Origin of the sequence: Bacillus paranthracis (assembly GCF_001883995.1) — a bacterium.
Lineage (GTDB): Bacteria > Bacillota > Bacilli > Bacillales > Bacillaceae_G > Bacillus_A > Bacillus_A paranthracis.
Genome location: NZ_MACE01000033.1, coordinates 1 through 57,671, shown reverse-complemented (window position 1 = coordinate 57,671; position 57,671 = coordinate 1). Strand labels below are relative to the sequence as shown.

Annotated in this window: 51 protein-coding genes and 1 pseudogene (1 of these 52 running past the window's edge); 32 read left to right on the top strand and 20 right to left on the bottom strand. The window is 35.1% G+C overall.

Going from position 1 to position 57,671, the window contains the following annotated elements; all coding sequences use genetic code 11:
* The 4 genes from BAQ46_RS14270 to BAQ46_RS14255 all read left to right on the top strand — a co-directional run.
* Positions 1-466: the 3' end of a sensor histidine kinase gene (locus tag BAQ46_RS14270; protein ID WP_061131291.1), read on the top strand. 1,139 nt of this gene lie to the left of the window's left edge; 466 of the gene's 1,605 nt are visible here — the last part of the coding sequence; its start codon lies off the left edge, out of view; the stop codon is at positions 464-466.
* Positions 463-1,170 (top strand): response regulator, encoded by a 708-nt coding sequence (locus BAQ46_RS14265; RefSeq protein ID WP_000598675.1) that lies wholly within the window; start codon positions 463-465, stop codon positions 1,168-1,170. The genes BAQ46_RS14270 and BAQ46_RS14265 overlap by 4 nt, the downstream gene beginning before the upstream one ends.
* Positions 1,171-1,292: 122 nt before the next feature.
* Positions 1,293-2,639 carry a 2-hydroxycarboxylate transporter family protein gene (locus BAQ46_RS14260; protein WP_000512726.1) on the top strand — a complete coding sequence of 449 codons (1,347 nt, stop codon included), beginning with the start codon at positions 1,293-1,295 and terminating at the stop codon, positions 2,637-2,639.
* A gap of 59 nt (positions 2,640-2,698) precedes the next feature.
* Positions 2,699-3,898, top strand: a complete 1,200-nt coding sequence (locus BAQ46_RS14255; RefSeq protein ID WP_000892425.1) for an NAD(P)-dependent malic enzyme — start codon at positions 2,699-2,701, stop codon at positions 3,896-3,898.
* 297 nt (positions 3,899-4,195) lie between these two features.
* Here the strand turns inward: BAQ46_RS14255 and BAQ46_RS14250 are convergent, their stop codons facing one another.
* Both BAQ46_RS14250 and BAQ46_RS14245 read right to left on the bottom strand, forming a co-directional pair.
* The gene (locus BAQ46_RS14250; RefSeq protein WP_071742061.1) at positions 4,196-4,720 is read right to left on the bottom strand and encodes a DUF4871 domain-containing protein; all 525 of its coding nucleotides are present in this window, start codon (positions 4,718-4,720) and stop codon (positions 4,196-4,198) included.
* Positions 4,721-4,835: 115 nt separating this feature from the next.
* Entirely contained in the window at positions 4,836-5,762 is a 927-nt protein-coding gene (locus BAQ46_RS14245; protein WP_071742060.1) for a DMT family transporter, read from the bottom strand.
* A 120-nt stretch (positions 5,763-5,882) separates the two neighbouring features.
* On the opposite strand from BAQ46_RS14245, the gene pdxR reads away from it, so the two are divergent.
* A complete protein-coding gene (gene pdxR / locus BAQ46_RS14240) occupies positions 5,883-7,283 on the top strand; it encodes a MocR-like pyridoxine biosynthesis transcription factor PdxR (RefSeq protein ID WP_000891903.1) in 1,401 nt (466 codons plus the stop codon).
* A gap of 34 nt (positions 7,284-7,317) precedes the next feature.
* On the opposite strand, the gene BAQ46_RS14235 is transcribed toward pdxR, so the two are convergent.
* From BAQ46_RS14235 to BAQ46_RS14225, 3 genes are all read right to left on the bottom strand, one after another.
* Positions 7,318-7,830 (bottom strand): GNAT family N-acetyltransferase, encoded by a 513-nt coding sequence (locus BAQ46_RS14235; protein WP_000351212.1) that lies wholly within the window; start codon positions 7,828-7,830, stop codon positions 7,318-7,320.
* A 146-nt stretch (positions 7,831-7,976) separates the two neighbouring features.
* On the bottom strand, positions 7,977-9,431 hold the full coding sequence (locus tag BAQ46_RS14230) for a sensor histidine kinase (protein WP_071742059.1): 1,455 nt from the start codon (positions 9,429-9,431) through the stop codon (positions 7,977-7,979).
* Between the two features lie 65 nt (positions 9,432-9,496).
* On the bottom strand, positions 9,497-10,168 hold the full coding sequence (locus BAQ46_RS14225; protein ID WP_000238954.1) for a response regulator transcription factor: 672 nt from the start codon (positions 10,166-10,168) through the stop codon (positions 9,497-9,499).
* Positions 10,169-10,497: 329 nt separating this feature from the next.
* Here BAQ46_RS14225 and BAQ46_RS31380 point away from each other — a divergent pair, with 329 nt between their 5' ends.
* Positions 10,498-10,620 (top strand): hypothetical protein, encoded by a 123-nt coding sequence (locus BAQ46_RS31380; RefSeq protein ID WP_001068392.1) that lies wholly within the window; start codon positions 10,498-10,500, stop codon positions 10,618-10,620.
* A gap of 357 nt (positions 10,621-10,977) precedes the next feature.
* On the opposite strand, the gene BAQ46_RS14215 is transcribed toward BAQ46_RS31380, so the two are convergent.
* Entirely contained in the window at positions 10,978-11,484 is a 507-nt protein-coding gene (locus BAQ46_RS14215) for a GNAT family N-acetyltransferase (RefSeq protein ID WP_000405875.1), read from the bottom strand.
* A gap of 224 nt (positions 11,485-11,708) precedes the next feature.
* The gene (gene fdhD, locus BAQ46_RS14210; protein WP_000529212.1) at positions 11,709-12,515 is read right to left on the bottom strand and encodes a formate dehydrogenase accessory sulfurtransferase FdhD; all 807 of its coding nucleotides are present in this window, start codon (positions 12,513-12,515) and stop codon (positions 11,709-11,711) included.
* A gap of 300 nt (positions 12,516-12,815) precedes the next feature.
* Between fdhD and fdhF the strand changes: the two genes are divergently transcribed.
* The 7 genes from fdhF (at position 12,816) to BAQ46_RS14175 (ending at position 24,331) form a co-directional block, all read left to right on the top strand.
* Positions 12,816-15,752 (top strand): formate dehydrogenase subunit alpha, encoded by a 2,937-nt coding sequence (gene fdhF, locus BAQ46_RS14205; RefSeq protein WP_000840655.1) that lies wholly within the window; start codon positions 12,816-12,818, stop codon positions 15,750-15,752.
* Positions 15,753-15,764: 12 nt separating this feature from the next.
* Entirely contained in the window at positions 15,765-16,247 is a 483-nt protein-coding gene (locus BAQ46_RS14200; RefSeq protein ID WP_001040529.1) for a helical membrane plugin domain-containing protein, read from the top strand.
* A 156-nt stretch (positions 16,248-16,403) separates the two neighbouring features.
* Positions 16,404-18,275: a glycerophosphoryl diester phosphodiesterase membrane domain-containing protein gene (locus tag BAQ46_RS14195; RefSeq protein ID WP_001164743.1), complete on the top strand. Its 1,872-nt coding sequence runs from the start codon at positions 16,404-16,406 to the stop codon at positions 18,273-18,275.
* Between the two features lie 369 nt (positions 18,276-18,644).
* Positions 18,645-19,778, top strand: coding sequence for an alanine dehydrogenase (ald, locus tag BAQ46_RS14190; protein ID WP_001219745.1), 1,134 nt, complete (start codon positions 18,645-18,647; stop codon positions 19,776-19,778).
* Positions 19,779-19,881: 103 nt separating this feature from the next.
* Positions 19,882-21,297, top strand: a complete 1,416-nt coding sequence (locus tag BAQ46_RS14185; RefSeq protein WP_001284877.1) for an amino acid permease — start codon at positions 19,882-19,884, stop codon at positions 21,295-21,297.
* A 266-nt stretch (positions 21,298-21,563) separates the two neighbouring features.
* Entirely contained in the window at positions 21,564-21,941 is a 378-nt protein-coding gene (locus BAQ46_RS14180; protein WP_000918378.1) for an ArsR/SmtB family transcription factor, read from the top strand.
* 23 nt (positions 21,942-21,964) lie between these two features.
* Positions 21,965-24,331: a heavy metal translocating P-type ATPase gene (locus BAQ46_RS14175; protein ID WP_071742058.1), complete on the top strand. Its 2,367-nt coding sequence runs from the start codon at positions 21,965-21,967 to the stop codon at positions 24,329-24,331.
* A gap of 346 nt (positions 24,332-24,677) precedes the next feature.
* On the opposite strand, the gene BAQ46_RS14170 is transcribed toward BAQ46_RS14175, so the two are convergent.
* Positions 24,678-26,141, bottom strand: a complete 1,464-nt coding sequence (locus BAQ46_RS14170) for a nicotinate phosphoribosyltransferase (protein WP_000222900.1) — start codon at positions 26,139-26,141, stop codon at positions 24,678-24,680.
* Positions 26,142-26,341: 200 nt separating this feature from the next.
* On the opposite strand from BAQ46_RS14170, the gene BAQ46_RS14165 reads away from it, so the two are divergent.
* The 3 genes from BAQ46_RS14165 to BAQ46_RS14160 all read left to right on the top strand — a co-directional run bounded on the left by BAQ46_RS14165 (position 26,342) and on the right by BAQ46_RS14160 (position 29,611).
* Positions 26,342-27,613 carry a tetratricopeptide repeat protein gene (locus BAQ46_RS14165; RefSeq protein ID WP_071742057.1) on the top strand — a complete coding sequence of 424 codons (1,272 nt, stop codon included), beginning with the start codon at positions 26,342-26,344 and terminating at the stop codon, positions 27,611-27,613.
* Position 27,614: 1 nt separating this feature from the next.
* Positions 27,615-27,743: an NprX family peptide pheromone gene (locus BAQ46_RS30320; RefSeq protein WP_000726843.1), complete on the top strand. Its 129-nt coding sequence runs from the start codon at positions 27,615-27,617 to the stop codon at positions 27,741-27,743.
* 167 nt (positions 27,744-27,910) lie between these two features.
* Positions 27,911-29,611: a M4 family metallopeptidase gene (locus BAQ46_RS14160; protein ID WP_000730402.1), complete on the top strand. Its 1,701-nt coding sequence runs from the start codon at positions 27,911-27,913 to the stop codon at positions 29,609-29,611.
* Positions 29,612-29,674: 63 nt separating this feature from the next.
* Here the strand turns inward: BAQ46_RS14160 and BAQ46_RS14155 are convergent, their stop codons facing one another.
* Positions 29,675-30,223 carry a TVP38/TMEM64 family protein gene (locus BAQ46_RS14155; RefSeq protein ID WP_000852211.1) on the bottom strand — a complete coding sequence of 183 codons (549 nt, stop codon included), beginning with the start codon at positions 30,221-30,223 and terminating at the stop codon, positions 29,675-29,677.
* A 396-nt stretch (positions 30,224-30,619) separates the two neighbouring features.
* On the opposite strand from BAQ46_RS14155, the gene BAQ46_RS14150 reads away from it, so the two are divergent.
* Together BAQ46_RS14150 and BAQ46_RS14145 are read left to right on the top strand one after the other, a co-directional pair.
* A complete protein-coding gene (locus BAQ46_RS14150; RefSeq protein ID WP_000822717.1) occupies positions 30,620-31,138 on the top strand; it encodes an RNase A-like domain-containing lipoprotein in 519 nt (172 codons plus the stop codon).
* A gap of 15 nt (positions 31,139-31,153) precedes the next feature.
* Positions 31,154-31,426, top strand: coding sequence for a hypothetical protein (locus BAQ46_RS14145; RefSeq protein WP_071742056.1), 273 nt, complete (start codon positions 31,154-31,156; stop codon positions 31,424-31,426).
* A gap of 47 nt (positions 31,427-31,473) precedes the next feature.
* Here BAQ46_RS14145 and BAQ46_RS14140 read toward each other — a convergent pair whose 3' ends face one another.
* The 3 genes from BAQ46_RS14140 to BAQ46_RS14130 form a co-directional block, all read right to left on the bottom strand.
* Positions 31,474-32,736 (bottom strand): VanW family protein, encoded by a 1,263-nt coding sequence (locus BAQ46_RS14140; protein WP_071742055.1) that lies wholly within the window; start codon positions 32,734-32,736, stop codon positions 31,474-31,476.
* A 234-nt stretch (positions 32,737-32,970) separates the two neighbouring features.
* The gene (locus BAQ46_RS14135; protein WP_074544157.1) at positions 32,971-33,984 is read right to left on the bottom strand and encodes an LCP family protein; all 1,014 of its coding nucleotides are present in this window, start codon (positions 33,982-33,984) and stop codon (positions 32,971-32,973) included.
* A gap of 190 nt (positions 33,985-34,174) precedes the next feature.
* On the bottom strand, positions 34,175-35,353 hold the full coding sequence (locus BAQ46_RS14130) for a NupC/NupG family nucleoside CNT transporter (RefSeq protein ID WP_000668837.1): 1,179 nt from the start codon (positions 35,351-35,353) through the stop codon (positions 34,175-34,177).
* A gap of 91 nt (positions 35,354-35,444) precedes the next feature.
* Between BAQ46_RS14130 and gloA2 the strand changes: the two genes are divergently transcribed.
* The 3 genes from gloA2 to aspA all read left to right on the top strand — a co-directional run bounded on the left by gloA2 (position 35,445) and on the right by aspA (position 38,833).
* Positions 35,445-35,831, top strand: coding sequence for an SMU1112c/YaeR family gloxylase I-like metalloprotein (gene gloA2, locus BAQ46_RS14125; RefSeq protein ID WP_001017666.1), 387 nt, complete (start codon positions 35,445-35,447; stop codon positions 35,829-35,831).
* A gap of 107 nt (positions 35,832-35,938) precedes the next feature.
* The gene (locus tag BAQ46_RS14120) at positions 35,939-37,237 is read left to right on the top strand and encodes a hemolysin family protein (protein ID WP_000353305.1); all 1,299 of its coding nucleotides are present in this window, start codon (positions 35,939-35,941) and stop codon (positions 37,235-37,237) included.
* A gap of 162 nt (positions 37,238-37,399) precedes the next feature.
* The gene (gene aspA / locus BAQ46_RS14115) at positions 37,400-38,833 is read left to right on the top strand and encodes an aspartate ammonia-lyase (protein WP_000562151.1); all 1,434 of its coding nucleotides are present in this window, start codon (positions 37,400-37,402) and stop codon (positions 38,831-38,833) included.
* Between the two features lie 176 nt (positions 38,834-39,009).
* Here aspA and BAQ46_RS14110 read toward each other — a convergent pair whose 3' ends face one another.
* Positions 39,010-39,375, bottom strand: a complete 366-nt coding sequence (locus BAQ46_RS14110; protein WP_001035535.1) for a DUF3139 domain-containing protein — start codon at positions 39,373-39,375, stop codon at positions 39,010-39,012.
* 115 nt (positions 39,376-39,490) lie between these two features.
* Positions 39,491-41,110, bottom strand: a complete 1,620-nt coding sequence (locus BAQ46_RS14105) for an L-lactate permease (protein WP_016716437.1) — start codon at positions 41,108-41,110, stop codon at positions 39,491-39,493.
* Between the two features lie 811 nt (positions 41,111-41,921).
* Here BAQ46_RS14105 and BAQ46_RS14100 point away from each other — a divergent pair.
* Both BAQ46_RS14100 and BAQ46_RS14095 read left to right on the top strand, forming a co-directional pair.
* Complete coding sequence (locus tag BAQ46_RS14100; RefSeq protein WP_000081429.1) at positions 41,922-42,209, top strand: ArsR/SmtB family transcription factor; 288 nt, start codon at positions 41,922-41,924, stop codon at positions 42,207-42,209.
* Positions 42,210-42,398: 189 nt separating this feature from the next.
* Complete coding sequence (locus BAQ46_RS14095) at positions 42,399-42,578, top strand: acid-soluble spore protein H (protein WP_000382683.1); 180 nt, start codon at positions 42,399-42,401, stop codon at positions 42,576-42,578.
* A 43-nt stretch (positions 42,579-42,621) separates the two neighbouring features.
* On the opposite strand, the gene BAQ46_RS14090 is transcribed toward BAQ46_RS14095, so the two are convergent.
* Complete coding sequence (locus BAQ46_RS14090; protein ID WP_000338308.1) at positions 42,622-43,971, bottom strand: peptide MFS transporter; 1,350 nt, start codon at positions 43,969-43,971, stop codon at positions 42,622-42,624.
* A gap of 381 nt (positions 43,972-44,352) precedes the next feature.
* Positions 44,353-45,318 carry an ABC transporter substrate-binding protein gene (locus tag BAQ46_RS14085; RefSeq protein WP_071742053.1) on the bottom strand — a complete coding sequence of 322 codons (966 nt, stop codon included), beginning with the start codon at positions 45,316-45,318 and terminating at the stop codon, positions 44,353-44,355.
* A gap of 172 nt (positions 45,319-45,490) precedes the next feature.
* On the opposite strand from BAQ46_RS14085, the gene BAQ46_RS14080 reads away from it, so the two are divergent.
* From BAQ46_RS14080 to BAQ46_RS14070, 3 genes are read left to right on the top strand one after another with little or no spacing between them, the layout of a single operon-like run.
* Entirely contained in the window at positions 45,491-46,495 is a 1,005-nt protein-coding gene (locus tag BAQ46_RS14080; protein ID WP_000925216.1) for a FecCD family ABC transporter permease, read from the top strand.
* On the top strand, positions 46,492-47,550 hold the full coding sequence (locus tag BAQ46_RS14075) for a FecCD family ABC transporter permease (protein ID WP_000760066.1): 1,059 nt from the start codon (positions 46,492-46,494) through the stop codon (positions 47,548-47,550). The genes BAQ46_RS14080 and BAQ46_RS14075 overlap by 4 nt, the downstream gene beginning before the upstream one ends.
* Positions 47,551-47,562: 12 nt before the next feature.
* Positions 47,563-48,384 carry an ABC transporter ATP-binding protein gene (locus tag BAQ46_RS14070; protein WP_001167951.1) on the top strand — a complete coding sequence of 274 codons (822 nt, stop codon included), beginning with the start codon at positions 47,563-47,565 and terminating at the stop codon, positions 48,382-48,384.
* A 32-nt stretch (positions 48,385-48,416) separates the two neighbouring features.
* Here BAQ46_RS14070 and BAQ46_RS14065 read toward each other — a convergent pair whose 3' ends face one another.
* Complete coding sequence (locus BAQ46_RS14065; protein WP_000885946.1) at positions 48,417-49,148, bottom strand: class I SAM-dependent DNA methyltransferase; 732 nt, start codon at positions 49,146-49,148, stop codon at positions 48,417-48,419.
* Positions 49,149-49,361: 213 nt separating this feature from the next.
* Between BAQ46_RS14065 and BAQ46_RS14060 the strand changes: the two genes are divergently transcribed.
* The 4 genes from BAQ46_RS14060 (at position 49,362) to BAQ46_RS14045 (ending at position 52,626) form a co-directional block, all read left to right on the top strand.
* A complete protein-coding gene (locus BAQ46_RS14060; RefSeq protein ID WP_000095906.1) occupies positions 49,362-50,552 on the top strand; it encodes a glycine C-acetyltransferase in 1,191 nt (396 codons plus the stop codon).
* A gap of 44 nt (positions 50,553-50,596) precedes the next feature.
* Positions 50,597-51,562 (top strand): L-threonine 3-dehydrogenase, encoded by a 966-nt coding sequence (locus BAQ46_RS14055; protein WP_000723139.1) that lies wholly within the window; start codon positions 50,597-50,599, stop codon positions 51,560-51,562.
* A gap of 112 nt (positions 51,563-51,674) precedes the next feature.
* Complete coding sequence (gene pyrE, locus BAQ46_RS14050) at positions 51,675-52,217, top strand: orotate phosphoribosyltransferase (protein WP_000417029.1); 543 nt, start codon at positions 51,675-51,677, stop codon at positions 52,215-52,217.
* Positions 52,204-52,626 carry an NUDIX hydrolase gene (locus BAQ46_RS14045; protein WP_001189954.1) on the top strand — a complete coding sequence of 141 codons (423 nt, stop codon included), beginning with the start codon at positions 52,204-52,206 and terminating at the stop codon, positions 52,624-52,626. The genes pyrE and BAQ46_RS14045 overlap by 14 nt, the downstream gene beginning before the upstream one ends.
* A gap of 39 nt (positions 52,627-52,665) precedes the next feature.
* Here the strand turns inward: BAQ46_RS14045 and BAQ46_RS14040 are convergent, their stop codons facing one another.
* The 3 genes from BAQ46_RS14040 to BAQ46_RS14030 form a co-directional block, all read right to left on the bottom strand.
* Positions 52,666-54,549 carry a vWA domain-containing protein gene (locus BAQ46_RS14040; RefSeq protein WP_001248871.1) on the bottom strand — a complete coding sequence of 628 codons (1,884 nt, stop codon included), beginning with the start codon at positions 54,547-54,549 and terminating at the stop codon, positions 52,666-52,668.
* Positions 54,550-54,552: 3 nt separating this feature from the next.
* Positions 54,553-55,446 (bottom strand): ATP-binding protein, encoded by an 894-nt coding sequence (locus tag BAQ46_RS14035; RefSeq protein WP_048558065.1) that lies wholly within the window; start codon positions 55,444-55,446, stop codon positions 54,553-54,555.
* A gap of 127 nt (positions 55,447-55,573) precedes the next feature.
* A complete protein-coding gene (locus BAQ46_RS14030; protein ID WP_000743044.1) occupies positions 55,574-57,103 on the bottom strand; it encodes a cardiolipin synthase in 1,530 nt (509 codons plus the stop codon).
* 233 nt (positions 57,104-57,336) lie between these two features.
* Between BAQ46_RS14030 and BAQ46_RS14025 the strand changes: the two genes are divergently transcribed.
* On the top strand, positions 57,337-57,555 hold the full coding sequence (locus BAQ46_RS14025) for a hypothetical protein (RefSeq protein ID WP_000274348.1): 219 nt from the start codon (positions 57,337-57,339) through the stop codon (positions 57,553-57,555).
* A 30-nt stretch (positions 57,556-57,585) separates the two neighbouring features.
* A pseudogene (locus BAQ46_RS14020) lies at positions 57,586-57,671 on the top strand (cobalt transporter); the annotation flags it as partial.

Below are 57,671 nucleotides of genomic sequence, written 5' to 3'. Positions count from 1 at the left end.
TATGAAAAGAATAAAAAGTCCAGTATTTGCTGGTTTTTTACTCGGGAAACTTAGCTATGCTAGAGAGAAGAATATAAAATTAATTATAAGTGAAGATTCTTACATGCCGGAAATAGAGGATGAAAGTATTACTCATGAACTGATTACGATTGTAGGAAATTTAATTGATAATGCATTAGAGGCAGTGGCAAATTGTGAAAAGAAGCAAGTTGAAGTTAAGATACAATATGGGGATACACTAATTATTACAGTACAAGATACGGGAAAAGGTATACAAGAAGAAGAAATAGGGGCATTATTTACGAAAGGTTATTCCACAAAGGGAGATAACCGTGGTTATGGTTTGTATCTTGTAACAGAAAGTATACAGCGAATAAATGGGGAAATTCATGTGTATTCATTAGTAGGAAAGGGAACAACGATAACAATTGAAATACCTAAAGGTAGGGATGAGAGGCAAATATGATTAAAGTTTTAATTGTAGAAGATGACCCGATGGTAGCAATGTTAAATACGCATTATTTAGAGCAAGTAGGAGGGTTTGAACTTGTTCAAGCAGTTAATTCGGTAAAATCGGCGATAGAAGTATTAGAGGAATCAAGAGTAGATTTAGTATTACTTGATATTTTTATGCCTGAAGAGACTGGATTTGAGCTTTTAATGCATATTCGGAACCAAGAAAAAGAAATCGATATTATGATGATTTCAGCTGTACATGATATGGGGAGTATTAAAAAAGCATTACAATATGGCGTAGTAGATTATTTAATTAAGCCATTTACATTTGAACGATTTAAAGAGGCGTTAACTATATATCGAGAAAAACTTACTTTCATGAAAGAACAACAAAAAATTAGTCAATCGGAATTAGATTCGTTAATTTTGCAAAAAGAAAAAAGAGAACCTACTGTCACGAAAGAGCTTCCGAAAGGATTAACGAAGCAAACGATGCAATTAATTTGGCGGAAGATCGAGTCGCTAAATGGACAAGCATTTACAACAGAGGAAATGGCGCAATTAGTTGGTGTTTCAAGGGTTTCTATTCGAAAGTATGTAATGTTTTTGACTGAAATTGGAGTGTTAGAAAACGAAATGGTGTATCAACATGTAGGGAGACCAGTGAGTAAATTAAGATGTATTGACCAAAATAAAATAGAGTTTTACGTATAAGCGACTTATTATAAGTCGCTTATACTTTTTTTAATTACAAAATCAATTACAAAACTTACAAAAACTATTTTTACTATTGAAAGCGTTTTAATATTGTTATTAAGAAAACAAGGGGGTGCCATATGGGAATTCAAAAGAATGTGGAAGCGGTATCATTTTCTGAAGGAAATGAAGTACAAAGAGAATCTTTCGCTTCTAAAATTATGAATGTGAAAATCGGTGTTATACCTTTACCGTTATATGTAGTATTGGCTGCTATTATTTATGGGGCATCTGTATATAATAAATTGCCAGCAGATATGATTGGTGGATTTGCAGTTATTATGATCATGGGTATTTTCTTAGGAGACATTGGGATGAGAATTCCAATTTTAAAAAATATCGGTGGTCCAGCAATACTTTCGTTGTTTATTCCATCATTACTTGTATTTTTTAACTGGATGAATCCAGCTTCAATGGAAGCTGCGACTATGTTAATGAAAAAATCGAACTTTTTATATTTATATATTTCTTGTTTAGTAGTCGGAAGTATTTTAGGAATGAATCGTAAAGTATTAGTGCAAGGTTTCGTTCGTATGTTTATACCTTTAGTGGTAGGGACGTTAGCTTCTGTAGTAGTAGGATTATTGGTTGGTTCACTATTTGGATTTGAAATGAAGCAAACATTCTTCTTTATCATCGTACCAATTGTGAGTGGTGGTATCGGGGAAGGGATTTTACCATTGTCGCTAGCTTATAGTGATATTTTAAATGAATCATCAGCAACATTTGTATCACAGCTTATTCCAGCGGCTATTATTGGAAATATGTTCGCTATTGTGAGTGCAGGGTATATGAAGCGTTTAGGTGAGAAGAAACCGGAGCTTAGTGGTAACGGTGTATTAGTAAAAACAGATAATCAAGCCGAGTTATTAAAAGAACAAAATACAGAGAAGCCAATTGACTTCTCATTAATGGGAGCAGGTTTATTAATTGCGTGTACATTCTTCATCTTCGGAGGATTTGCTTCTAAGTTCATCGGTATTCCTGGGGCAATCATTATGATCTTCTCAGCAGCACTTGTGAAATACTTTAAATTAATGCCAGCAAAGATGGAGCAAGGAGCATTCCATCTATATAAATTCATTTCGAAGAATTTAACTTGGCCTTTAATGGTTGGACTAGGATTACTATATATTCCGCTAAAAGACGTAGCAGCAGTTCTTTCAGTAGGATATGTTGTCGTGTGCGCATCAGTTGTTCTTACAATGGTAGCATCAGGTTTCCTTGTAGGGAAAGTGATGAAAATGTATCCGGTTGAATCAGCAATTGTAACTGGATGTCATAGTGGTTTAGGTGGAACTGGAGATGTTGCTATTTTATCAGCTTCAAATCGAATGGAATTAATGCCGTTTGCGCAAATTTCGACTCGTTTAGGCGGGGCAGCAATGGTTGTAACAGCGACAATTTTATTAAAAATGTTTTCATGATCAAACAAGCTAGCTATATTCATATAGCTAGCTTGTCAAATTAAGGAGAGATTATAAGTATGTTAGAAAATCAAATTAATGAAAGATCATTGTTATTGCATAAAGAATTAGTAGGAAAAATTGAAATTACAAGTAAAGTAGAAGTAAATTCAGCGGATGATCTAAGTCTGACATATACACCAGGTGTAGCGGAGTCTTGCAAAGCAATTGCAGCAGATGAAGAAACAGTGTATGACTATACAGCACGCGGTAATATGGTAGCAGTTGTCTCAGATGGAACAGCGGTACTCGGTTTAGGGAACATTGGACCGAAAGCAGCTATGCCTGTTATGGAAGGGAAGAGTATTTTATTTAAGAAATTTGCGAATGTAGATGCTTTCCCATTATGTTTAGGTACGACTGATGTGGATGAAATCGTTACCCTTGTGAAAAATTTAGAGCCTACGTTTGCAGGAATTAACTTAGAAGACATTGCGGCACCACGCTGTTTTGAAATTGAAAAACGATTAAAAGAAGAAACAAGTATTCCTGTATTCCATGATGATCAACATGGAACGGCTATTGTCGTTTTAGCAGCTGTTATTAATGCATTAAAAGTTGTTAGCAAACAAATGGATCATGTGAAAATTGTTATTAACGGTGCTGGTTCGGCAGGAATTGCAATTGGAAAATTATTATTAAAGGCTGGTGCAAAGCACATTACGTTAGTTAGCTTAGAAGGTATTGTTTGTGAAGGTGAAGCATGGATGAACGAAGCGCAAATTGAGGTTTCAAAAAAGACAAATCGAGAACATGTACGTGGAACGTTAAAAGAAGCGATTTATCAAGCTGATATTTTTATCGGTGTATCTGCTCCTAATGTACTAACGAAAGAGCTTGTAAAGACGATGAATGAGAAAGCAATTGTGTTCGCTATGGCGAATCCAATTCCAGAAATCTTCCCAGAGGATGCATTAAAGGCTGGGGCAGCTGTAGTAGGAACCGGGCGCTCAGATTATGCGAATCAAGTAAATAATGTATTGGCGTTCCCAGGAATATTCCGCGGTGCGTTAGATGTGCGCGCGACTGATATTACAGAAGAAATGAAATTAGCGGCAGCGTATGGGATCGCTAACATCATTACGGACGAAGAACGTAATGCGAATTATGTAATCCCGAATCCATTAGATAAAAGAGTTGTTCCAAGTGTTGCTGAAGCTGTGGCGAAGGCAGCTATTGATTCAGGCGTGGCGCAAATTACGAAAATACCAAGTTATTAATAGCTAAAAGCAGTGCCTAAAAGGCACTGCTTTTTTTGAGATAAGAAATCAAAATAATGAAGAAGTGTAAAATTATTTATTTATGTTTCTTCACTATTTATTTAATTCCATTGCAACTTGTTTACCATTTACTAAAACCTCAGTTACTGCTACGATCACTTCTATCATTTTTTTCATCTCTCATCTCTCCTCGTTTTATTTCTTACTTTAAGTATAAGAGAAGAGAGAGACTTCAACTATCGAAGTATATGACGTGGAAATTACATTGTTGTAAGAAACTATTTTAGTTCTGTCACTTTACTCAGTAGTAATTACAAATTGATCATAATATTTTTCATTCACGTATATATTTAATACCCATAATCCAGATGAAGGTAGTGACATAGTGAGTGGGAGTTCGGTTGTAGTGGAATCAATTATATTTGAAGTAGTCCAAGTTGGTTCGGAAGTTTCTTGTTGAAAGAGTACGGGTGTTGGGGTTACTGATCCTTGTTTTAGTGCAATAATAGATAGTTTTCCAGTTGGCATTTCAGGATCTAAAAAGTACCACATCATTTCATTTTTTTCATTTGCGATAATAGGGCTATCAGCCATTGCAATTTTTTCTTCGATACCTTTTAAAGGTGTTTTTTCTTGTATGAAGGAGGGTGTTTCTTCCCAATTTACATCTTTTAAAACGCTAAGATGAAAGAAGGAAGGTGCATTAACTTGGGTGGATGACGTGGCGATAGCTTCTTTTTTAGGTGCTTCTGAATCAGGCTGCAATTGCGAGCATCCAGTGATGAGAAAGGAGAAAAGTAGCATAGTTCCAATTTTTTTCATGGTGTCACACTCCTAATTTTTACTGTTAGTGTAATTGTATTTGCCAGAAAGAGGGACAATTCCTTTAAAGTATAAAAAGAGGTCGTAAGTTTTGTACGACCTCTTTTGACATTTTTTATATTTGTTCAGTTGAAAAGGTTGGTTCTCGTTCTTTTTGAGGCATCGTTAAGAAAATAACAGAAAGAACGATACATACGCCGCCTAGTAATTGATACGCTCCAAATGATTCATTTAGCCAAGCGATTGAAACAATAGCCGCTACAAGTGGTTCAATACTAGATAAAATGCTTGTTTCTGTTGCTGCTAAATATTTCAGACTACCGATATAAAGAAGGAAAGAAAGAGTGCCACTTATAATGATAAGGATAAGCATAGAAAAAGTTTTTGGTGTAAAGGTTTGTGAAAGTTGACTCCATCCAAACGAGCGATTAAAAATAAGCAGGGCGATGCCGCCGATTAGCATCCCCCAGCCAATTACTATGGTTGTTCCGCATTCTTTAATAAGAGAAGCTGGATGGAGGGTATAAAATGCAAATCCAATTGCTGTTAATAGGCCAAAAATAATGGCTTCTTTCGATAAAACAATATTTTCAATTGAACCGTTTGTAATAATAAAGTACGTTCCCGTGAGTGCAGTTATAATGGCGAGTAGTTGCATAGAAGCAGGGAATTTTCGTTGTTCAAATGCGACATAAATGGTAATAAGAGCAGGACCTAGAAATTGAAATAATGTCGCTGTGACCGCGTTACTAATATGAACTGTTTCGATAAAGGCATATTGCGCACCGAGCATGCCGAAAATAGAGAAAATAATAAGTTGTATAGAATGTCTAGGGTGTTTCCAAATTTGAAATATGTTTTGTTTCTTTATCAGTAAAAAAGATAAAATAAATAATCCTGCAAGCAACAAGCGAATTGTTAAAAAATCAATTGATGATACGTTAGTATGTTGAAATAGCCACTGAATCATCGGGCCAGATAATCCCCATAAGGTAGCTCCTGTAATAATCATAATGAGTCCAATCCGTCTACTGTTGTTCATAATCATGCATCTCCTCTCGAGTATTTGATTTTTTATGTGTGACATGATAAAAGGAATTATATATAACTTCTGGTACTGTAAAAAGTATCAGATTTTAGTTTTATTAAGGGGTCAGATATTATGTTAGAATTAACGCCTAATTTAAATATGAATAGTAAAAAGGCATTGTACGTGCAATTGTATGAGTATATAAAAAAAGAGATTAAGGATGGAACGATTTCCGCTTTTACAAAATTACCCGCAAAGAGAAAGCTGGCGAGCTATTTACAAGTGAGTAAGAATACAATAGAAGCGGCTTACGAGCAATTACTTGCAGAAGGTTACATTGAGTCGATATCAAGAAAAGGTTATTTTGTATGTAAATTTGAACAAATGATGGATGTAGAAGGAAGCGAAGCGAAAGTAGAAGAAGTATCGTTTCGGGAGGAGAACTATACATTTGATTTCACACAAACAGGGGTTGATACAAAAACTTTTCCGTTCACTATGTACCGCAAGCTTATAAATGATGTATGGCAGCCGCGTAATAATGATTTACTTTTTCTTGGACACCCTCAAGGAGAATTAAGCTTACGAGAGGAAATTGCGAACTATTTGTATGAATCTAGAGGTGTACGTTGTTCAGCTAGTCAAATTGTATTAGGTGCGGGAACACAAATATTAGTGAAGTTACTTTTTCAATTGTTGAAGGGAAGTAATTACGCTGTTGAAAATCCAGGGTACCATAGGAAAATGGTCGTTTTTGAACAGGGAGAAAAGAAGGTTCAAATGTTGTCTTTAGATAGGGACGGCATTTGTATGGCAGATTTAGAAAATAGCACTGCAAATGTTGTATTTGTAACTCCTTCTCATCAGTTTCCATATGGAATGATTATGCCTATTACGAGAAGGACGCAGCTTTTACAATGGGCAAAGAAAGAAGAAGATAGGTATATTATTGAAGATGATTACGATAGTGAATTTCGTTATTCAGGAAAGCCAATTCCGGCACTACAAGGGTTAGATACAGATGGGAAAGTTATTTATATGGGGACGTTATCAAAAGCTTTGTTGCCCTCATTACGGATGAGCTATATAGTATTACCGAAGAATTTAATTAAAAAGTATCAAAAAGAATATTTATTTTATACACAAAGTGTTTCAAGAATGGATCAAGAAGTGATTAGAAAGTTTTTACATGAAGGTTATTGGGAAAAACATATTCATAAAATGCGTGTCGTCTACCGGAAAAAGAGGGATCGACTTGTTTTTGAAATAGAGAAGTATTTCTCTAATCATGTTGAAGTGATAGGAGAAGATTCGGGATTACACATTTTATTAAAAGTACATAATGGAATGCGAGAAGAAGAACTCATTCAAGAAGCTGCAAAATATAGTATTAAAATATATCCTGTTTCTACGTACTATAAAGACGGTACTGCACCTGAAAATGTCGTTTTACTTGGGTTTGCGATCTTATCAGAAGAAGAAATTGCGCAAGCGATTCAACTATTAAATACAGCGTGGTTTAGAAAAAAGTAAAAAAACATCCTCATACATGAGAGGATGTTTTTTATTATTTATTTTCGTCTAAGAATAAGACCATATGCTCTTCGTCCCAATATTGTCCGTTATATTTTAATGAACGTTCTTGTACACCGAATGTTTTAAATCCTAATGATTCATAAAGTTTTTTTGCTCCATCGTTGCCAACAACAACATCAAGCATAACTTGTTCCACCTCTAAAGATTTAGCAAGCTCAAGACATTCTTTAATAAGTGCTTTCCCTGCTCCAAGTCCGCGTGCTTTTGGAGATACATATACAGAACCGATTTTAGCTTTATGTTCTTGTTTTACATATGGTTTCGTTTCCAGCGTTGCAACCCCGATTAATTTTCCATCTTTAAATGCACCTAGCGTATAGTTTTCATCTTGTGCTAATTTTTGTGCTTTATATTCAATCGCACACTCTTTATTAATAATATCTTCATAAGAAGAGCTGAAAGCCTCAGGGTTTTGCTTTAATCCTTCTACACGAAGTTCTAAGTAAATTTCCGCTTCGTCTTTTGTTAATACATGGATATCCAATTATATCACCCTCCAAATCTTTGACAAATGTATCTTTATTTTATATTGAAATAAGAATAATTTCAAAAGCTTAGCTTATATAAGCTGATTTTATGAACAAAATAACACCAGTAGTTTTTACTACTACTGGTGTTTTCACACACATATTATTCAAAAGGTAGCTCGATTATAAAGTTTGTTCCTACGTCTAATTTGCTTGTTACTAGAATGGCACCGTTATGCAATTCCACAATTTCTTTAGCAACAGCTAGCCCGATACCTTTTCCCCCAGTAGCTCTCGTTCTAGATTTATCAACACGATAAAAACGATCGAAAATATGCGGAATATCTTCTTCAGGAATACCTTCACCTTCATCTTGTACACTTATTGTAAAAGAATTTGTTTCAGCGAGTACGCGTATCGTAATAGTAGTGTTTTCTAGTGAGTGTTGATAAGCATTGTGTAATAAATTTAACATAACTTGTTCCATACGTCTTTCGTCTATGCAAACTCCTAAATCGTCTTTGCAATATACATGGAGTTGCATTTGTTTGTTAGTTAATGTTGTTTTTGTTTTTTCAACCATTCGCTCTAAAAAAGGCCTAAGAAGCACTTTTTGTTTTTTTATAACAAATTGGTGTTGTTCTAATTGTACAAGCATAAATAAATCTTGAACGAGATCAGTTACACTATCTGTTTCATCCTCAATGATTTGTAAGTATTCTTCTCGCTCTTCTTTCGTTAAAGTGTCTCTCTTTGCCACTTTCGCATAACCTTTCATATAGGTTAATGGAGTTAATAATTCATGAGCAACACTAGCGAGAAACTCACCTCTTTCTTTTTTCATATAAGTCAGTTCACTGGATAAATCTTCAATCGTTTTTGCTAAGCTTCCAAGTTCATCATTCCGTTTAATACCTAATTGAATTGGCTTATTTAATTTTGACATTTTTTCTGTTGCCCTCTTCATTTTGATGAGCGGTTCTGTAATAACACGAGAAAAAATAAAGACAGAAATAGTCGTTAAAATAATCGTCAAAACACTAATAATAAGAAATTGCTTCATGAGTTTAAGTAACATGTTTTCTAAGAAAGATGTTTTTAATAACATATATAACTTTCCTTGAAACTTTGTTGTGTTAAGTGGGCTTACTGTGGTGATGAATTTTGATTTTTTCCAGTTTCTTTCAACGATTAATCCGCTTTCTGGGACAGATTCTGTTTTACAAGTAAGTTGTTTTTTCATTTCTTTTGTTACGGGTTCTGAGGTGGAAATAATTTTGCCGTTATGGTCAGTAATAATAATAGCTATATCGGAGTTAGAAATTGATTCCGATTCAACTAAGTGTGCAGCCGCATTCGCAATATCGAACTCGGGGTACACGGGGCGTTTAGGATTTTTATTATGTTCAGTGTGTTGCATTTCTTTATAATATTCATCCCGTCTCTCGCGGTTTTTAATTTTTTTACTATAGCGATTACCTTTTTCTAAAAGAGCGAGTGTTTCCTCTTCAATGCGCATTTTAGAAATACTTTTGTAAAAAGATACGAAAGCAATCGTTTCAATGCATAAAGCTAATATTAAAAAGTATGTCCCGATTTTAAGTGAAAGTTTACTCATTTTCTCACCATACCTTATTCATAATAAAGGGTCAGTGGTATACTAGTTTCCACTGACCGAAGTGATTATTCACTTTTCCATTTATATCCGACCTTATAAACAGTTTCTAAGTAATTTTCAACTGGAAATCCTTTTTTCCGTAATTTATCGCGGATATTGCGAATATGTGAATCGATTGTTCTATATTCAATGTCTGTTTCATAACCCCAAATTTTTTCGATTAAATCATCTCGGCTATAAGCACGGTTTGTATTTTGTAAAAATAGTCCAAGTAACGAAAATTCGATAGGAGTCAGTGAGATTTTTTCGTCATACACTGTGACAGTATGTTTCGTTTTATCCCACTCAATACCATTGAAGCTAACAAATCCATCTTTCTTTGTACGGCGTAATATAGCCTCAATTCGTGCAACTAATACATGCTCATCAAATGGTTTTGTAATATAGTCATCTGCGCCGATCGTAAGGCCTTTTACCATATCGTAATTTTGATTACGAGCTGTTAGCATAATGATTGGAACGTTGGAAATTTGACGAATTTGATAGCAAGTATCCCATCCATCCATATTCGGCATCATTACATCTAACAAAACAATATCGAAGTCTTTTTGTTCTATTAACTTTAGTGCTTCAAGGCCAGAGGTAGCTTTCATACAAAAATAGCCACGAGGACTTAAGAACAGATCTAATAATCGTAACATACGTTCTTCATCGTCTACTAATAAAATTTTTACCATAATCTTGTGCACCCCAAACTGTTCATTCTACTTGTATAGTTTACATGAAAATGATAAAAAACTCTTTTTATGTGATTGAGTGGAAGAGTGATTTCTCGCTCAGAGTAATTGACATAAAAAATGCACTAGTTTTGCACAACTATTTTTTATAATAGAAAACGTAGCGACACAAAATACCCTATGTTGCGACATAACGTCATGTCATTTTATTTATAAAATGACAATTCCATTCTATTGTGTATGTGAGATAGAGAGGGTTTTCGTATTCACCTCGCATCGGATAAGAAAAATTTCCTATCTCACACTTTTTTTAAAAGGAGATCATACACATGAATCCAAAAGAAGAAATTTCAAAAAAAGAAAAGCAAGATCGTAATACGGTTGTCATGTGCGTTGCCGTATCTATGGTTATTATTATAAGTTGTGTAAATAAAATTTTGGGGATTTTATAATATAAAAAAAGCTTATTGCTTCTTAAGAAGCAATAAGCTTTTTTCGTTGTTAGGGGGAGTATTTTTATATAATAAACCAAGGTAAAATTGCTAATCCAGAAGTTACAATTGCTGTAGTAAATATTAAAAGCATAGCTCGTTTGTTTTGTTTCATGTCACATTCTCCTCTACATATCAAGTACATGCGATCAGCGTGGGATGTAGTTCCCCACTGAGTAAAGTTTCACTTTATATTTTTAGTATAATGAATGGAAAGGTTTGGTACGATCGATAAAGGTGACATGAAGATTACATTGTTGTAATGAAAAAAGCATCTTTCTTAATAAAAAGATGCTTTTGGAAAACTAGATTGAAGTATTAATCATTTAAGAATAGAACCATATGTTCTTCGTCCCAATATTGACCGTTATGTTTTAATGAACGCTCTTGTACGCCGTAAGTTTGGAAACCTAATGACTCATATAATTTTTTTGCTGCATCGTTACCAACTACAACATCGAGCATAAGTTGTTCTACATGTAATTTATCGGCATTTTCAATAATTGCTTTAATAAGAGCTCGTCCTGCTCCAAGGCCACGTGCTTTAGGGGAAACAAAAACGGAACCGATTTTTGCTTTATGTTCTTGTTTAATGAAAGGCTTTGTTTCTAAAGTAGCAATGCCGATTAAATCGTTATCTTTGAAGACACCTAGAGTATACTTATCCGGATTGCTTAATCGTTTTGCCATAGCAGCTACAGGATCCTCATGTTTAAGAACATCTTCATAAGAAGAGCTAAAAGCTTCCGGGTTCTTCGTTAAACCTTCCATACAAACTTTTAAATATATTTCTGCGTCCTCTGTCGTTAATAAGCGAATTTCCATCGTTGTAACCTCCTTGGTCGATTTCAAATAAAGTGAACCTTTTATAAGATTGTGTATGTGTTTTGTGAGCAGTCTCTTTTAATTTGTAAAAGAATGAAAAGATATATGCTACAATGTTTTGTTTTTTAATATGTAATGAAATTATATATTAACTTTATTAACTATTCAAGTGTTTAATATATTACATTTTTATAACTAAATAACTCCTCGATTGAGGAGTTATTTTAGTTATTCGATTGATAACCATCAATTCGATGTGGATGCGTGTAAATATTACAAGAGTCATTTCTAATAAATCCTACGACTGTAATGCCTAAATCGTGAGCGAGTTGCAATGCTAGTTTTGTTGGAGCGGATTTAGATAGAACAATTTCACATCCGATTTTTGAAACTTTGAGTAAAATTTCGGATGAAATACGCCCGCTAAATGCGATGATTTTTCCTTTAACAGATATATCGTTGCGTAAACAATGTCCATATATTTTATCTAATGCATTATGTCTTCCAATATCCATTCTTGATAGGAGGATATTGTTTCGATCACATAGCGCGGTATTGTGAACACCGCCGGTTTGGCGAAAGGTAGTAGAAGATTGTTGTAAAGTATTCATTAAGTAAAAGCATTCTTCAGGAGTAATTTTTATATGTATATCATGTAAATCTTTTGCTTTTGCTGCATCGTTAGCGAAAATAAAACCTTGTCTACCTTTTCCGCAGCAGGAAGTGATGTATCGTTTATTATATAAATTTTGATAGAGCGGATTTATTTTTGATGATGTTACATGGACAATTCCGTTATCTTTTTGAACCCATAGTTCTTCAATATCTTTATAGGAAGAAATAATCCCCTCAGAAATTAAAAAACCAATTACCATATCTTCAATATAATTTGGTGTACATACGACTGTTACATATTCTTCACCATTCAATTTAATAGTAATAGGAGATTCTGTAACAATCTCATCAGTTTGTTTTGAAAATGTACCAGAGTGATAGCGTACAATTGTATAACTCTCTTGCGTAGGTCCCATATGAAATTCCCCTTTTATATGTATTTTCTCCCACATTCATCATAAAACATTGAAAAAATAAAAACATCTATTAGAAGGAAGGTATCAGATTATTTTGGTTATTATTGTATATATACGATATAATAGAAATGTAGAATAGTGAAATTTTCAAGCTTTCGTAGTGATACCTTATAAACATCTAGAATCGACTTCATAAGAAAAGTATTTAGGCAGGGCGTTTCAAAAATATGTACAGTAATTCATTTGTGAAAACGGATTCACAAGTGTGTTGTACAGTTGGTTGTAAGGAGAGGGGAAACTATGGCAGAACAGACAGTCCGTGTAACCGTAGATGGTAAAGAATTTTCAGCATCAGGTGAAAAGACGATACTACAATTATTTAACGAGAGTAATTTGGAACATCCTCAAATTTGTCATGTACCAGAAGTAGATCCAATTCAAACTTGTGATACGTGTATTGTAGAAGTAGATGGGAAGTTAATGCGTGCTTGTTCAACGCAAATAGAGAATGGTATGCATATTGAAAGACAGTCACAGCGTGCGAAAGAGGCTCAGACTGAGGCGATGGATCGAATATTAGAGAATCATTTATTGTATTGTACCGTATGTGATAACAATAACGGTAATTGTAAGGTTCATAATACAGTACATATGATGGGAATTGAAGAACAGAAATATCCGTATGAGCCGAAAGTAAGTGCTTGTGAAGTGGATATGTCACATCCGTTTTATCGGTATGATCCAAATCAATGTATTGCTTGTGGACAGTGTGTAGAAGTATGTCAAAACCTACAGGTTAATGAAACGATATCGATAGACTGGAGCTTAGATCGTCCGCGTGTTATATGGGATCATGGTGTAAGTATAAATGACTCATCTTGTGTAAGTTGTGGGCAGTGTGTAACAGTATGTCCATGTAATGCGTTAATGGAAAAATCAATGTTAGGTGAAGCTGGATTCATGACAGGATTAAAACCAGATGTGTTAGATCCGATGATTGATTTTGTAAAGGATGTAGAGCCTGGATATAGTAGTATTTTAGCGGTTTCAGAAGTAGAGGCTGCGATGCGTAAGACGAAAGTGAATAAAACAAAAACAGTTTGTACATTTTGTGGTGTCGGTTGTTCATTCGAAGTATGGACGAAAGATCGCCATATATTAAAAGTGCAACCTGTTTCAGATGCACCGGTTAATGGTATTTCCACATGTGTAAAAGGTAAATTTGGATGGGACTTTGTAAATAGTGAAGATCGAATTACGAAGCCATTAATTCGCCAAGGAGATATGTTTGTTGAAGCTTCATGGGAAGAAGCGTTAGAAGTTGTTGCTTCTAACATGCAACATATTAAATCAGAATACGGCAGCGATGCATTTGGATTTATTTCTTCTTCGAAAGTAACGAATGAAGAAAATTATCTTATGCAAAAACTAGCTCGTCAAATATATGGAACAAATAATGTAGATAACTGCTCGCGTTATTGCCAATCTCCAGCAACAGATGGTTTATTTAAAACTGTCGGTATGGGCGGCGATGCTGGAACAGTGAAAGATATAGCTGAAGCAGGCCTTGTCATTATCGTTGGTGCGAACCCAACAGAAGGACATCCTGTACTCGCGACGCGTGTAAAACGTGCTCATAAATTACACGAGCAAAAACTGATTGTAGCAGATCTTCGTAAACATGAAATGGCAGAGCGTGCGGATTTATTTATTCATCCGCGCCAAGGTACAGATTACGTATGGCTTGCTGGTATTACGAAATATATTATTGATCAAGATTGGCATGATAAAAAGTTCATAGCTGAAAATGTGAAGAACTTTGATGAATATAGCACAATGTTAGAAAAGTATACGCTTGATTATACAGAAGAAATTACGGGAATTTCGAAAGAAAACCTGAAAGAAATGGCTCGTATGGTATATGAAGCAGATGGAACTTGTATACTTTGGGGAATGGGTGTAACGCAAAATACAGGAGGAAGTACAACATCTGCTGCCATTTCCAATTTACTGCTTGTTACGGGGAACTATCGTCGTCCTGGTGCAGGCGCATATCCATTACGAGGTCATAATAATGTACAAGGTGCTTGTGATATGGCGACATTACCAAACTGGCTTCCAGGTTATCAAGCAGTATCGGATGATACGCTTCGTGCTAAGTTTGAAAAAGCATACGGCACAACGATTCCGAAAGCACCAGGATTAAATAATATCGCAATGTTACTTGCGGCAGAAGAAGGAAAACTACGTGGTATGTATGTCATGGGGGAAGAAATGGCTTTAGTCGATTCCAATGCGAACCATGTGCAACATATTTTAGCGAATTTAGACTTCCTCGTTGTTCAAGATATGTTCTTATCAAAAACAGCTCGTTTTGCTGATGTTATTTTACCAGCGGCACCAAGCTTAGAAAAAGAAGGAACGTTTACGAATACAGAGCGACGTATTCAAAGATTATATGAAGTATTAAAACCACTAGGTGATTCAAAACCAGATTGGTGGATTTTACAAAAAGTTGCTCGTGCACTCGGCGGGGATTGGAATTACGAAAGTCCAAGTGAAATTATGGACGAAATCGCATCGCTTGCACCGTTATACTCTCAAGCAACGTACGATCGTCTAGAAGGATGGAATAGTTTATGTTGGGGTAGTCATGATGGTAGTGATACACCGCTATTATATGTAGACGGATTTAACTTCCCAGATAAACTAGCTCGTTTATCATTAGATGAATGGATACCACCAGTTGTAGCGCCAGATGAGTATGATTTACTTTTAAATAATGGACGTATGCTAGAACATTTCCATGAAGGGAATATGACGAATAAGTCGGCTGGTATTTTATCTAAAGTATCTGAAGTGTTCGTTGAAATTTCACCTGAGCTTGCTATAGAGCGCAATGTGAAAGATGGTGGTCTTGTAGAATTAGCATCACCATTTGGCAAAATTAAAGTACAAGCGCTTATTACTGAGCGTGTAACGGGGAAAGAGCTATACTTACCGATGCATGCAACGATAAATGAAGAAGCGATCAATATTTTAACTGGGACGGCAACAGACCTTTATACGTGTACACCGGCGTACAAACAAACGATGGTGAAAATGCGTGTATTACGTGAAAAAGGAAATCGTCCGTTACCATCTTCAAACCCGCGAGATAAAAAGCGTAATCCGCAAAATGGTGTTGAAATCGAGCAAAAATGGCAAAGAAAACAATACGTATCACTCGTGGACTAGGGGGCGGAGATAGTGGCGAAAGAGATTACTTTAATTAAAAAGAAAGTTGTAACAGAGGAAGAACAGAAACAGCAAGTAGCAGATGAACTTCTAAATGAGCTATCTAATAATCGTGAAGCAGTAGAAGAAACGATGCAGCTGTTAGCGCAGTTACAGAAGGCTGGAATATTAGATGCGGCGATTAGTTTACTTGCTGCTAAGGAAGATGTTTCAAAAATCGCTGTGGAGCAATTAAATCGTGAACCAGTTAAAAATGCACTTAACAACATGATGGGGGCGGGAGAAGCATTATCTTCAGTTGATCCGGAAGTAACGAAACAAATTACATCCAGCTTAGTTACGGGATTACAATTTGCAACAGATGAATTAAATAGTGGTAAAAAAACAAAAGTGATGGATTTCTTTAAAGTGTTAAAAGATCCAGATATCAATAGAGCCATTACATTTGGTTTTAGCTTCTTGAAAGCATTTGGACAAGGGTTAGAGAAAAAATAGAGTAGATGAAAAAAGTGATGGGGAGTAACCATCACTTTTTTCATTGTATGTATAAGAGTGTTCATGTTAAGCGGAATATATTATTATTAAAGGGATGGGTTAGAAATGGAAATGTGGAATCCATCTCAAATATCGTTTTAGAATGTGGAGGAATATATGCAACACCGTAAAAGACTATCTATACCAGGAGTAATGAGACATTCCTTTCAAACTGTTAGATTTGCCTTTTGGAATGTGTTAACATTCCAACTTGCTTATAAATTGTTAGCAGCGATTGTGTTTATCCCGCTTTTCGGTATTATTTTCAATAAGTTGTTGTACTTTGGTGGGTATGCAAACGCAACAAATGATGAGTTATTAGCATTTTTGAAAACACCATACGGGATTTTGGCGATCGTAATTTTATCTATATTGGCATTGTTCCTGATCTTTACAGAGTTTGCAGTACTTATTATCATTTCGTACTTCGCTCATAAAAGGCAGAAGGTGAGATTACGTCCGATTTTATATAAAACAGTAACGTATTTACCTTCTCTGTTTACATATTGCTTACCTGGCTTTGTTTTGTATGCAGTTGTACTATTACCACTATTAAGTATGGGATATAAATCTGCATTGATTCCTGAAATTCAAATTCCTAATTTTATTACAGGTGAACTATTTAAGACAACAATGGGGCAAGTTGGATATTATACTTTCTTTGCTGTAGTTGCCTATTTGAACCTTCGTTGGATTTTTGTTTTACCTATTATCGTTTTAGAGGAGAAGCCGTTCCGTACGGCAGCACGCAAAAGCGCAAACTTAGTAAAAGAAAGTTTCTTTAAAGTTTTGTTCTTTTTAGTAGGTTTTTTCATATCTGTAGGAATTGTTTTTCTTTTATGTGTAGGAGTTTATTTACTTTGTCTGTGGGGAGTATATGAATTTACAAACCCAGAAGGGACATTTGCACTACTAGCAGAGTCAACTATTTCAGTTTTCCTAACAAGTACATTGTATCTATTTAGCTTTATTATGACGCCGTTCTATATTATGGCGTTAACAAGATTGTATTTACAAAAGGTTCCAGTCGAAGATGTTTTATTAGAAGAAGGATTAGATTATTCAAAGACGAAGGCAGATAAATGTTTCTTCCAAAAACATCGTTGGAAATTTATTGGTGTATATATTGTAGGAATTATTACGGCGGGAATGGTTGTTGCTTTCATTGTGACCTTTATTACAAATACATATAAAGAACCGATTATTATGGCTCATCGCGGTTATATTTCAAAAGGTGTAGAAAATACGAAAGAAGCTGTGCAGGGAGCTATTGATGCGAAAGCAGACTACGCTGAAATAGATGTATTACAAACAAAAGACGGTGAACTAGCAGTTATACATGATTTGAAGTTGAAACGTCTTGCCAATGCTAACGTTCATGTTTCGGATTTAACGATGGAAGAGTTAAGGCAGCTTACCCTTAGTCAAGATGGTTTTTCAGGACAAATCAGTACGCTGGATGAAATCATTAAGTTGGCAAAGGGTAAAATCAAACTCAATATTGAAGTGAAGCTTCATGGGGGCGAAAAAGACTTTGTAAACAAAGTATTAAAAACGATTAAAGATAATGAATTTGAGAAGCAATGTGTTATTCAAACGTTACATTATCCGCTTATAAAAGAGTTTAAGCGTGCAAATCCAAATATAAAAGTAGGATATATATTATATGCAAGTAGAGCTCACTTAAAGAATGTAAAGGCTGATTTTTATGTAGCGGAAGAATATATGTTAAATAAGAAATTAGTAAAAGAAGCAAGGAAGTTAAATAAACCAATTTACGTATGGACGGTAAATGATATGGAAAGTTTAAAGGGATATTATAAATTGAACGTAGATGGTATCATTACCGATTATCCTGAATCGGCACGTGAAACAATTAAGATGTTAAAAGAGCAAGAAGAGGAAGAAAGTGATCTGTTTGATAAAATTACGGAAACAACAGATGATTTATTTTCCAAGTTATTTATAAGTTATCCAGCTGCTAGTTAAATGCTAGCAGCTGTTTTTTTAGGGAAAGAATATATCTCTAAAGTATTGTTTAAACTTATAACTGTATATGTATACGGCATCATTGGTATTTCTTACATTGTTACATTATTGTCGAATAATAAATGATTGCTGCTTATTTTAAAGGAGTATAATAAAAATAGAGTGATAGATAATGAGATGGAACAACGAGGCTAATAGAATCAATGTTTTATATATTTACACTATTCTAAATATATAAACTTTAAAAATATGGTATGTTAGCGTTTTCATAACTTTTAAGTTATGCTAGAATAAGGACATAAGTTATTAATTATTACAAAAAGAAAAAAGACTTTCTTTTTTCTGTTAATTATAAGGGGGCATTTCATTATGCGTATTGGGGTACCAGCAGAAATTAAAAACAACGAAAACCGTGTGGCAATGACACCAGCAGGTGTTGTACATTTAATTCGTAACAATCACGAAGTATTCATTCAAAAGGGTGCAGGTTTAGGATCTGGTTTCACAGATGCTCAGTATGTTGAAGCGGGAGCGAAAATTGTTGATACAGCTGAAGAAGCTTGGAACATGGAAATGGTTATGAAAGTTAAGGAACCAATTGAAAGCGAATACAAACACTTCAGCGAAGGTTTAATTTTATTCACATACTTACACTTGGCTCCAGAACCAGAATTAACAAAAGCATTAATCGAAAAGAAAGTTGTTTCTATTGCATATGAAACAGTACAATTAGAAAACCGTTCTCTACCATTACTTGCACCTATGAGTGAAGTAGCTGGTCGTATGGCTGCACAAATTGGTGCACAATTCCTTGAGAAGAACAAAGGCGGTAAAGGAATTTTACTTGCAGGTGTTCCAGGGGTTAAACGTGGTAAAGTAACAATCATCGGTGGTGGACAAGCTGGTACAAATGCTGCTAAAATTGCAGTTGGACTAGGTGCGGATGTAACAATCATCGACTTAAGTGCAGAACGTCTTCGTCAATTAGATGACATTTTCGGAAACCAAGTAAAAACTTTAATGTCTAATCCGTACAATATTGCAGAAGCTGTAAAAGAGTCTGATCTTGTAATCGGTGCAGTATTAATCCCAGGTGCAAAAGCGCCAAAACTTGTAACAGAAGAAATGATTCAATCAATGGAACCAGGTTCTGTTGTTGTAGATATCGCGATTGACCAAGGTGGTATTTTCGAAACAACTGACCGTATTACAACTCATGATAACCCAACTTACGAAAAACACGGCGTTGTTCATTATGCAGTTGCAAACATGCCAGGTGCGGTTCCACGTACATCAACTCTTGCATTAACAAACGTAACAGTACCATACGCAGTACAAATTGCTAACAAAGGCTACAAAGAAGCTTGCTTAGGCAACTCTGCATTACTAAAAGGTATTAACACATTAGATGGCTATGTAACATTCGAAGCAGTTGCAGAAGCTCACGGTGTAGAGTACAAAGGTGCTAAAGAATTATTAGAAGCAGAAACAGTATCTTGCTAATACAAGCATTATACAAAACAAAATCGAACAATATATAAACCAACATGATAAGAGCTAAGAGTGAATATCTCTTAGCTCTTCTTGGCAAAAGGGGGCATACATCGTGGCCAACCTATTTAAAAAGAAATCCGTTACGCAATTGTTAGGGGAAAGTAAAAGTAAAACTTTAACGAAAACGCTAGGGGCATTTGACCTAACAATGCTAGGGATTGGTGCGATAATTGGTACAGGAGTACTAGTATTAACAGGATTAGTAGCAGCAAGAGATGCTGGTCCAGCAGTTATCTTTTCATTCATGATTGCAGCGATTGTTTGTGGATTTGCAGCGTTGTGTTATGCAGAAGTTGCATCTACACTTCCGGTTTCAGGTAGTGTGTACACATATTCATATGCGACAATTGGTGAGTTTATTGCCCATCTAATGGGATGGACATTACTATCTGTATATGTCGTAACAACTGCCGCAGTAGCTGGTGGATGGACGGGTTATTTTAATAACTTAGTGAGTGGATTCGGATTAGAAATTCCAACAGAGTTGTTAAAGATTCCATCACAAGGTGGGATCGTGAATTTACCAGCAGTAGTTATTACATTAGTTTTAACTTGGTTACTATCAAGAGGTACGAAAGAAAGTAAGCGTGTGAATAACATAATGGTATTAATTAAAATTGGTATTGTTATTTTATTCATTGCAGTTGGTGCGTTCTACGTACAACCAGAAAACTGGACACCATTTGCACCATACGGTATTAGCGGAATCTTTGCCGGCGGAGCAGCAGTATTCTTTGCTTTCTTAGGATTTGATGCATTAGCAACTTCTGCTGAAGAAGTAAAAAATCCACAACGTGATTTACCGATTGGTATTATTGCTTCATTAGTTATTTGTACAATTATTTATGTTGTAGTATGTCTCGTTATGACAGGTATGGTTTCTTATAAAGAATTAGATGTACCAGAAGCTATGGCATATGTATTAGAAGTTGTAGGACAAGATAAAGTAGCGGGTGTAATCGCAGTTGGAGCTGTAATTGGTATTATGGCTGTAATCTTTGCTTACATTTATGCAACGACACGTGTATTCTTCGCGATGAGCCGTGACGGTTTATTACCAAAATCATTTGCGAAAATTAATAAGAAAACAGAAGCGCCAGTATTCTCAACTTGGTTAACAGGTATTGGTAGTGCTTTAATTGCTGGATTTATCGATTTAAAAGAATTGTCGAATTTAGCGAATATTGGAGCATTGTTAACATTTGCGATGGTAGGTGTGTCAGTTATTATTCTTCGTAAAACACATCCGAACTTAAAACGTGGCTTTATGGTACCACTTGTACCAACGCTACCGCTTATTTCAATCGCATGTTGTCTATTCTTAATGTTTAACCTACCATTAACAACATGGATCTACTTCGGTATTTGGTTAGCGATTGGAGTAGTTGTATACTTTGTTTATTCGAAAAAACATAGTCATTTAAAAGACGATGGAAGTTCGCAGGATAATTTAGAACAAGCTAATTAAAAGCTTAGTTAAAAGGGATATAAGTATAGTAAGCCTTGTGCGTCTAGGGAACGCGCAAGGCTTTTTCTTTTGTGTAAAGTGTATATTCTTTTTTGTATGAGAATGTAATGGATGCGGAAAATATGTGTAGATCTTTTTAAAATGTGAACGAAATGTTCAAAAAAATGTATGAGATTTCATTGACACATATGAATGGACGCTCATATAATAAAGGTATAAGATATATGAATGATTGTTCATATGTTCAAATAAAGAGGTGAGCTATAATGGCTGGAAATAAAGTAGAAACACCACAAGAGACATGTTCTCAAACGATAATTCATGAAGAAGTTGTTGAGCAAGTAAAACAAACAATTCCAACGGATGAAAGTTTAAGTAAAGTAGCAGAATTATTTAAAGTATTAGGCGATCGTACACGTACAAGAATATTACATGCGTTATTTGAAGCTGAAATGTGTGTTTGTGATTTAGCGTATTTATTAGGAATGACACAATCATCTATTTCACATCAGCTTCGTGTGTTAAAGCAAGCGAAACTTGTAAAGAATCGTAAAGAAGGAAAGGTCGTTTATTATTCGTTAGCTGACCAACACGTAATTCATATCTTCGAGCAAGCGTTTGAACACGTAAACGAGGAAGAATAAATAGAACGCGAGGAGGGAGAACGATGGCTGAAGCATTAGTGAAAAAGAAACTGATGTTAGAAGGTTTAGATTGTGCAAACTGTGCAATGAAAATTGAAAAAGGCGTTGGGAATATAGAAGGAGTAAATTCTTGCTCTGTAAATTTCGCGACAAAAACAATGGTTTTAGAAACAGTGCAAAATAAAGAAAGCGAAGTTGTTACAGAAGCAAAACAACTCGTTACAAAATTAGAACCGCACATTAAAGTGCAAGAAGAAAAAAACACAAAAATGGCAAAAGAAGTGTTTATATTAGAAGGTTTAGATTGCGCAAATTGTGCGATGAAGATTGAAAATAAAGTTAAGGAAATGCCGACGGTTTCGGCAGCAACTGTTGATTTCGTATCAAAGAAATTACGAGTTGAAGTAGCGAATAAAAGAGAATTAGAAACGACTGTAGCCAATATAACAAATGTCGTTCAAAAGTTAGAACCAGATGTGAAAGTTGTTCGTGAAGAAAAGGGTGGTCATGACCATGGACATAGTCACGATCATGGAGAAGCAAATGTGAAAAAAATGGTAGGACGATTAGTGGTTGGCGGAATTTTGACAGCAATTGCTGCATTAGCTGGCTTACCACAAATGATCACAATTCCGTTATTCGTCCTTGCGTATGTATTAATTGGTGGAGATATCGTTTGGAGAGCAGTAAGAAACATAACTCGTGGCCAAGTGTTTGATGAGAACTTCTTAATGGCAATTGCAACACTAGGAGCTTTCGCAATTCAACAATACCCAGAAGCGGTTGCAGTAATGTTATTCTATCAAGTAGGAGAACTATTCCAAAGTATTGCGGTAAACCGTTCTCGAAAATCAATTACTTCATTAATGGATATTCGTCCTGATTACGCGAATGTAAAGATTGGAAATGAAACGAAACAAGTATCACCAGAAGATGTACAAATCGGCGATTATATTATCGTGAAACCTGGTGAGAAAGTACCGTTAGACGGAAAAGTAGTTGAAGGAACATCAATGGTAGATACTTCAGCATTGACTGGTGAATCTGTACCACGTGAAGTTGAAATTGGAAATGATGTATTAAGTGGTTTTGTGAACCAAAATGGTGTATTAACAATTGAAGTTACAAAAGAATTTGGTGAATCAACTGTATCAAAAATTTTAGATTTAGTTCAAAATGCAAGCAGTAAAAAAGCGCCAACAGAAAACTTTATTACGAAGTTCGCGCGTTACTACACTCCAGTTGTAGTAATTACAGCAGCGATCATGGCGTTTATTCCACCACTTATTTTAGAAGGAGCTACATTCTCGGATTGGATTTATAGAGCTTTAGTGTTCTTAGTAATTTCTTGTCCGTGTGCGTTAGTTGTATCTATTCCTCTTGGATTCTTTGGAGGTATCGGTGGTGCATCTAAAAGTGGTGTGTTAGTAAAAGGGAGTAACTATTTAGAAGCTTTAAATGATGTGAAATATATTGTTTTTGATAAAACAGGCACATTAACAAAAGGTGTCTTCAAAGTTACAAAAATGGAACCGAGCGAAGGTATTACAAATGAAGAATTATTAGAGTATGCAGCATTTGCTGAAGTGTATTCTAACCATCCAATTGCACAATCGATTCGAAATGCATATGGAAAATCAGTTGATGAAAAAATGATCGATGATTATAACGAAATTTCTGGTCACGGTACAGTCGTAAAAGTACAAGGAAAAGAAATTTTTGCAGGTAATGCTAAATTAATGAGAAAAGAGAACATTACATTTAAGCAACCAGAAACAGTAGGTACATTGGTTCACGTTGCTGTAGATGGAAAATATGCAGGTTATATTGTTATCTCTGATGAGGTAAAAGAAGATTCAAAACAAGCAATTCAAAAGTTAAAAGAACTAGGTATTAAGAAAACAGTCATGTTAACTGGTGATGCAAAACCAGTTGGTGAAGCTGTTGGTAAAGAGTTAGGTTTAGATGAAGTTCACGCAGAACTATTACCGCAACAAAAAGTAGAAGAGATTGAAAAAATTGATGCAGCGAAGCATGGAAAAGAAAAAGTTGCTTTCGTTGGTGATGGTATTAATGATACACCGGTATTAGCAAGAGCCGATGTTGGTATTGCAATGGGTGGTTTAGGATCAGATGCAGCAATTGAAGCAGCAGATATCGTTATTATGACTGATGAGCCTTCAAAAATTGCAACAGCTGTAAACATTGCAAAACGTACAAGACGCATTGTATGGCAAAATATTATCTTTGCATTAGGGGTAAAAGGATTAGTTTTACTACTTGGGGCTTTCGGTATTGCAACAATGTGGGAAGCGGTTTTCTCAGATGTTGGTGTGACACTACTGGCAGTGTTAAATGCAATGCGTGTACTACGAGTGAAAGATTTATAAAGTGAAACTTTAATCAGTGGGGGGCTTCATCCCCCGCTGATTATTAGCCTTCACCAATCGGGCTTTTACGGACAGTTGATCCCCCATCTAACGCCCTTGCTTTTGCTGAATTTTGGGGGTCTTACTGCCCGTTAATGCGGGATAAAAAAGAGGACGCAACCTGCGTCCTCTTTTTTAGGTTATTCTGTTGAAATTGACTCAATAAAATAATAACAAATATTATTTTGGAGATAAATAACGTAATATTAAAATTTACAAATAAAAAATATTTGTCTTGTTATTTTAATATATTTTTTACAAAGATATATAGCATTGAAGAAAACAGAGAAGGAGCAGCTTCTCTGTTTTATTTTTGTATATTTTTTTCAACTTGTTCTCGAACAGTTTGAATGTAATTCATTTTATGATCCCAGCATTCTTGACTTAAATCGACAGGGTACTCTTCAGGATTTAAAGTTCGCATATACTCTTCCCAAAATAACGCGAGACTCTGTTCATTGTATTTTTGAATATCCAATATGTCAGGTAGTTCATATGTTCTTTCACCGTTAACGAAAATGTCTTTATGCAGTTCGCGCGCTTCAAAGTTTGTTACAAATTTACTTATATACGTGTGAACAGGGTGAAACATTTTTAAGCGTTCTTCTTTTCCTGGTTCTTCACAATCTAATGCAATATAATCGCCTTCTGCATGATCATTAACTCGGTTGATAATGCGATAAATTCGTTTCAGTCCTGGAGTAGTGATTTTTTCCGGGTTAGATGAAATTTTAATTGTATCATTTAACTTTCCATCAGTATCTTCAATCGCAACGAGTTTATAAACAGCCCCTAATGCTGGTTGCTCAAAGGACGTAATCAATTTTGTTCCAACGCCCCATACATCAATTTTTGCTCCTTGAGATTTTAAATGCATAATGGTGTATTCATCTAAGTCGCTAGAAGCAATAATTTTTGTATTTGTAAACCCGGCTTCATCTAGTAGTTTTCTTGCCTTTTTAGATAAATAAGCCATATCACCACTATCGAGGCGAATGCCATAAAAATCGATGCGATCCCCAAACTCTTTTGCCACGCGAATTGCATTTGGAACACCAGATTTTAATGTGTCATATGTATCAACGAGAAAGACGCATTTTTTATGTGTCTCAGCATATTTTTTGAAAGCAACATATTCATCACGGTATGCTTGAACGAAAGAGTGTGCATGTGTGCCGGCTACAGGTATTCCGAAGCGTTTCCCAGCCCGTACGTTACTCGTAGATGAGAAACCACCGATAAAGGCAGCACGTGTACCCCAAAGGGCTGCATCGAACTCGTGGGCACGTCTTGTGCCGAACTCTAAAAGTTCATCGTTATTTGCAGCGTGCTTCATACGAGCTGCTTTCGTTGCAATTAATGTTTGGTAATTCACAATGTTTAACAGGGCGGTTTCAATAATTTGTGCTTCGCCGAGCGGTGCATCGACACGTAATAAAGGCTCGTTATTAAAGACAACTTCACCTTCTTGCATACTTCGAATCGTCCCAGTGAATTTCATATTTTGTAAATACTGAAGAAATTCTTCTTCAAATTGTAATTCTGCTAAATAAGCGATATCGCTTTCGGTAAAGCTGAAGTTTTCTATGTACTCTACAATTTTTTCAAGGCCAGCAAAAACAGCATAACCGTTCTCGAATGGAAGTTTTCGAAAGTATAAATCAAACACCGAGCGGCGGTTATGAATACCATCTTTCCAATATGTATAAGCCATATTAATTTGATATAAATCTGTATGTAAGGCATAGCTATCGTCTTTATAATAAGTCATCGCGAAAACACCTCCATAATTTGGTTATAGTATACCAATTTTTCACGGATCGTAGCAAAGAATAGATATGAAAGTATAGTCAAGAGGGAAAAAAATGAAATATTGCATATTTTTTAGAAAATTAACATTTATCAATTTATATTTCTCAAGATTTTATGTATTATTAAAGTAATGGGGGTAAATGAGAATGGAGGAGGACAATGCAACAAACATTAGAAAAAATAGGCAAACAAGTCTTTTACAAACGGCTACAGCAAAAAATGACACAAGAAGAATTATGTCAGGGCATTTGTTCTGTCTCATACTTAAGTAAAATCGAAAATGGAAAAATCGAAGCATCAGAAGAGATTCTACAATTGCTCTGCGCAAGATTAGAAATTGCCGTGACGGATTTGAGAGATGTAGAAGAAGATGTGAAGGGGAAGCTGGATGAATGGTTAAATGCATTAGTTCATTTGGACAAGCCACAAGTAGAGCGCATATATGAAGAATTACAAGGTGAAATGAAGCATGTTTTGGATTTTGAAATTATAAATTATTATAAACTGCTTTATACGCGTTATTTAATTATGAAACGAGATTTTCCTGCTGTTGAAGAAGAATTAGAGAGCTTAAAAAAGATGTACAAAAAGTATTCACCATTCCAGAAATTATTATATACGTATAGTAAAGGTCTATATTATTTTTTACAGCATAAATATAAGAGGGCATTGGAATACTTGACTCGAACAGAAGTAATGGCAAAGGAACAAGGTTATCACGAAAATGGAATATATTTCAATTTAGCTCTTGTTTATAATGAATTGGAAGTTGAACATATGACTTTACATTTTGCTAATGTAGCAATGGAAGGATTCAAGAATGAATATAAGTTTCGTTATGTGATAAATTGCCAGTTACTTATTGCATTGAGTTATATACAAAAAAAACAATATAATGAAGCACTATCTATTTATAATAATATTTTGAGGGAAGCAAATTCTTTTGCCGATAAAGAAAATATAACAGCTATTGCTTTAAATAATTTAGGCTTCCTGTACTACAACTTAAAAGATTATGCAAAAGCTAAAGATTATTATTTGCAATGCTTAAAGTACAAGAAGGAAGAGGATTTAAATTATATTGATGCAGTGTATGAAATCGCTTTACAGTGTATTGAATTAAAAGAATTTGAAGAAGCGAAAGATTGGATTGATAAAGGGATAGATATCGCGAAGAGGGATGAAAAGTATAAAAGTATGCTATATATACTTTTAATGCTTAAGCATAAATACTTTGAAACTAAAGATGTTTATAAAAAGTTTTTAGAAGTTGAGGCAATCCCATTTTTTAGAGGCGAAGAAAATAAAAAAGAATTAAAACTGGTTTATTTAGAACTAGCAGGATACCACGAAGAATTATTAGAGTTTAGAGAAAGTAATAATTATTATAAATTAGCAATTAATTTATTAGAAGAAAAGGGAGGAAAATAGTATGAAAAAGAAAATAATTATTGGTGCTTTAGCTTTGGTAGCTGTACTGGTGGTATTGGAACCGCAATATGCTTGGACATCGGATATCTATGGTCAAGGAGAAAAAGTAGTTGAATTGGTAAATTCTTAATAAAAACCCCCTTTCCAACCGGAAAGGGGTTTTTCAATATTTGTTCCTCAAAATTCTACAAAACTTGAGAAAAAAATTAATTGAATTTTTAGTATATTAATAGTGGAAACATAATGCTAATATGAAACTACTCTTTTTCAAAAAATAATTTATTAGGGGGAAGGTTCATGAAAAAGAAAAGTTTAGCATTAGTGTTAGCGACAGGAATGGCAGTTACAACGTTCGGAGGGACAGGCTCTGCATTTGCAGATTCTAAAAATGTGCTCTCTACGAAGAAGTACAATGAGACAGTACAGTCACCGGAGTTTGTTTCTGGGGATCTAACTGGGGCAACTGGTAAGAAAGCAGAATCTGTTGTGTTTGATTACTTAAACGCAGCAAAAGGTGATTACAAGTTAGGGGAAAAGAGTGCGCAGGATTCTTTCAAAGTGAAACAAGTGAAGAAAGATGCTGTAACTGATTCAACAGTATTACGTTTGCAACAAGTATATGAAGGAGTACCTGTATGGGGTTCTACGCAAGTAGCTCATGTAAGTAAAGATGGTTCTTTAAAAGTATTGTCTGGAACAGTTGCACCTGATTTAGACAAAAAAGAAAAGTTGAAAAATAAAAATAAGATCGAAGGCGCAAAAGCAATTGAAATTGCACAAAAAGATTTAGGGGTAACACCTAAATATGAGGTAGAACCAAAAGCGGACTTATATGTATATCAAAACGGTGAAGAAACAACATATGCATACGTTGTAAATTTAAACTTCTTAGAGCCAAGCCCAGGAAACTACTACTATTTCATTGAAGCAGACAGCGGTAAAGTGTTAAATAAATATAATAAATTGGATCATGTAGCAAATGAAGATAAATCACCAGTTAAGCAAGAGGCACCTAAACAGGAAGCGAAACCAGCTGTAAAGCCTGTAACAGGAACAAATGCAGTGGGTACTGGTAAAGGTGTATTAGGAGATACGAAGTCGCTTAATACAACGTTATCTGGCTCATCTTACTACTTACAAGATAATACGCGCGGAGCAACGATTTTCACATATGATGCGAAAAATCGTACTACATTGCCAGGAACATTATGGGTAGATGCAGATAATGTTTTCAATGCAGCGTATGATGCAGCAGCGGTAGATGCTCATTACTATGCGGGTAAAACATATGATTACTATAAAGCTACTTTTAATAGAAACTCTATTAATGATGCAGGAGCGCCATTAAAATCAACAGTTCATTATGGAAGTAGATATAATAATGCGTTCTGGAATGGCTCTCAAATGGTATACGGAGATGGTGATGGTGTAACATTCACTTCATTGTCTGGTGGAATTGATGTAATTGGCCATGAATTAACGCATGCTGTTACAGAGTATAGCTCAGATTTAATCTATCAAAATGAATCAGGAGCATTAAATGAAGCTATTTCAGATGTTTTTGGTACTTTAGTAGAATTCTATGATAACCGTAACCCAGATTGGGAAATTGGTGAAGATATTTATACGCCTGGTAAAGCAGGAGATGCGCTTCGCTCTATGAGTGATCCAACGAAATATGGTGATCCAGATCATTATTCTAAGCGTTACACTGGTACTAGTGATAACGGTGGGGTTCATACGAACAGTGGTATTATTAACAAACAAGCTTATTTATTAGCAAATGGCGGTACGCATTACGGTGTAACTGTAACTGGTATTGGTAAAGATAAGCTAGGTGCAATTTATTACCGTGCAAACACACAATATTTCACGCAATCTACTACATTTAGTCAAGCGCGTGCTGGTGCAGTACAAGCTGCAGCTGATTTATATGGTGCGAACTCTGCTGAAGTAAATGCAGTTAAGCAATCATTTAGTGCTGTTGGTATTAACTAACGATCTAAAGGATAGCTATTAATAAAATACCTCAAAAATAAAGAAGGAGCATAGGCTCCTTCTTTATTTTTTTCTCCATTTTTTCCACAAATAAAACAATCCAATAGCGCCCGCGATTGTTACAATCCACTTCGCTTCATTTGTTCCGTTCATGACATGATAAGCAGAATATACCTCGATTAATAATGCCGGTATTTTACCTATTGTACTGGCAATACTGAAGGATAGTAATGACATTTTGCCTAGAGCTGCAAATAAAGTCACGATACTAGACGGAATGAAAGGAATGAGGCGGAACGATAGGACGAGTAGAAAGGCCTCTCTACCTTCTACATAAAGTAGGCGTTCTACCTTTGGATACTTATTTACTTTGCTGTGAGTGAATTTCTGAAGGCCTATACGATAAATATAAAACGAGATAATAGCCCCTAATGCCTCACCTGCGATCGAAATAAGGGTTCCGTTTGTTACACCAAAGAGCTGTATGTTAATAGCGGTCAAAAAAATACTAGGGATAACACCTAAAAGGCTAATGACTATGTTGATTAAGATACTAAGTGGAATTGCGATTGAATAATAGTCTGTTAAGAAGTTTTGAATTGTTTCAGCCATTGTTTAAAATCCTTTATCTTTTTTTGCATTACACCATATTTCCATTGTGTAGGCAAGTACAAATTTACATAATGTAGAAAAACGTTAAAAAACACCATTATTATACCTTATATGGGTATTAGGTATATGAAGTAAGGGGTATATTTTACTTTTTAAAAAAATACAAATAAAACCTTTATTTAAAAGGTTAATAGATGATTTTAGGGGGAGGTTTAACTCGGGAAATAATCATAAAAACATAGGGGTATATTTATGTAAGGGCGAAAATAGCGGTTTTATGAAAAACGGGTGGTAATTTGGCAAAATAGATGAGGAGTTTGAAAAATGTGTATGTTTTTTCGATGTGAAATTGACTTTTAGTGAAGTTACGATAATAATCATGAAAGAGGTGATATGATGAAACGAATAAGTAGTCTTTTCGTGAGTAGTTTATTGGCACTCATGCTGATCTTAAGTGGATGTGCAGGAAAAGAACAAAAAACAGAGAAACAAACAGGGAATCAATCGGCATCAGTAGAAAAAATTAGTGATAATATTTTAGACGAAATGGAAGGGCCACCTAAAAATGGTCATACGATTGAAAGACATGTAGGCAAATCAGAAGAAGATTTGAAGAATCGCTTGAAGACAGATAAAGTATCAGCAGCAAGTACATACTATGACAAGGAAACGGCAACGAAAGCTGTAAAAGATAGTTTGAAGCAGCATGATAAGGAAATTCAAGATTGGTTAAAAAATTCTAAAGAGGCTCGTCTCGTATTAAATACAACACATTCATTCCCGGTTGGAAAAACGGTAATAAAGAAAAATATGAATGTAAAAGACAAGTTAGTCAAAACTGTTACTGTTTTAGCGAGAGATAAGTCAGGGGATTTAGGATATAAGATCATTACTTCTTATCCATCTGATAAATAAGAAGGGGGAGTAAATATGTATACGACATTACAATATTTTTTCAAATCGTATTGTACGTTAAGTATCCATGAAGATGAAATAGTAGGCGTGATGGAAGAGTTTATAGAGCAAGAAGACGAAGAAATTGTTTTGAAATTACGCGATGAATTATTATATATGAAGAAAAAGGGTGCTTGGGAAGAGGCGTGCGTACTAGCTGCGAAGCAAGGAAATCGTATGTGGTCGTTAGAAGAAACGAAAGACCATCTTGCAACCTTTTTAGTATTATTGCAAAAGAAAAAGGCGTGATCTACTCACGCCTTTTTCTTTTTGGAATTCGTTCGTTTAATAGTGTTTTATTGTTTTGGAGCGCTTTTATATACGCTTTTTGAAATTTGCCCATTAGATATTACTTCACCGTTTTGTGTAACTTTTTTATATGTAACTGCTGTTATTTTATCATTAGTCCTACTAATTACTTGAGAAGAAACTTCAACATTTTTACCAGTATTTGTGCCGAAAATACGTGTAGTAATACTACCTCCATTTGAAAATGCTTGAATATAAATATGATTGCCTGTATTGTTTTTAAATTTTAAATCTGGACCATAATCTGCTACTGCTGCATCTTGCCCAAGTGGTAAATAATTTACGGGCATAGAATGGTTGCTTCGAGAAACAATTCCTAAATCTGCTCTTAAAGCTGCGCTATATAAAGTACTACTCACTTGGCAAACGCCTCCGCCTGCACTTTGTATAACTTTCCCTTGTGAATATACAGCTGCGGATTTATAACCATGAGCAGCATCCGTTACGCCAACGCGGCCATTAAAACTAAATGTTTCATCAGGTGCGACAATCACTCCACTTAAAGTATTAGCTGACTTATTTACGTTAAAGGATTGATTCCCATTACGGCCAGCCATTGGAGTTGAATATTCAGCAATTACTTCTTTAATCCCCATTTTCTGTATATCTTCTGTAGAACGTTCAGGCTTTAATAGTGTAACGGGTAATGTAACGTCAGATGTGCCAGAAGTAATGGCTTGCCGCGTTAAATCAGTTAACTTTTCTTTATCGATTTTTTCTCCATTTTGGCTCTGGCTAATATTTACTGTAGTGCCTTCAATACTTAATTCTGCATTAACAGGATTTTTTAATGTTTCATTATATTTATCCTTCATAAAGCTTTTATAAGTAGTTGTATTTAATTGAGGTGTTAATTTATAGTCACGTTTTAATTCACCGTTCTCAGCTTGTTTCCGCATTTTGTAACGATTTATTGCGTTGCCTTCTTGTTCTTTAAAGATTTTGTCGATAATATCTTTTTCTTTATAATTTATCCCTAAATCTTTCCATGTGTAAGTTTGTTTATCGTTTTGGAATATGTACGTAAGTGATTTTTGATCTAATTCAGTGATTTTTTGATTAATAATAGCTTGAATATCTTTTTTATTTTTTCCATCGAGAGAAATACCTTCAAATGTAGTATTGGGTAATGCAGTAGTATCTAATTGATTATTTAGTTTGGATACATATTGATATCCGCCAACACCGCCAACACAAAGTAATATGCCTCCAGCAATTGCAGAACCGATCAGTATTTTACTTAGCTTCATTTATTTCCCCCCAGAAATTTTTGTATAAATATATGTATTACATTTTTTGTATAAAAATGATGAAAATAACATTATGTACGTACTAGTATACTATTATTTTCACTGTGCGTGTAATGTTTTTATAAAATATGTTACACTGTTGTAATAATTGTCTCTTTTTGTCACAATGTGTACGAAAAATATGTTGAAAATTATAATAAAAAGGCTGTCTAGAAAGTTCTAGCAGCCTTTTTATTATAATTTTTTATGTTCATTTTTATTCGTAACACCGAGATGATCTTGTAGTGTTGTCGAAATATTATCGACGCTTTTTTCGTTTGGAACGTAATAATAAATACCACCTATATATTTATCAGTACCTTCTACTTGCAATTTGTCCATTTTTAAGTTTGAACCCATTGAATTTTTCGCAATTGTCATCATATCATCAAAAGTTAAATTTGTTTTTAAGTCTTTATCAACAGCGTCTAATAAACCACCGATTTTATTAATGGAATTCAGAGATAATGCCTTTTCAGCAATAGCTTCTAAAACAAGCTGTTGTCGTTGACCGCGCATATAATCACTATCGATATGACGAGTTCTCGCTAGTGCCAGTGCTTCTTCTCCATTTAAATGTTGACGTCCCTTTTTAAGGTGAACTGCATCTGCTTCATCTTTACTATTTTGTTCTGTGAACTCCACTGGAACATCTACAGTAATGCCACCAAGGGAATCAACAATTTTGATAAAGGATTTAAAGTTGAATTTTACATAGTAATCAACTGGAACATCTAAAAATTTCTCAACTGTATCAATCGTGCTGTCTACACCACCGAATACGTGCGCATGTGTAATTTTATCGTATTTATCACGTGATTTAATATAGACACGTGAATCACGTGGAATACTGACAAGCTTAACAGATTTATCGTTTTTATTAATGGTTGCAAGTAATAGTGCATCTGTACGAGTTGCTTTCCCATAATTTTTGTCCCTAATATCACTTTCATCAACACCCATAATAAGTACGGAAATGTTGTCAGTCATAGGTTTAACGGCTTTTTCACGTTTGCTGGATTTGTCTCCGCGACCAAGTTCAGAATAGGCATTACTTAGAATTGATTTTGCTTTACTGTATATATGGAAGGAGTAGCCTCCTGCTCCAAGTGCTATAATCAGTAATGGAATAAGAAGGAACCAAAGTAGACGTTTTTTCTTTGAGCGTCCCTTTTTGGCTCGAGTATCTTTGTGCATATCGGATTTCATCATTTTTTCTCCTTTAAAACTATCAAAGTATATACATCTAGAAGCGCATTTAAACACATAAAAAATATTGTACGCTAAATAAAAGCGATTGTACATGTATAAAAAATAGATGTCTTGATTATTTATAAAGACATCTATTCGTTATTGTATACAAAAGATAGGGATAAGAAAATGATAAAATTTTACCTAATTACAACATAATGCTTACGATAATTGCAGATAAAATGCTAACGAGAGTCGCTCCGTATAGTAATTTAAGGCCAAATCTGGCAACGACGTTTCCTTGTTCTTCGTTTAATCCTTTTACCGCACCTGAAATAATGCCGATAGAAGAAAAGTTGGCAAAAGAGACGAGGAAGACAGAAATAATACCAACTGTACGAGGAGAAAGGCTATTAGAAATTTTACTAAGATCCATCATTGCTACAAATTCATTCGTTACAAGCTTCGTTGCCATAATGCTACCAGCCGCGACAATTTCAGAACTTGGTACACCGATAAGAAATGCAATTGGTGCAAAGACGTAGCCGATTAATTGCTGGAAAGTAATGCCGAATATAATGAGGAATAGATCATTAATGCAGCTCATTAATGCGACGAATCCGATAAGCATAGCACCGACAACGATAGCTACTCGAAAGCCATCTAGAATGTATTCTCCAAGCATTTCAAAAAAGCTTTGCTTTTCGCCTTTTAGTTCTAAAATATCTTCGTCATCCCTCACGTCGTAAGGGTTAATGATAAGTACGATAATAAAGCCGCTAAATAAATTGAGAACGAGTGCGGTTACTACATATTTAGGTTCGATCATTGTCATATAGGCACCTACGATAGACATAGATACAGTTGACATGGCAGATGCACAAAGTGTATAAAGACGGTGTTTTGGAATTTGAGCTAATTGTTTTTTGACCGTAATAAAAACTTCTGATTGGCCGACAATGGCAGATGCGATAGCATTGTAAGACTCTAATTTCCCAAGACCATTTATTTTGCTAAGGAAGTAACCGATCCAACGAATGAAAAATGGTAGTATTTTGAAATGTTGTAGTATACCAATTAAGACGGAAATGAAGACAATTGGTAATAAGACAGTAAGGAAAAAGGGCATTTCACCTTTATTGGCAAGGCCGCCAAATACGAAGTTTATACCATCAGCAGCATACTCGAGTAGCTTTGTAAACAAACTGGAGATGAACCGAATAAGTATGAGACCGATTTCTGTATTCAATAATAAATAGGTTAAAATTAACTGTATAAGAAGCATGATGAAAATAGGTTTAAATTTAATATGCTTCTTATTGTTACTAGCGATATAAGCAAGGAAGAAGACGACGATAAGTCCTAAGAAAAAGGTAATAAATTTCATAGTAAGCCCCCTAAAAGAGATATTCTGCTATATATGTTTTTCATTTCAAGGGAGAATATGCATCTTTGGTAAAGAAAGGAATAGAGAGAGTATGAATATATGTAGAGTACACCACGTTGCAATTATTTGTTCAAATTATGATGTGTCAAAAGATTTTTATACTAGGATATTAGGTTTTGAAGAGGTAAATGAGGTATATAGAAAGGAACGAGATTCTTATAAGTTAGATTTATGTGTAGGGGGAGAGTATCAAATTGAATTATTTTCATTCCCAAGTCCGCCTGAGCGCCCGAGTTTTCCAGAAGCGTCTGGACTTAGGCATTTAGCATTTGCTGTTACAAATATAGAAGAAGCCGTGCAACATTTAAGTCAATGTGGTGTTGAAACTGAGGCGATACGTATTGATGAGATAACCGGGAAAAAATTCGTTTTTTTCCAAGATCCGGATGGTTTACCTTTAGAATTGTATGAGGTTTGAAATTGGTGAATTTTATATAGGGTTGCTTTTGAGTAAATGAAGAAACTAAAGTGAAACTTCTTTTTTAAAGGAGGTGTCACTTTAGCTAAGAAAGCTAAAGGATATATGTGGATATTTTAAAATTACTGATGGTAGTCATTCTTATTGCATTAACAGGTTTTTTTGTAGCTGTTGAGTTTGCAATTATTAAGGTGCGTAGCAGTCGTATTGACCAACTCGTTAGTGAGAAACGACGAGGAGCATTGGCAGCAAAAAAAGTAACTTCAAATTTAGATGAATATTTATCAGCATGTCAGTTAGGTATTACCATTACCGCTTTAGGGCTTGGGTGGTTAGGCGAGCCGACTATAAAACATTTACTAGAGCCGTTGTTTTTAAAACTACACCTATCTTCTGCAATTGCAAGTACCGTTTCATTTATTATTGCTTTTGCAGTTATTACGTTTTTACATGTTGTTATTGGTGAACTTGCTCCTAAGACGTTCGCCATACAAAGAGCAGAGCAAGTTAGCTTATTATTATCGAAACCACTTATTTATTTTTACCGAGTAATGTATCCGTTTATTTGGGCTTTAAATGGTTCAGCAAGGCTTGTAACAGGGTTATTCGGATTACATCCGGCTTCTGAACATGAAGTTGCTCATTCGGAAGAAGAATTACGATTAATCTTATCTGAGAGTTATGAGAGCGGAGAGATTAATCAAAGGGAATTTAAATATGTAAATAATATTTTTGAATTTGATAATAGAGTGGCAAAGGAAATTATGGTGCCTCGTACGGAAGTTGTAGGTTTATATGAGGACGAACCATTTGAAACACATATTAAAATAATCGCACAAGAAAAATATACGAGGTATCCTGTATTTGGTGAAGATAAAGATGAAATCATTGGAATGGTTAATGTAAAGGATTTATTTATTCGTTATATGGATGGTAATCGGGACGAGGAGTGCTCGATTATGCCATATACAAGGCCGGTCATTGAAGTGCTAGAAAATATTCCAATTCATGATTTACTATTACAAATGCAAAGAAAACACATTCCATTAGCTGTGTTGTATGATGAATATGGTGGTACAGCTGGGATTGTTACATTAGAAGATATTTTAGAAGAAATTGTTGGGGAAATTCGAGATGAATACGATGAAGATGAACACCCGCCTATAGAGCATATAAGTGAAGGGTGTAAAATTGTAGAGGGGAAAGTGCTTATTAGTGAAGTAAATGATTTATTTGGCATACACTTAATCGCTGATGATGTAGATACAATTGGTGGATGGATTATGGTACAAAAGCAAATCGTTGCTGAAGGAGATATTATTGAAAAACACGGCTTTTCTTTTAAAGTTCTGGAAAAAGATATGCATCAAATTAAACGAGTGGAAATAAAGAAGGGAGAAGAATGATTTTCTATAAAAGGTATATATAGAAAATTAAATGTTTGCGCTTTCAAAAAAGGTACTATATAGTGAAGGTGGACACTGAAAAATTCTTCTGAATGATACTCGTATTTTTAGAGGGCGAATTTTTTAAATAGGGATTTAGAATGAAAAGTATAGGTGATGAAAATGATAGCAACGAAGGATATACGTATAGAAAAAGATTTTTTAGGTGAAAAGGAAGTACCAAGTAGAGCTTATTACGGTGTACAAACATTACGTGCGGTAGAAAACTTCCCGATTACAGGATATCGCATCCATCCGTCACTCATTACGGCAATGGCAATTGTGAAAAAAGCGGCGGCACTTGCAAATATCGATACTGGTTACTTGGCGAAAGACATTGGACATGAAATTGCGGAGGCAGCGCAAGAAATTGTTGATGGGAAATTCCATGATCAATTTATCGTAGATCCAATTCAGGGCGGTGCTGGAACTTCTATTAATATGAATACAAACGAAGTAATTGCTAATCGAGCGTTAGAACGTATGGGATATGAAAAAGGCGAGTATGCAAAAATTAGCCCAAATACGCATGTAAACATGGCTCAGTCAACGAATGATGCGTTCCCAACGGGAATTCATATTGCAACTCTTATGATGTTAGAAGAACTTCTTATTACAATGGAAGAACTTCATGCTGCTTTCCGTGCAAAAGCAAACGAGTTCGATCACGTCATTAAAATGGGACGTACGCATTTACAAGATGCTGTTCCGATTCGTCTTGGACAAGAATTTGAAGCGTATAGCAGAGTGCTTGCGCGTGATATAAAAAGAATTAAACAATCTCGCCAACATTTATATGAAGTGAATATGGGGGCGACAGCTGTTGGTACGGGATTAAATGCAAACCCTACCTACATTGAACAAGTGGTTAAACACTTACGAACATTTAGCGGATTCCCACTTGTTGGTGCAGAGCATTTAGTTGATGCAACGCAAAATACAGATGCATACACAGAAGTATCTGCAGCGTTAAAAGTATGTATGATGAATATGTCTAAAATTGCGAACGACCTTCGTATTATGGCATCTGGTCCACGTGTTGGATTGGCGGAAATTCAATTACCAGCTCGTCAGCCAGGTTCATCTATTATGCCAGGTAAAGTAAATCCTGTTATGGCAGAAGTAATTAATCAAGTCGCTTTCCAAGTAATTGGTAATGATCATACAATTTGCTTAGCGTCAGAAGCAGGACAACTGGAGCTCAACGTAATGGAGCCTGTGCTTGTATTTAATTTAATTCAATCTATTAGTATTATGAATAACGGATTCCGTGTATTCCGTGAATATTGTATTAAAGGAATTACAGCAAATGAAGAACTGCTGAAACAATATGTTGAGAAAAGTGTTGGAATTATTACAGCAGTTAACCCTCATATTGGTTATGAAGCAGCATCTCGCATTGCACGTGAAGCAATTGAAACAGGAAAATCTGTTCGGGAGTTATGTTTAGAACATGGTGTACTGACAGAAGAAGAATTGGATATTATTTTAGATCCATTCGAAATGACGCATCCTGAAATTGCTGGAGCTTCTTTACTAAAGAATAAGAAGATGTAATGTAAAAAAACACCTCCATTGAATTTACATACGTAGTATGCAAATTCAGGAGGTGTTTTTTTATCACTATTCAAATTTACTTCATGTTGAGAGGGAGTTTGAGTTATATAAGACGAACAGCAATATAACAAGAAAAAACGTCTTATAAAAAGACGTTTTTTGAATGGATTAAAGAACTATTTTAATGGAGGATGTTTTAGCATGCTTAATTCTTCAGCAGTTAACCTATTTCCACCCCAAGCTTTCTCTTTAATATAATCTGGGTCGTTAAGGTAAGCGGAGAAAGTTACTTTCCCATCTTGATAATGATATACATAGTGAATGTTTTCTTTTTCATCATTTACGTACGTAAACAAGTTATATCCGCCGCGTTTATAATCTTTTTTAAAATCAACGTATTTTAATTGCTTTTCTGTAATTCCTTGTTTGGATATATAGTTATAAATACTTTTTTTCGCTTGTTCTTTAGTAAATAAAATGTATACAGTAACTAAAACGATAGGAATTAGAATTGAGATTAATATAATCAATTTTTTGTTCAATCTTCCTTCCCTCCTAAATTTAACCATTAAAATGATTTATTAAGAAATTGAAAAAAGGAAAAGTCCCGATTTGTAACGGGACTTTTTCCTTTTTTATTATCACTTATTTTAATTTTTAAAAGATATTAAATACAGCGTTTAATTGAAGTAAGCTAATGATAGCTAAGAAGATTAAACTGTATTTCATTGCTGTTTTAAATAGGGCAGATTCTTTACCAACTAGTCCAACTGCTGCACAAGCAACTGCTACAGATTGTGGTGAAACCATTTTTGCCATTGTACCACCTACTACGTTTAATGCAACAAGAGTAGAAGGAACGATGTTTAATTGATCTGCAGTTACTGCTTGAAGCGGTGCGAATAATGAACCACTTGATACTACTGAACCTGTAATGAATACGCCAATCCATCCTAAGATTGGAGAAAGAATTGGGAATGCATTACCAGTAGAAGAGAATGCAAGTCCAAGTGTAGATGACATACCAGAGTAGTTTTCCACGTAAGCTAAAGCGATAACACTACAGATTGTATACACTGGAGCTTTTAGTTCTTTTATTGTTTCAACCATTAATTCTTTAACCATTTTACCTTTTACGCGGTACACGATAAGTGAAACGATAATTGCTAATACGATTGCAGTAGTTGTAGATGAGAATACATCAAATTTGAAAACCGCTGCGAAAGGTGTATCAGCTTTTGTAATTGGTGTAGTTTTCATAACAGCGTTATGAAGACCAGGGAATTGAATGTTAAATACTAGGTTTGCTAGTGCGCCATCCGGAGCAAATAAAGCTTTAATTGGTTTTAAATTAAAGATTGTTACAAATGCAGTTAAGAATACGAATGGAGACCAAGCATATAAAATTTGATTGAATGTATGAGATTCTTTTTCTTCTTGTTTTTCTTCTTTAGCAGAAGATTTTGGCTGCCAAACACGTAGGAATAATGCAAGAGAGATCATACTTACAACGGCTGCGAAAATATTAGTAAGTTCTGCACCTAAGAAGTAAGTTACAACGAACTGAGTAATTGCGAAAGAAATACCACTTACAAGAATACCTTGCCAAGTTTCTTTAATACCTTTAATTCCATCGACCATTGAAACAAGTAAGAAAGGTAATACAATACTAATGAATGGTAGAATAAGAACAGTTTGACGACCGATAGTTAATGCATCTAATTCAGTTAATTGTGCTGGTACTGTAACTGGGATACCCATAGCACCCATAGCACCACCAGCGATGTTTGCTACTAAACAAATACCTGCTGCTTTTAATGGATTAAAGCCCATACCTACAAGTAGTGCAGCTGTAATAGCAACTGGAACACCTAGACCAGCTGCGCCTTCTAAGAAAGCACCGAAAGAATAAGCAATTAATAATACTTGTAAACGTTGATCATTTGTAATACTTGAAATGCTATCACGAATGATGTTGAATTGTTCTGTTTTAACAGTTAATTTGTAAAGGAAAATTGCTGCGATAACGATAGTACAAATTGGGTAAAATCCGGATAAAATACCGAATCCGGCAGATGCTACAGCTACTGTTGCTGGCATTTTATAAACGAATATAGCAAGAATAATAGCGACAATCACACTATAAAGCCCAGCGATATAACTTTTCATTTTCAGTCCCATTAAACAAATGATGAAGCAAAAAATTGGAAGTGCTGCGATTAGAGCAGATAACCAAATATTGTTTAATGGGTCATAAATTTGTGTCCAAGTACTCATAATAATGACAACTCCTATCTATTTTATGTGAAGAAATTCACATTATTTGTGAAACTATTCACAATCAACTTACATGCTTAGTATATTCTCCTTCAACACTATTGTCAACGTAAAAAAGTATAATTATTCCATAATAGTGTTAAAAGAAATGCTTTGTTCATAAAGTAGACAAAAAGCCCACTCAAATCTATTTGAGTGGGTGAGATAAATGATTTACATATTCTTTTCTTATAGTTGTTTATACATTATTGATCCTACAGCTCTATAATAGAGACCGTCTTTGTATTAAATATAGAGCTGCAGAATGTACCGCTTGCCCTATTTGATCAAGTTAGGAGTGGGACAGGAAATGTATTTAATAGGAAGTATTCCATCATAGTTCAAGCGATTGAATATTAATTAAAAAGCAATAAGTTAAAATTTAATGTTATGATATCTCTTTTTACTGAAAATTCCTTTTAGCATAACAAAGAGGTTAAATATAACCCAAATACGTTACGATAGGTTATCAATTATAGACGGTATTTTACAATATCATTACTGCACATTGCAATGAGGTAAAAATATAACAAAAAGCCTGATAAAACAACGTTTGCAAGCAAAGTATTTGCAGCCCGTTATTTTGCTTTTTCGTTATATCGTATAGTATAATATTCAAAATCAGCAAGGAATTTTTCCTGAGTCCTTTGCTGGTTAAGGTGGAAAAAATTTTCAGCTTTATAGGTTGATAAAGTTATGTCGTAACAGGAAATATAAGAACAGATATATAAATAAATAAAAAGAAAATAAAAACGAAAATGAGGGGAACTTTATGAGCCAAAATCAATTCGAATGTCGTATTTCAGAAGAAGATGTACAAATGTTAAGAGCGTTAGCGCATCCGTTGCGTCTACGCCTAGTAATGGAACTAATGCAACGTGGAACATGTAACGTAACACAATTACAGGAAGTGTTAGAAATTCCGCAATCAACAGTTTCGCAACATTTAACGAAATTAAAACAAAATAAAGTAGTACGCTTTGAACGACGAGGACTGGAAGTGTATTATCAAATTCATAACGATAAAGTAAGTGAAGTAGTAAAAACATTATTTTCTTAAAATTTGAATATTATGGAAAAAGACGTGTGGGATCTACGTCTTTTTTTATTTGTTAGAAGGTGATATGAGAAAGAATGTTAATATGTAAGGAAAAAAGGCTAACCATTAAAATGTTGCTATATGGAATATATTCTAAAAGGAAAAGAAAAGATAGAAAGGAGTGTAATAAGTAAAAGGAGGGATAGTAGAATGGATGTAAAACGTGTGAAACAAATTTTATCTTCTTCAAGTAGAATCGACGTTACATATGAAGGTGTACCAGTATGGATTGAGAGCTGTGACGAGCAGAGTGGGGTTGCTCAAGTGTATGATGTATCTAATCCTGGAGAAAGCGTCCACGTGAACGTGACGGCTTTAGAGGAGAAGTAATAGAAAAGACGCTTCTAAATGTTTAGAAGCGTCTTTTTATTTCTTATTCCATCATATGTGCAATTTTCTTAGAGAACATAAGAAGTACTAATCCGAGTACGATTACGATAATACCGATACTTGCGAATACTTCTAAATATCCTAAAGATTGAGTGAAAGCAGCTAATTGTCCTGCTAATAAGTTTGCGAAGCCAGTACCAGCTAACCATACACCCATTAATAATGATGCTAATTTAACAGGAGCGATTGCACTTACCATAGATAATCCGATTGGTGATAAGAATAATTCACCAATTGTATGGAACATGTAAGTGAATACAATGAATAGTAAGTTTGCTTTCATTGTAATGTTACCTTCGTCGCTACCAGTTTTTAATACAGCTAAAGTTAGAACTAAATATCCAATCCCTAGTAAAATCATACCAAATGCCATTTTTGTTGGGATTTTTAAATCACCATTTTTTGTTTTCGAAAGTTTAATCCATAATGCAGAAACAGGTAATGCTAGTAAGATAATGAATAGTGGGTTTACAGATTGGAACCAAGGTGTTGGAATTGTAAATCCACCAATTGTACGATCCACAAACTTATCTGTGTAAAGTGTTAAAGAACTACCTGCTTGCTCAAATCCTGCCCAGAAGAATACTACGAAACAAGTTAAAATTAAAATTGCAGCAGTACGTTTTTTCTCTTGTGTTGTTAAAGGTTTTTTCTCGATTGCTTTTGCATTTTTTTCTTTAGATTTTTTCCCTACAACAGTTGTTCCGATAGACCCTAAGTAACGAGGTGCTAAGAAATTAAAGGCAAGCTGTCCAATAATCATACCGATACAAGCTGTTAAGAAACCGTATCTATAGTCTGCGAAGTAACCGCAAATGAATGGAGCGATAAGAGCACCTAAGTTAATTCCCATGTAGAAGATAGTGAAGGCACTATCACGACGAGAATCGTTTTCGCTATATAATTGACCTAATAAAGTCGAAATATTTGGTTTGAAGAATCCGTTACCAATAACTAATAATCCTAATCCTAAAAATAGTCCAGTTTTTGTGTTCATTGAGAATAGTACAAAGTTACCAATTGCCATGATGATACCACCAATAGTAATAGCATGGCGCTTCGTAATGAAATGGTCAGTTAACCAACCACCGATAATCGGTGTGAAGTATACTAACATTGTGAAAATACCGTAAATTTGAACTGCAACTGCTTTATCAAATCCTAAACCGCCGCTTACTAAGCTCGTTGTTAAATAAAGAACTAATAAGCCACGCATTCCGTAATAACTGAATCTTTCCCATGCTTCTGTAAAGAACAACAAGTATAACCCTGGTGGATGTTTTTTTGGTGATTGTTGCTCTCCAGCTTTGTCTAATTTTAAAGCTGCATCCATTTTTGTTTCCCCCTAATCCTGTATAACGGATATTTATGTAATCATTTTAATTTACAAAATATTTAGAAGTCAATAGAATTATATGGAAATAGAAAGAAAATTTCTAAAAAAGTTCTATTTTACTTCGACCGTTACTGTATTTTGCCCTGAAAACAAGATGATAAGCGTTTTCAAATGTAATAATTGAATTCTAAAAGAAAATAAAATAGTGATTAATCAGAAAATTTAGATTAAAATATTTATTCTGATATAGAGAAAATATATTCTATTTACTTTTATAATATAACATATTGGGAATAAAAATACAAAATGAAATAATGTGACATTTAAGTGAATTGAAAAATAACCAGCTCCATAGAAGGGGAGCTGGTTAGGGAAATACTATTTAATAAAGCGTTTTTCGATATCATCTAATAGTAGGTTAGCAGCCATTACACCGCCAGCAGTATTCCAAATCACATCGTCAACTTTGTATGCTTTATTATTTTTCACTGCATTTAAATTTTTAAATAGTGGATCATTGATATATTCTTTTTCTAATTCAGAGCCTTTTTTCTCATTTCCTTTATCGAATGTGAAGTAGAACAATACATCGCCATCCATTGCAGAAATACGTTCTTTAGATACGTTACGCTCTGCGAAGTCATCTTTATTTTGATCGCCAGGACGTTTAAATCCAAGTTCTTTTAAAATAACACCAGAGAATGTATCACCATGATAAATACGAACATCACCAGGCATGAAGCGAACCATAGAGATTTCTTGATTTACTTTATCACCTAGTTTGGCTTTTAAATCTTTCATACGTTTATCGTAATCAGCTAAAACCTTTTCGCCTTCTTTTTCTTTATTTAATGCTTTCGCATAAAACTTGAAGTTATCTTTCCATTCACCACGTAATGTTTCAGAGAACACAGTAGGTGCAATTGCTTTTAGTTGCTCGTACACTTTTTCGTGACGCATTTTGTTACCGATAATTAAGTCTGGTTTTAAAGAAGCGATTGTTTCTACGTTCACTTGTCCTTCATCACCAACAACCTTTACATCTTTCATTTTATCTTTAATATGTGGATACCATGGATCACCAGTCCAAGATTTTACAGCCCCAACTGGTTTAACACCTAATTCAAGTAAAGCTTCAGTACCTTCATTTGTTAAAATGACTACACGTTTTGGATTAGCAGGAACTTCTGTTTTACCCATTGCATGTTCCACAGGAATCATTTCTTTTTTCGTATCTTCTTTTGATTCTTCTTTCGTATTTGATTTTCCACAAGCACTTAAAAGTAGTGAAAAGGCTAATAAAAATACAAATACTGTAAACGATTTCTTTCGCATGAAATTCATTATGTACCCCCTACATAGTGAGAATTTTTTTCAATAGCAAGCATGATATTAAGCCTTTATCTTTAGATTGTCAATACATACGGTTGAAAATAATTCTCATTTCCGTTGACAATGAGAATTAAGTTGAAATACACTTACAACGTATCATTATACATTGAAGGGGAAACGCTGCATGTTATTAAAAACAAATCGAGCAAAATGGATTGGATTATTTGTTGGGATCATTGCAGTCATTACTTGTATTTGGGGCAGTATTATTTTCGGATATACAAATACGAGTTGGAAATTAGCGTTAGATGCTTTTTTCCATTTTAATGGGTCCAATGAACATATTATTATTCAAAATGTGCGTCTACCAAGGGCATTAATTGCAGCGAGTGTTGGTGCTAGTTTAGCCATTGCAGGTTGTCTTATGCAAACTTTAACGAAAAATCCACTTGCTTCTCCAGATTTTATTGGATTAAATTCAGGTGCTGCTTTCTTCATAGTTGTAGCAATTGTTATTTTTTCCGTGACATCATTATCAGCTTTCACGTGGATTGCCTTCTTAGGGGCAGCAATTGCAGCTGTACTTGTATTTGCTTCTAGCTCTTTAGGAAAAGAGGGGACAACGCCTCTTAAATTAACGTTAGCAGGAGTGGCAATTAGTGCGTTATTTTCATCATTAACACAAGGATTACTTGTTTTAAATGAAAAGGCGCTTGAAGAAGTATTATTTTGGCTTGCCGGATCTGTGCAAGGAAGAAAGTTAGAAATTTTACAATCAGTATTCCCGTATTTATTAATAGGCTGGATTGCATCTATTATGATGGCAGGGAAAGTAAATACATTGATGATGGGGGAAGACGTTGCAAAAGGACTTGGTCAAAGAACGATTTTAATGAAATCATTCGTACTACTTATTATTGTCCTGTTATCCGGTGGTTCAGTTGCGGTCGCAGGTCCTATTGGGTTTATTGGTATTGTTACCCCGCATTTTGCCAGATTTCTTGTTGGAGTAGATCATAGGTGGAGAGTACCGTATAGCGGCTTATTAGGTGCAATACTATTGATCTTAGCTGATATCGCAGCAAGATATGTCATTATGCCACAAGAAGTACCAGTAGGGGTTATGACAGCATTTATTGGTGCGCCGTTCTTTATTTATATTGCACGTAAGAGAGGGCTTAGCAAATGAAGAAGTATATTCCGTTTCGTATAGGAAAAGGCGGGCTCTCGTTTTTAATGTACAAACGAGCTTGTCTCGTCTTATTCAGTTTACTAGTTGTTTTAATAGGATTGTTTTTTGCGAGTGCAGGTATGGGAGACATGAAAATTGCTCCTTATGATGTATGGCAAGCGATTACTGGAAATGGCGATGCGATGTCCAATATGGTTGTAAATAAGTTTCGTATGCCGCGTATTTTAATTGCTATCCTTGTAGGAATCGCACTTGCTGTAGCAGGATGTATTTTACAAGGGCTCGTTCGAAATCCACTTGCTTCTCCGGATATCATCGGGATTACAGGTGGTGCAAGTGTTGCAGTGGTATTATTTTTAGCTATATTTAGTGATAAAAATAATGCGCTAACTGTAAGCATTCATTATATGCCGTTAGCAGCTTTTATTGGGGCAACGATTGTAGCACTTTTTGTATATTTATTTGCATGGAGAAATGACGGATTATCACCGATTAGTCTTGTTTTAATTGGTGTTGGTTTTTGGGCATTAACGAAAGCGGCAACGACTTTGTTTATGTTGTTAGCGCCAATTTACCAAGCGAGTCAAGCGAATGTATGGATTACAGGCACTGTTTACGGTTCTTCTTGGCAAAACGTCATGGTACTTGCGCCGTGGGTTCTCATTTTAACGGTAATATCATTTATAGCTGCTAGACATTTAAATGCGCAAGAGCTAGGGGATGATATTGCGGTAGGGCTTGGTGTTCCTTTAACAAAGTCACGCATATTTATGTTATTACTTAGTACAGCTTTAATTGGTGGAGCAGTTGCCTTTGCTGGTGGAATTGGATTTGTCGGTTTAATGGCACCTCATATTTCACGAAGACTAGTTGGTTCTTTATACGGTGCATTACTCCCGGTTGCGGCTATTGTCGGTGCAATTTTAGTACTTGCTGCAGATTTAATTGGGCGTACAGTTTTCACCCCACTTGAAATTCCAGCAGGGGTATTTACATCAGCAATTGGTGCACCTTATTTTATTTATTTACTTTATAAAAGTCGGAATTCATAAAGGAAGATGAATATGCAAAAAGCATTGGAGACGAAACGTTTGACGTTGTCTTACGGTGAAACAATTATTATTGATGAGTTGAATTTAGAAATTCCAAAAGGTGAAATTACCATCTTTATCGGTTCTAACGGTTGCGGGAAATCGACCTTATTACGTTCACTAGCTAGATTATTAAAACCAACAGCTGGTGACATTTTGTTAGATAGTCAAGCCATTCAAAATATGCAAACGAAGCAAATCGCTCGTCAAATGGCAATTTTACCGCAAGGACCGCAAGCGCCAGAAGGGCTTACAGTATTGCAACTTGTAAAGCAAGGACGTTATCCGTATCAAACATGGCTGAAGCAATGGTCAGAAAAAGATGAGGAAATGGTACAGAAAGCACTTGCAGCAACAGGTATGACAGAATTTGCTGAGCGTGATGTGCATGCTCTTTCAGGTGGACAACGACAACGTGCTTGGATTGCAATGACGCTTGCGCAAGATACAGATATTATTTTATTGGATGAGCCTACTACCTATTTAGATATGACTCACCAAATTGAAGTGCTAGATTTATTATTCGAATTAAATGAAACAGAACAAAGAACAATTGTTATGGTACTACACGATTTAAATTTGGCCTGCCGTTATGCAGACAATATTGTAGCCATTCAAGATAAACAAATATATGCACAAGGTAAGCCAGAAGAAGTAGTAGATGAGAAGCTAGTACGTGATGTATTCCGAATGGAATGTCAAATTAGTACGGATCCGTTATTTGGGACGCCACTTTGTATTCCGCATGGAAAAGGAAGACGTGTACGTAAAGAAGTTGCTCATGCAATGAGATAAAGAAAAAGACGATGAGGAAATCATCGTCTTTTTTATTTTCGGCAAGAGAATAAGAGAAAGAGGGGAATACGTAAACGACGTTCATATTCTTCCGCGCTTTGAAAATAAGTTTGATCTGGTGTAGCTTCTTTTAAATTTGTAATTGTAAATCCAGCCTGTTGTAATAGTGTAAAATATTCTTCCGTTGTACGATGATATTTAATAACTTCTTGATCAATCCAAGGTTCAACCCGTTTGCCTAGTTTAAAGTAATCATCGACAAGCCAACTCGTTCTTTTTCCGCTCGTTTGCAAGCTTTCAAATGAAGAGGTAATAATAGGGTGTTGAACGCTAAAAGTAAAGGTTCCATTTGTCTTTAAAGTTTCGTACACATTTTGAAAAATGATAGTAAGATGTTCGATATAATGTAAGGCGAGTCTAGATGTTACTAAATCAAAAGTAGAAGGAGGGTATGTGTAGTCTTTGAGGTTTAAAAAATGAACGGCGCCATTTTTGTTTTCTAGTTGTTTTTTAGCTTTTTCATACATAAGTTCGGAGCCTTCAATACCGGTGTAAGAGTGGCAGTCTTTTTCTAATAATTCCTTGCCAAATTTTGCGTCCCCACAGCCTAAATCGAGAATTTTCTTTCCTTTCACATCACCAATGAGTTGAAAGAAGGCTGGTTTTTCAAGTGATTCATTTGGGCTATTTTCTCGGTATCTTCGTTTCATATATTGTTCAAAAAACGCTTCGTTATTATATACATCAGATTCAGTAAATGCCATGATTGAAGCCACCTTACATATTTTTTTTATTCTACCAAATATGAAAAGTAAATGATAGATTTCTTGTAATGAATCATATATAATCTAGAATTGTAAGCGGTTACTTTAAACTATTTTTCTATAATAAATTCTGAAAACGTGTTAAGCTAGTAGAGGGATTATTAGAACTATTAAGACAATAATTCGCTTACATGAACGATGGGAGGCTTCACGATGTCTAGTAAAACACTTGCGAAATTTTTAGAAGAAAATTTAGAGGATTTAAAATCAAAGGGGCTTTATAACGTAATTGATCCGCTCGAAAGTTCAAATGGACCGATCATTACAATTGGCGGAAAAGAATATATTAACTTATCTTCAAACAACTATCTTGGATTAGCAACAGATAGCCGTTTGCAAGAAGCTGCAATTGGTGCAATTCATAAGTACGGCGTTGGAGCAGGAGCGGTTCGTACAATTAACGGTACTTTAGATTTGCATATTAAATTAGAAGAAACAATTGCAAAGTTTAAACATACAGAAGCAGCAATTGCTTATCAATCAGGATTTAATTGTAATATGGCAGCGATTTCAGCTGTTATGGATAAAAATGATGCGATTCTTTCAGACGAGTTAAACCATGCTTCTATTATTGATGGTAGTCGTCTATCAAAAGCAAAAATTATTGTTTATAAACATTCTGATATGGAAGATTTACGCCAAAAAGCAATCGCAGCGAAAGAATCAGGACTTTACAATAAATTAATGGTAATTACAGACGGTGTCTTTTCAATGGATGGAGATGTTGCAAAACTACCAGAAATTGTTGAGATTGCGGAAGAATTAGATTTAATGACATACGTAGATGATGCACACGGTTCAGGTGTACTTGGTAAAGGGGCAGGAACTGTAAAGCACTTTGGTCTGTCTGATAAAGTTGATTTCCAAATTGGTACATTATCAAAAGCAATTGGGGTAATTGGTGGATATGTAGCAGGGAAACAAAACTTAATTGACTGGTTAAAAGTTCGTTCACGTCCATTCTTATTCTCTACAGCATTAACACCAGCTGATGCTGCAGCTTGCATGAGATCAATTGAAATCTTAATGGAAAGCACAGAGTTGCACGATCGTTTATGGGAAAATGGTCGCTATTTAAAACAAGGGTTAAAAGAACTTGGCTTTAACATCGGAGAAAGTGAAACGCCAATTACACCTTGTATTATTGGTGACGAAGTATTAACACAAGAATTTAGTAAACGTCTAAATGAAGAAGGCGTATATGCAAAATCTATCGTGTTCCCAACTGTAGCTAAAGGAACAGGACGTGTTCGTAATATGCCAACAGCAGCTCATACGAAAGAAATGTTAGATGAAGCAATTCGTAAGTATGAAAAAGTAGGGAAAGAAATGGGCATCATTTAAGTAACGACATCTTTTGAATAGCTTGCAAATGAGGAGTGGGGAAAATGAAAAAAATTCTAGTAACCGGTTCTTTAGGGCAAATTGGTTCTGAACTAGTAATGAAACTTCGTGATGTATACGGCGCATCAAATGTTATTGCAACAGATATTCGTGAAACAGATAGTGAAGTAGTAACGTCTGGTCCATTTGAAACGTTAGATGTAACAGATGGACAAAAACTACATGATATCGCAAAGCGCAATGAAGTAGATACAATTATTCATTTAGCAGCTTTACTTTCAGCAACAGCAGAAAAAAATCCGTTATTTGCATGGAATTTAAATATGGGCGGACTTGTAAATGCATTAGAAGCAGCTCGTGAATTAAACTGTAAGTTTTTCACGCCAAGTTCTATCGGTGCATTCGGTCCATCAACACCGAAAGATAATACACCACAAGATACAATTCAACGTCCTACTACGATGTATGGGGTAAACAAAGTAGCAGGGGAATTATTATGTGATTATTATCATCAAAAATTTGGCGTTGATACGCGCGGTGTCCGTTTCCCAGGTTTAATTTCTTACGTAGCTCCTCCAGGAGGCGGAACAACTGATTATGCAGTTGAAATTTATTATGAGGCGATTAAAAAAGGCACATACACCTCATACATTGCAGAAGGAACATACATGGATATGATGTACATGCCAGATGCTTTACAAGCGATCATTTCATTAATGGAAGCTGATCCAAGTAAGTTAGTGCATAGAAATGCATTTAATATTACAGCAATGAGCTTTGAGCCAGAGCAAATCGCAGCATCAATTCGTAAACACATTCCGACGTTTACAATGGACTACGCTGTAGATCCAGCTCGTCAAACAATCGCTGATAGTTGGCCAAACTCTATTGATGCAACAGCAGCAATGAAAGAGTGGGGCTTTAAAGCAGAATACGATTTAGACAAAATGACAACGGACATGTTGGCTAAGTTAAAAAAAAAGCTCACAGCTGAGTTAGTGATGAATTAATAGGAAGGGTCGATTCTTAGGAATCGACTCTTTTTATTTGTATTTTAGGAATATACAAATAATTACAAGTGTGATAGAATGAGTTAATTTGTGTGTAAAGGGGAGACAGGAAATGGAGAAATGGGAGTTAGCAAAAGAAATTTATAATACGTCACGTTTAACGGGAACGTTTAAGCTTCGATCAGGACAAGTATCAAATCAATACTTTGATAAGTACTTATTTGAATCTAATCCAGCATTGTTAGTAGAAATTGCTAAGCAATTGAAAGAGCTCATTCCTCCTGAGACAGAAGTGCTCGCAGGCTTAGAGATGGGAGGAATTCCAGTAGCAACAGCATTATCTTTACAAACGGGTATACCAGTTGTATTTGTAAGAAAAGAAGCGAAGAAGTACGGTACATGTAAGTTAGCAGAAGGCGTTAATATTACTGAGAAAAATGTTTGTGTTGTTGAAGATGTTATTACGACAGGTGGTCAAATATTATTAAGCACGAAAGATTTAAGAGAACTAGGTGCGAAGGTACATCATGTTTTAGGCGTAATTGAACGAACAAAAGAGGGAAGAGAAAACTTATTAGAAGATGGCTTACAGCTACATTCTTTATTTACAATGGATGAGTTAATTGAAGGAGAAAAGGAACATGCAAAGGGTTGATGTCGTATACGCACTAATACATGACGAAGAAACAGATAAAATATTAATGGTACATAATGTAGAACAAAATGTTTGGTCATTGCCGGGTGGGGCTGTTGAAAAGGGTGAAACGTTAGAGGAAGCTTTAGTAAGGGAAGTAAAAGAAGAGACAGGGTTAACTGCTGTGGCAGGTGGACTTGTTGCGATTAATGAAAAATTCTTTGAAGAGCCAGGGAATCATGCGCTATTATTTACATTTCGAGCGCATGTAGTAAAAGGTGAACTTGTTGCAGCAGATGAAGGAGAAATTTCCGCAATGGAGTGGGTGGACAGAGCAATTGCAAATGAACGATTCCCATTCTACGATGGAGGATTCGATTCATTATTAGAAGTAGCCATTCCATATAAGTTTCAACCAGAAACAAAGTGATTGAATAGAAAAAAACAGGAGCGCAAAGCTCCTGTTTTTCTATTCAATCGTCTTCAGTAATAACTTTTTCAATAGTGGTTTAATCTTCAGACGTAAATCTTCAGCGTGATTTGCAACTAAGAAGTGATGGTTATAAATGTTCTTCATTAATTGATAAGTTGCTTCTTTCGCTTCGCCTTCTTCGATGAAAATTCCGATTACTTCCATACCACTTTTACGAGCAAGTTTGACAGCTTCATGCGTATCTAAAATACCGTCTTGTTGGTAGTCTAGCGCAGAAGGTTCACCGTCTGTGAAGACAAGTAAGAATTTATGTTTTTCTGGTCTTTTTGCAAGCTTTTCAGAAACGATCCGAATGATATATCCGTCGCGGTTATCTTCTTCTTCGCGAAGCTGCATAATTTCTGGACCAACGTTTGGTAACGTTGAGTTTTTATACGTTACAACTTCATGGATAACGTTCGGCTTATCTTCAGGTTTAGCACTAGAAGCATCTTCCCAAAATCCGCTAATAGCGTGCGGGATTTTTAAAGATTTTAACGCTTCATGGAATAGGACCACACTCTTTTTCGTTTCTTCCATTTTGTTATACATAGAACCAGAGCAGTCTACTAATAGTTGGAATGCAACGTCGAGCTCTTGTGATTCTTGCCCTTTTTTATAAAACATGCGAGGCTGCTTTTCAGTATAAATACGAAGGAATTTCTTACGAAGTCTTCCGTAATATTTATCACTATTTGCATTCGTTTTATTTTCAATCGTTTTTTCGATAATTTTCTTTAATTCTTTTACATCTTTATTAACGACTGATTTGATAGCTTGGTAATCCTTTTTCTCATCAGGATTTGGTTTACGTGCTTCTTTAAATGTATGAGAAGCGCCAGTGTTATATTTACCATATGCACCATCATTTTGACTAGAAGCGTGAGAAGCTCTTGCTTCTTTTGTGTCAGCACCATCAAAGTTAGATTGTGTACTTTTTTGAGAAGTACCTTGTACAGAGCCAAGTGCTTGGTCGCCATCTTCTGATTCGCGAGCAGTGTCACCCATCATATTTGTTTTTGTTCCGCTTTCTAATTCAAAGCGTAAAAAGTTCTCGTTTTCATTGTTTTTATTTTCACGGTGCCATGTTGAGAAGCTTTCATCCATTTTGTTTTTATTTTCATCGTCATCTATGAGCTGCGTATCATCGTTTGCTAAATCTTCGACGCGACAGTTTTTTTCATCTGCAATGACAGATAAATAAAGCGGTGCATGCCCGAAATAGTTGTTCAGCATATCACTTTCAAGAAGCTCCTCTAAGCGATAGCGAATTTTCTCAACGATATACATAATATCTTCCGTATTACGAGCTTGGAATGTTTCATGCAAAATAGCTTCAATTTGCTCGAAATATTCATTATTAAACATTTCATATTTATCGCTCGTTAATGAAAGATAGCATAGACAAAATAGACGATCACCGTGATAGTTACGAACACGATTGATTTCATTTTGTGAGCTAAAGTAATTGCGATACATTTCTTTTCTTCTTTTAAAAACATGCTTTGTGCCAGGGCGTAAGTTTTTTACGATTTCCTCAACACGTAAATCTTCTAATAGAACAAATAATTGTGTTAAAAACTTTTTTAAGGGTGATTCTTGCAATTCAATTGCATAAGAACGAATTAAAGTCATGTCCGAGTAATGTTTATTACCAAGTGCTTTTAAAAACACTTCGCTTTTTAATCCGATTACTGTATCCTCTTCTTTTCGATCATCCCAAAAGTGACTAATGACAACCTTTTTTTCAATTTCGTCGTAGTATGCTTTATAGCCATACTCAAGGTAGGCATCATCTTCTTTGAGAAGGGCATACATTAAGTTTTCCATTTGTAGAAACAGCGACGCATCAATTTTTTTGTCACTAAAAATTTGTCTCATGAATTATCCCTCAAAGAAATAACTTTCTGCTAATTCACGGACAGTCATTTGTTCTGTTTCATCGTTTAATTTTGCGATAATACTACGTTCAATTGCACGCATAACGGGAATATATACACCTAAATCACATGCATCAATAATGCCACGAATACTTGCTGCTTCTTCACTTACGCGGCCATCACGAGCTAAAGGCATAAGATCGCTTGCAAATGCAACGAACTTTTCAATTGTTGCAGTGTCTTTTAGTTTTGATTCTGCTAATAATAGTTCTTTTAATGTATCACCTTGGATGTAGGGAACTTCAATAATAACGAAACGGTTTTTTAACGCTTCGTTTAGTTCACTTGTTCCAACGTAGCCTTCATTAATTGCTGCGATTACACGATACTCATCATCACCGTATACAACTTCTTGTGTAAACGGGTTTGTAATCATTTTACGGTAATCTAATGCACCGTGAAGAAGTGGTAACGTTTCAGGTTTTGCCATATTGATTTCATCAATATATAGGAAATGACCGTTCTTCATTGCTTTCATAAGAGGACCGTTAACGAATGTAACTTCAGATGCGCCATCTTTCGTTTGTAGTGTGTTGTATCCTAAAATACCTTCTACATCTAAATCGACAGAACAGTTAATGCTATGCATTGGTTTTTGGAATAAAGAAGAAAGAGTTTCAGCTAGTACGGTTTTACCACTACCAGTCGGCCCTTTTAATAGAATATTTTTGCCAAGAAGAAGTGCTGTAATGGCATCTTCGATAATGCTATTATCAGATGCTTTATATACTTTTGTACCGATTAAATGTGCATTTTCACCAGCTTCTTGTTTATTCTTTTCGTGAATTGTAGAAAGTTGCTGTTTTAAATCAGCATGTATATGAAATTGTTCTAACATGTATGTCCCACCTAACATTATTTTCATAAAGTAATACATCTTATGATAACTTGTTTTAATATGGTATGCAAAGAAAAGGAGAGGGGACAAATATAAAAGAAAAAGCAATCAATAGTACATTGATTGCTTATAGTAAAGGAGAAATGAGCCTCATAAAAGACTCTAATATTCGTTTTTTGATACTTCTCTTTTGGAAAGCGTTCCATTTAATTTCAGTAGAATGCTTAAAGTCATCTTCAAAATCACGTTTAATATCATGAACAGTTTCTGATTCATACAGTACGCTAATAATTTCGTAATTCAATTCAAAGCTGCGTACGTCCATATTTGCTGTTCCGATTGTTGCAATTTTATCATCAACAAGTACAATTTTTGCATGCATAAAGCCATCTTTATAACTATAAATGGAGGCACCAGCTTTTAAAAGTGGAGTGAAGTAGGACTGAGATGCTTGGTCACTAATAATACTATCACTTTTACCAGGATATAAAATGCGTACATCTATGCCAGATATTGCACTTAAACGTAATAATGTTAAAGTTTCTTGATCTGGAATAAAGTATGGTGTAGCAATCCAAATAGATTTTTTTGCCGAGCCCATAACAGCTAATAATGTATTGCGAATGCTCTTATCATCTGAGCTTGGCCCGCTTGCTACAATTTGCACGGCACCTTCTGCACTTGAAATTTCTTTACCTGGGAAGTATTGTCTATTCATAAATTGATCCCAAGAATAGGTTTTCAAACCACTAGATGCATAGAGCCAGTCCTCTAGAAAAATTGCTTGTAATTTATATAACGCTTTTCCTTCGATTTTTAAATGACTATCACGCCAAACGGGAAACTTTTTTGAACGGCCAAGATATTCATCACCGACGTTAAGTCCTCCAGTAAAACCGATTTCTCCATCTACAATGACGATTTTACGGTGGTTACGATAATTGACGGTTTCAAGTAACCAAGCTGAAAAAATAGGGTCAAATTCAACAATTTCAATCCCAGCTTCTTTCATAGGTTTTAAAAAGCGTCTTCTTAACGTATTACTTCCTAATCCATCATAAAGGAAGCGTACAATAACACCAGCTTTTGCTTTGTTTATTAAAGCATCCCGAACTTTTGTACCAATCTCATCAGATTTATAAATATAGTATTGAATATGTATATGATGTTTTGCTTGCTCGATCGCTTGCAAAATTGCTGAAAATGTTTGATCTCCGTTTGTTAAAAGTTTTGTAGTTGTTCTATCTGCGGCAGGCCCGCCTCCAAATTTTTGTACAACTTCTGTTAAATGGGTAGAGCGTTCACTTAATGGGACTTTGAGTGATAACTCTAGTCGTTTTCCTTCTAATATTTCACGGAATAATTTTCTTTGTTCTTCTGAACGATGGAGATGCTTTTTTCTTCTCCAACGGCTACGCCCGAAAATAGAGTATAAAAGTACACCTACAACGGGAAGAAGTGCTAATACTAAAAACCACGCTAAGGTACTTTGCGGAGACCTATTTTCGATAAAAATAACGAATGAAATTCCTACAATTGTGATGGACCAGAGAACGCCGACAAATGTATATAACGAAATATACGATGTATTTAATAGGAAAAGAACGATAGATACAATTGTAAATATTAATAGTAATTGGACAATAGGTTTCTTCATTTCTATATAATTCCTCTAATCTTTCTTCAATATAGACTTCCTAAATAGCGGATGTAATGTGACATTTTTATCCCACTTTAATGGGCAGTAAGCCCCCCACTGATTAAAGTTTCACTTTATTATAAAGTGTTTTCTGTTTTTTACAAAATGTAGGTATTTCCCCCATACTTTCCGCATTTGTCCTACATACAGTGTATTGTTACGTTTTTAAAGAGAAAAGGAAGGTGAATAAAATGTATGGTCGTCCAATTGGAGGATTTGGTCACGGAGGTTTTCATGGTGGTTTTGGACATTCACCATTTTTTGGTGGAGGTTTCTTTCCAGGGTTTGTAGCAGGAGCATTACTCAGCCCTGGATTTGGTTATGGCGGATATGGTTATCCGTATTACTCGGATTATTCTTATTATACAGGTTACCAACAAGATCCATATTATTCTTACAATACCTATTAAGATGAGAAAATGGAAAAGGAGAGGGGAAATATGAATTATATAGAAAATAACGGATTGTATTATCGTAATCATCATCATGGAGGGCACCATCATAACGGCGGACATCACCACCATGG

Excerpts from the sequence above, each read along its gene's own strand:
- fdhD (WP_000529212.1), bottom strand. The coding sequence starts at position 12,515 with ATGGGACCTACGCAAGAGAGTTATACAATTGTACGCTATCACTCTGGT.
- BAQ46_RS14035 (WP_048558065.1), bottom strand. The coding sequence starts at position 55,446 with ATGTTAGAACAATTTCATATACATGCTGATTTAAAACAGCAACTTTCT.
- BAQ46_RS14100 (WP_000081429.1), top strand. The coding sequence starts at position 41,922 with ATGAGCCAAAATCAATTCGAATGTCGTATTTCAGAAGAAGATGTACAA.
- aspA (WP_000562151.1), top strand. The coding sequence starts at position 37,400 with ATGATAGCAACGAAGGATATACGTATAGAAAAAGATTTTTTAGGTGAA.
- pdxR (WP_000891903.1), top strand. The coding sequence starts at position 5,883 with ATGTTAGAATTAACGCCTAATTTAAATATGAATAGTAAAAAGGCATTG.
- fdhF (WP_000840655.1), top strand. The coding sequence starts at position 12,816 with ATGGCAGAACAGACAGTCCGTGTAACCGTAGATGGTAAAGAATTTTCA.
- BAQ46_RS14085 (WP_071742053.1), bottom strand. The coding sequence starts at position 45,318 with ATGAATTTCATGCGAAAGAAATCGTTTACAGTATTTGTATTTTTATTA.
- BAQ46_RS14135 (WP_074544157.1), bottom strand. The coding sequence starts at position 33,984 with ATGAAATCCGATATGCACAAAGATACTCGAGCCAAAAAGGGACGCTCA.
- BAQ46_RS14130 (WP_000668837.1), bottom strand. The coding sequence starts at position 35,353 with ATGAAATTTATTACCTTTTTCTTAGGACTTATCGTCGTCTTCTTCCTT.
- BAQ46_RS14250 (WP_071742061.1), bottom strand. The coding sequence starts at position 4,720 with ATGAAAAAAATTGGAACTATGCTACTTTTCTCCTTTCTCATCACTGGA.
- BAQ46_RS14055 (WP_000723139.1), top strand. The coding sequence starts at position 50,597 with ATGAAAAAAATTCTAGTAACCGGTTCTTTAGGGCAAATTGGTTCTGAA.
- BAQ46_RS14245 (WP_071742060.1), bottom strand. The coding sequence starts at position 5,762 with ATGAACAACAGTAGACGGATTGGACTCATTATGATTATTACAGGAGCT.
- BAQ46_RS14180 (WP_000918378.1), top strand. The coding sequence starts at position 21,564 with ATGGCTGGAAATAAAGTAGAAACACCACAAGAGACATGTTCTCAAACG.
- pyrE (WP_000417029.1), top strand. The coding sequence starts at position 51,675 with ATGGAGAAATGGGAGTTAGCAAAAGAAATTTATAATACGTCACGTTTA.
- BAQ46_RS14215 (WP_000405875.1), bottom strand. The coding sequence starts at position 11,484 with ATGGAAATTCGCTTATTAACGACAGAGGACGCAGAAATATATTTAAAA.
- BAQ46_RS14025 (WP_000274348.1), top strand. The coding sequence starts at position 57,337 with ATGTATGGTCGTCCAATTGGAGGATTTGGTCACGGAGGTTTTCATGGT.
- BAQ46_RS14145 (WP_071742056.1), top strand. The coding sequence starts at position 31,154 with ATGTATACGACATTACAATATTTTTTCAAATCGTATTGTACGTTAAGT.
- BAQ46_RS14150 (WP_000822717.1), top strand. The coding sequence starts at position 30,620 with ATGAAACGAATAAGTAGTCTTTTCGTGAGTAGTTTATTGGCACTCATG.
- BAQ46_RS14105 (WP_016716437.1), bottom strand. The coding sequence starts at position 41,110 with ATGAGTACTTGGACACAAATTTATGACCCATTAAACAATATTTGGTTA.
- BAQ46_RS14140 (WP_071742055.1), bottom strand. The coding sequence starts at position 32,736 with ATGAAGCTAAGTAAAATACTGATCGGTTCTGCAATTGCTGGAGGCATA.
- BAQ46_RS14040 (WP_001248871.1), bottom strand. The coding sequence starts at position 54,549 with ATGAGACAAATTTTTAGTGACAAAAAAATTGATGCGTCGCTGTTTCTA.
- BAQ46_RS30320 (WP_000726843.1), top strand. The coding sequence starts at position 27,615 with ATGAAAAAGAAAATAATTATTGGTGCTTTAGCTTTGGTAGCTGTACTG.
- BAQ46_RS14155 (WP_000852211.1), bottom strand. The coding sequence starts at position 30,223 with ATGGCTGAAACAATTCAAAACTTCTTAACAGACTATTATTCAATCGCA.
- BAQ46_RS14080 (WP_000925216.1), top strand. The coding sequence starts at position 45,491 with ATGTTATTAAAAACAAATCGAGCAAAATGGATTGGATTATTTGTTGGG.
- BAQ46_RS14260 (WP_000512726.1), top strand. The coding sequence starts at position 1,293 with ATGGGAATTCAAAAGAATGTGGAAGCGGTATCATTTTCTGAAGGAAAT.
- BAQ46_RS14225 (WP_000238954.1), bottom strand. The coding sequence starts at position 10,168 with ATGGTAAAAATTTTATTAGTAGACGATGAAGAACGTATGTTACGATTA.
- BAQ46_RS14045 (WP_001189954.1), top strand. The coding sequence starts at position 52,204 with ATGCAAAGGGTTGATGTCGTATACGCACTAATACATGACGAAGAAACA.
- ald (WP_001219745.1), top strand. The coding sequence starts at position 18,645 with ATGCGTATTGGGGTACCAGCAGAAATTAAAAACAACGAAAACCGTGTG.
- BAQ46_RS14075 (WP_000760066.1), top strand. The coding sequence starts at position 46,492 with ATGAAGAAGTATATTCCGTTTCGTATAGGAAAAGGCGGGCTCTCGTTT.
- BAQ46_RS14175 (WP_071742058.1), top strand. The coding sequence starts at position 21,965 with ATGGCTGAAGCATTAGTGAAAAAGAAACTGATGTTAGAAGGTTTAGAT.
- BAQ46_RS14095 (WP_000382683.1), top strand. The coding sequence starts at position 42,399 with ATGGATGTAAAACGTGTGAAACAAATTTTATCTTCTTCAAGTAGAATC.
- BAQ46_RS14160 (WP_000730402.1), top strand. The coding sequence starts at position 27,911 with ATGAAAAAGAAAAGTTTAGCATTAGTGTTAGCGACAGGAATGGCAGTT.
- BAQ46_RS14170 (WP_000222900.1), bottom strand. The coding sequence starts at position 26,141 with ATGACTTATTATAAAGACGATAGCTATGCCTTACATACAGATTTATAT.
- BAQ46_RS14230 (WP_071742059.1), bottom strand. The coding sequence starts at position 9,431 with ATGAGTAAACTTTCACTTAAAATCGGGACATACTTTTTAATATTAGCT.
- BAQ46_RS14265 (WP_000598675.1), top strand. The coding sequence starts at position 463 with ATGATTAAAGTTTTAATTGTAGAAGATGACCCGATGGTAGCAATGTTA.
- BAQ46_RS14070 (WP_001167951.1), top strand. The coding sequence starts at position 47,563 with ATGCAAAAAGCATTGGAGACGAAACGTTTGACGTTGTCTTACGGTGAA.
- BAQ46_RS14065 (WP_000885946.1), bottom strand. The coding sequence starts at position 49,148 with ATGGCATTTACTGAATCTGATGTATATAATAACGAAGCGTTTTTTGAA.
- BAQ46_RS31380 (WP_001068392.1), top strand. The coding sequence starts at position 10,498 with ATGAATCCAAAAGAAGAAATTTCAAAAAAAGAAAAGCAAGATCGTAAT.
- BAQ46_RS14255 (WP_000892425.1), top strand. The coding sequence starts at position 2,699 with ATGTTAGAAAATCAAATTAATGAAAGATCATTGTTATTGCATAAAGAA.
- gloA2 (WP_001017666.1), top strand. The coding sequence starts at position 35,445 with ATGAATATATGTAGAGTACACCACGTTGCAATTATTTGTTCAAATTAT.
- BAQ46_RS14195 (WP_001164743.1), top strand. The coding sequence starts at position 16,404 with ATGCAACACCGTAAAAGACTATCTATACCAGGAGTAATGAGACATTCC.
- BAQ46_RS14165 (WP_071742057.1), top strand. The coding sequence starts at position 26,342 with ATGCAACAAACATTAGAAAAAATAGGCAAACAAGTCTTTTACAAACGG.
- BAQ46_RS14030 (WP_000743044.1), bottom strand. The coding sequence starts at position 57,103 with ATGAAGAAACCTATTGTCCAATTACTATTAATATTTACAATTGTATCT.
- BAQ46_RS14090 (WP_000338308.1), bottom strand. The coding sequence starts at position 43,971 with ATGGATGCAGCTTTAAAATTAGACAAAGCTGGAGAGCAACAATCACCA.
- BAQ46_RS14060 (WP_000095906.1), top strand. The coding sequence starts at position 49,362 with ATGTCTAGTAAAACACTTGCGAAATTTTTAGAAGAAAATTTAGAGGAT.